The sequence below is a fragment of the Actinoplanes sp. NBRC 101535 genome (genome assembly GCF_030269225.1).
GTDB lineage: Bacteria > Actinomycetota > Actinomycetes > Mycobacteriales > Micromonosporaceae > Actinoplanes > Actinoplanes rectilineatus.
This window is the reverse complement of the sequence record NZ_BSSY01000013.1, coordinates 226,205-269,076: the sequence shown is the minus strand read 5'-3', so window position 1 is coordinate 269,076 and position 42,872 is coordinate 226,205. Positions and strand designations below refer to the sequence as shown.

The following is a 42,872-nucleotide window of genomic DNA, read 5'->3' as shown; positions in this document are numbered from 1 at the left end:
TTTCCGCTCGACTTGCATGTGTTAAGCACGCCGCCAGCGTTCGTCCTGAGCCAGGATCAAACTCTCCAACAAAATCTTTGGAAAAGCGTCCCGGCAACAAACAAATGTTGCCAAAGGAATCTCCAACCCACCACCGAAATGATGAGCCGGGGTATTGCCATAATTGGCACTGGCTTATCAAGCACCCTGTTGAGTTCTCAAAGAACAACCGCACACCATCTCACGACCCGCTTCCGCGGCCCGTTGCCCGGGGCACTCGCTCAACTTTACTCTCTCGTTTTCCGCCCCGTCAAATCCGCGTTTCCGGCGAATTCGATCGGCTGAGAAATCCGTTCGAGTCCCTCGGAAGATTACACGGTGAACCGTGCGCTCTTTCCTCGGGGTCCTGCAGGACGACCGATTCGGTTCGCTCCACTCAGTGGAGGTCTCCGGTTTGTCTCGCCCGTTTCCCTGCTGGCTCGGAGAACTTTACCCGCCCGCCCCCGCAACGCCAAATCGGCCCCCTCCCCCGAGCGAAACGGCTGTGACCAGCGCGTTTCGAGATCATTAGTGAGAGGGAATTACATTCACGAGATCGCGCAATCACCGAACGTCACGAACAGTCAGAACTTTTTCGCGCGGGCGGTGAATCGGACCGGCGGGACGGCCGGGAAGCTGGCCCACACGTGCTTGGTCCGGTCGGTCTTGTACCAACCCACGTCGACCGCGAACGTCCGCGTTAGAAGAAGGCCGAGACCGCCGCGGCCGGGCGGGCGGTCCGGGTCGAGCCGGGGCGCCGCCTGGACGTCGTGGTCCGCGCAGTCCAGCACGAAGCGGTCGTCGACGCGGAGAAGGCGGATCACTGTCGGCGGGAGCCCGTGGCGCAACGCGTTGGTCGCGAGCTCGGTGGCGACGACCGCCATCCGGTCGGCCAGGTCACCCAGATCCGCGGACGAGACCTCCACGACGGCCTCCCGCAACTCGGCCCGGAGGTCGCGCAGACCCTGGTAACCGTCGAGCGTCCAGCCGCGAAGCTCGAGGGCCCCGGGAAGCGGCGCTGAGGTGGGCAGCGCGGTCATGACGTCCATCTTGCCCGCCACACCGGGGAAATCACTGGGCCGGACGGTTGACCCCTGAAGCGGTGTCCCGGCTGGGCCAAACACCAGGTGGCACCGCAGGTGGGCTAAATACGATATCCCTTTTCGAGTGGTTTGGCATGTTAAAGGCATCGTACTTTCGGCTAGTCTTCTCTCGACCTGTCGGATAGAGTCCCTGTAACCGAACGGCCCACTGCGTCTTGTGGTGGGAAACAACCGCCGCGTCACGGATACGGATTTGGACGCCCGACCGACCGGGTCCCGCACTCAGGGACCGGCTCTCCGGTCAGGTGCCAGGGAGGACCAGAACCATGACTGTTACCGAGACCGCCACGGAAGCGCCGTCGAAGACCACTACGGCGGTGCCGTCGAAGACCGCCCGCAGCGCCGAGGCTCCGGTCGACAGCGCTGCTGAGCTGCTCGGCGCGATGGCCGCCATGCCGGTGGGTCACCCGTCCCGCGCTTCGCTGCGTGACCAGGCGATCGAGGCCTGGCTGCCGCTGGCCCGGCATCTCGCCCACCGCTACTCCGGTCGCGGCGAGCCCACCGACGACCTCGTCCAGACCGCCACCGTCGGCCTCATCAAGGCGGTCGACAAGTTCGACCCCGAGCGCGGTGTCGACTTCGCCGGCTACGCCATCCCCACCATCATCGGTGAGATCAAGCGCCACTTCCGGGACCGCACCTGGTCCGTCCGGGTGCCCCGCCGCCTGCAGGAACTGCGCCTCTCGATCACCGAGGCCAACAGCACCCTGACCCACAGCCTGGGCCGGTCGCCGACAGTCGCCGACATCGCGGTCCACCTCGGGATCACCGAGGAAGAGGTCCTGGAAGGCCTGGAAGGCGCGCGGGCGTACAACGCGACCAGCCTCTCCACCCCGATCAGCACGGACGGCAACACCGAACTCGGCGACACCCTCGGTGGCGACGACCACGAGTTCGAGATCGCCGAGACCCGGGTCGCCCTGGGCCCCGCGCTGGCCACCCTGGACGAGCGGGAACAGAAGATCCTGACGCTGCGGTTCTACGGCAACCTGACCCAGTCGCAGATCGCCGACCAGATCGGCATCTCCCAGATGCACGTCTCCCGGCTGCTCACCAAGGCCCTGACCAAGCTGCGCGGTCAGCTGTCGGCCGACACCATCTGACAAGCCCTCCCCACGGCGGCGTCGATCCGGTTCGGATCGGCGCCGCTGTTCTTCCCCGGCCGCGTCGTAAGGGCCGCGTCGTAAGGGCCGCGTCGTAAGGGCCGCGTCGTAAGGGCCGCGTCGTAAGGGCCGCCTCGAAGCAGCGTCGTAAGCCGAACCGAAAGACGAGCCGGAGGCCGGCCAGTCAGGGCAGAGCAGCAAGGCCGAAGCGAAAGCCGAGCAGAAGACCGAGTCCGAAGCCGGACCTCCTGTCCGCGCGAAGACGAACGAAGCAGCAGATCAGACATAGGAAAGGCACAGCGTGCGCACAGAAGCAAGGCTGACCCCGAAAGGTCTGACTCCCCTTCCGGAACAGGTCAGTGTGGTGCCGCTCCCGGCGGCAGCTACCGTGTAGCGGATGCCACCTTCAGCCGAGCTTCCCGGGTTTCTGCACGGCGTAGCCCCGATCCTGGACCGCTGGGGATACCTCGCCATCGGCGGCGTGATCGTCGTGGAGAGCTTCGGCGTGCCGGCGCCCGGCCAGACGATCATGGTGGCGGCGGCGATCTACGCGGGCTACGGCCGGATGGACATCTGGCTGGTCGCCCTGATCTCGTTCCTGACCGCGGTGATCGGCGACAACATCGGTTACTGGATCGGTCTGCGCGGCGGCCGCAAGGCGGTGCACCGCTGGGGCAAGTACATCTTCATCACCCCGAAGCGTCTGGAGCAGGCCGAACAGTTCTTCGCCCGGCGCGGCAACCGGATCATCGTGGTGGCCCGGTTCATCGACGGCCTGCGACAGCTCAACGGCGTGATCGCCGGCATCACCAAGATGCCGTGGAAGACCTTCACGCTCTACAACGCGATCGGCGCGGCGCTCTGGGTCGGTTTCTGGACCACGGTCGCCTACCAGCTCGGCGCGAACATCGTGACGCTGATGGAGCACGCCCACCGGTATCGGTGGATCGCGATCGGTGTGGTGGTGGCCGCCGTCGCCATCTACGTGACGTTCCACGTACGGCATGTCCGCCGCCGCCGGGCCCGCAACGAGGCCGCGGCCGCCGCCTTGCTGGAGGAACCGCACGCGTAAGGCGAGAGCCTGAGGTACCACGCGTGTGAAGCTCACGGAGGCGGTCCCCGCCGCCCACGACGGGAACCGCCTCCGCTCCTATCCCCCGAACAAGGTCTCAGGTGCCCTGCGATGCCTGCGCGGTCGGCGCGGCCCCCTCGGGTGCGGTGCCCTGCTGCCCACCGGGTGCGCCTTGCTGACCGCCGTCCTGGCCGGGAACCCCGGCCTGACCGTTCGGTGCGGCCGGCACACTGCTGCTGCTGTCCCCGCCGGTGAAGGCCATGGTGATGCCCGCCCCCACCCCGGCACCGGCCAGCGCGGCCGCTACCAGCGCGGCGACCAGCGCCATCTTCGGTTTCCGGACGATCGCCGCGACCGGGCCGCCGCTGTCACCGGACTTCGGCGGCGACCAGGGCTCCGGGCTGCCGGCCGTCTCGGGCTGACGCTGCGGTGCCGGCGAGACCGGGTTCGGCGTCCAGGGTGCCGGCATCCCTCCGGTCGGCGGCGCGGCGGTCTCCGCCTGGGCGGGGAAGCCACCGGCCGGGGCCGGAAAGCGGCCGGACTCGGCCGGGGCGGGGAAGCCACCGGCCTGGGCGGGGAAGCGGCCGGACTCGGCCGGGGCCGGGAAGCCACCGGCCTGGGCGGGGAAGCCGACGGAGGTGCCGTCGGAGGTGAAGGTGGAGGTGGCCTCACCCGCGGTGGTCCAGGAGGCCGGGATGCTGTCCGGCACCGCGTCGGCGTGTCCCGACCAGGACGGCGGGACCGCGTCCGGCACCGGGCCGGCTGCGCCGCCCCAGGATGCCGGGCGTGCGTCGTGGGGTGCGCTCGCGGTGTTGCTCCAGGATGCGGTCGTCGTCTCGGGTACGCCGCCCGCCCCTCCACTCCACGACGGCGGGACCGAGTCCGGCACCGGCTCGTGCCAGGTCGCCGGGTTCGGGTCGGTCCGCGGCGGCCCGGCCTGCGGCGAGCCCCAGTGGGCGGTCGGCTCGTCGGCCTGTTGCTGCCACGATCGGGTGCTTTCCGCGTACCCGGCAGGGGTGTTGCCGTTGTGGTTCGGCTCGGTGTTGCGGGGCGGCCAGGCGTTGGGCGCGCCGCCCGGCTCCATGGGGGAGGCGGGCCAGGCGGCGTGCGCACCGCCGGGTTCGCCGGACGTCGCGGGGGTGGAGGGGGACCAGTCAGTGGAGGAAGTGGCGGCGGAGGACCAGTCAGGGGAGGAGGCGAAGGAAGCGGAGGAGGTGGAGAAGGCGGAGCCCGAACTCTGGGTCGGCTGCGACCAGTCCCCGGGGACGGAGCTGGGAGCGGACGGCGACCAGTCGGTGGGCACCGAGTCGGGGTCCGGCACTTCAGGCGGCCAGGTGGACGGCTCGGCGTGCGGCGTGCGCGGGTGTGCGGCTGCGGGCCATCCGGCCGGGCCATTCTGCGCGTACAGCGGGACCTGACCGGTGCGGGCGGACGGATCGTGCTGAGTCATCGGGGCTCCTGAAGGTGGTTGCTGCGCTACCGGGAGAAGATTGACGAGCCGGGCTATGCGGGTCCTGTGCGGTTCTTAGGCGCCGCATATCAGAGCGGCCGGGATAATCGTTGGTGACGGTGCGCGTGGAGTTGCTTACGGAAAGGCGTGGTGCCGGTGCGACGGTTCAGCTTCGCGGGACGGACATGCGTGATCACCGGGGCGGCGAGCGGGATCGGGGCGGCGCTGTCGCTCGATCTGGCGAAACGACGGTCGGTGCTGGCCCTGGTCGACCGGGACACCGAGGGCATGGAGCGGGTCGCCGGCCTGTGCCGGGAGCTCGGGGCGGCGGACGTCTCCACGTACGCGATGGATCTGAGTGACGGGGGCGACCGCCTCGACCTGGCCGCGATGGTCGCCACGCGCCACGGCCCGGCCGATCTTCTGATCAACAACGCCGGGGTGACGCTGAGCGGGACCTTCGAGCAGAACTCGGTGGCCGATGTGGACTGGCTGCTCGAGATCAACCTGCACGCGGTGATCCGGATGACCAAGGCTTTCCTGCCGCAACTGCTGGAGCGGCCGGGTTCGCACCTGGTGAACGTCTCGAGCCTGTTCGGCCTGGTCGCGCCGCCCGGTCAGGTGGCCTACGCGACCAGCAAGTTCGCGGTCCGCGGCTTCACCGAGGCGCTGCGCCACGAGTTGGAACCGCGCGGCCTCGGCGTGACCGTCGTGCATCCCGGTGGGGTGCGCACCAACATCGCGGTGAACGCCCGGATCAGCGGCCCGGATCCGGACGGTGAGCAGGTCGCCCAGTCGCGCCGGTTCTCCGAGGCCGCGCTGACCCTGCCGCCGGAGGAGGCGGCCCGGCAGATCGTCGCGGCGATCCAGTGCCGCCGGCCACGCCTGGTGATCACGCCGGCGGCACGGGCCGGGGATCTGCTGGCCCGGATCACGCCGACCTGGTACTGGGCGATCAGCGAACGTGTGGCCCGCAGCCGCGGACTAGCCTGAGAAGCGGGCGAACCGCCGGCGGTCGGATCCGTCGATGGTGGTGAAGTCCCCACCGGCGTCGAGGGCGTCGGCGGCGCGGTCGGCGTTCAGGACCCGGACCCCGATCACGCCGTTGGCCTGCGGTGCCCAACCGGTGAGCGTGCCCTCGCCGGTGATCGCGGCGAGTTTCACCCGGGGCAGCGAACCGTCCAGGCAGGAGCCCTGGGGACCGTTGCGCGGGGTGAGGCAGGCCCGGTCGAAATGTCCGCCGACGTAGGTGACGCCGTGCCGGCGGGTGATCGCCACCGCGTCGCCGTCGAAGACCCGCTGCCAGCGGACCGTGCCGTCGAAGCCGTACGCGACGGCCCGCCCGCCCTGCCCGCCGCCCGCCGTGTAGATCCCGGACGGGTCCACCGTCAGCGCGTTGACCTCGGCGGTCACCCGGGGCCGGAAGTACCTGTCGAGGTCACCGGTGACCGCGTCCACGGCTGCCAGGCGCAGGGTGTGCTTCTCCCCGTTGACCCGGTGGAACGCGCCGCCCAGGTAGACCTCGGCGCCGTTGGCCGCCAGGGTGTGCACCCGGTCGTCGGTGCGCGCCGCCCAGCCGTCGTCGAGCAGCCCGGTCGCCAGGTCGAAGGCGGCCAGGTTGCGGTGTTCGCGACCGTCCACGGCGGAGAAGCTGCCGCCCAGGTAGAGCCGGCCGTTGCCGGCGGCCAGGGCGTACGCGGTGCCGTCCAGGTCGTGGCTGAATCCGGCGACCTCGGCGGTGACCGCGCTGATCCGGGCCAGCGAGTCCCGCCGGTGCCCGTCGACGGTGTGGAAGCCGCCGGCCGCGAAGACGTCGTCGCCGGTGGCGGCCAGCGCCCGGACCGGGCCGTCGGCGGCCGGCGCCCAGTTGAGCAGCGCGCCGGTGCGGGCGTCGAACGCGGCGAGGCGCAGCCGCCGGTAGGTCCGCCCGTCCCAGCTGGCCCTGGTGAACGACCCTCCGACGTAGACGGTGCCGGCCAGGTAGGCGATCGCGGTCACCGTGCCGTCGAAGGTCGGCGCGGACCGGACCTCGGGTTCCGCGGCCCGGGCCGGCGCACCGGTCAGCACCGTGACCAGGGTCAGGAGGACTCCGATGATCCGCACACTGGCGTTAACCATCGTGACTCAGCGAAAGTCGCGGCGCGGAGACCTGCTCCGGGTCGGGTTTGCGCAGGCCCAGCATCTCCAGCCAGGCGACCAGCTGGCGGTGTACGGCGTCCGGGCCGGTCAGGTCCGCGGCGACCGGCCAGCCGGCCGGGTGCACCAGCATCGCGTCGGTCTGCCAGCCGCCGAGGCCGCCGTGCGAGCCGACCAGCTCCTCGAACGCGCCGACCTCCTCGGTCACCGGGTCCACCGCGCTGATCACCACGAGGTCGCCGACGTGCACGGCCTCCTGGTGGCGCAGCAGGTCGTCGCGGGTGCCGGGGCCGTACGCCAGCAGCGGGTCGTCTCCGGTCACCACCCCGTCGCGCAGCCGGTGTGTGCCGTCCGTGCCGTACACGACCGGCCCGTCCACGTCCCGGACCACGACCATGCCGACTCCCGGGTGCGCGGCCAGCCCGCTGATCAGCCGCGGATGGGCGTGCTCGATCGCGGCCCGGTCGGTGCGCCGGTCGATGTCGGTCAGGTACAGCATCGACAGGTTGCCCGAGGAGACCACCTGGACGGGCCGGCCGGTCTCGGTGAGCCGGCCGACCACCTCGTCGAGGGTCTCGCCGTGCCGCTGGCGGAAGGTGGCGCCCTGGCTCTGCCCGTGGTCGGAGAGCACCACCAGGTGGTAGTCGCGCGCCGCCTCCGGCGCGAGGCGCTGCAGGACGCCGAGCATCCGGTCCAGGCTCTCCAGCTGCCGCATCGACTCCGGGCGGGCCGGTCCGGCGTGATGCGCCACCTCGTCGTAGTCGACCAGGTCGCAGTAGACCGCCGGGACACCGCGGGCCATCTGCTCGGCGACCAGCGACACGTTGACGTCGCGGAGCAGCATCGACGCCGGGCGCAGCGCCAGGAACGCGCCGGACCGGCTGACCCGGGGCAGCAGGTTGCGACGGCGCTGCAGGCGGGCCTGGTGCAGTTCGGTGAAGACCTCAGCGACGCCGAGCACCAGGGCGCGGGTGAAGCCGTACGGGGACGCCATGAATGCCGCCCAGCCCCGGGCGGACCGGCCGGGCAGCGCGGCGTGGCTGATGGTCAGCAGGCTCGTGGCGGCGTCCCCGCTGAACGCGTTGCTGATGCTCACCCCGCCGTCGCGCAGCAGGCCGTTGCCGTCGCTGAGGCGGGACTCGATGATCGCGGCGTCGCGGGGGCGGTTGGAGACCATCAGGCGGCCGGTGTCCTTCTCGTACCAGCGGAAACCGGGAATCTGGCGGCTCGCGCCGTGCAGGATGCCGGCCTGGGAGGCGGGCGTGGTGGACGGCAGACCGGTGTGCCATCGGCGGACCGTGTGGGTGCCGTCGCGCAGCCAGGCCCCGATGGTGGGCAGGTTGCCGGCCCGGATCGCCCAGCGCAGCACCGGCTCGGCGACCCCGTCCAGCTGCACCATGAGCAGGCCGGGTTCGCTGCCCGGCCGGGGACGGCGCAGGGCGAACAGCGGGCCACCGGCGCGGCGGGCGGCGCGGCGGCGTACGCCCCGCATCAGCCGCCGTGCCTCGCGGACGAACGTGTCGTCGCTGCCGCTGTCGGCCATCCAGTCCAGCAGGGCGGCCACCACCACCGCCACGATCGCCGCACCGATCAGGGTGGGCAGGCCGCTGATCTGCCCGGCCGGGTCCAGTTCCAGCGCGACCACCATCACCACCACCTGCGCGACCACGCCGAGCAGCATCGCGCCCCAGCCGCCCAGGGCGGTGACGCCGAGCAGCAGCAGTGGGCGCAGTACCGCGCCGACCACCGCGACCAGCACGACCAGTCCGAGGACGTCGAGGATGTCGGTGCCTTCCACCCCCGGCATCAGCCAGAGGGTGAGGGTCAGCACCACGAAGGTGGTCAGGGCGCTGCGCAGCACCGCGCGCGTCCGGTTGAGAACCCAGCGCCAGGGTACGGGCGGTGTGACAGGCACCGACCGACCATCGCACAGCCGGGTCCGGGTGGCCCACGGACGTCACCAAGGACACGTTCCGCTCCGGTGGGCGCGGGCACCCTAACGGGGGAACGATCCGGCGATGTCCCGGAACTGCGGATACCTTCGAGCCGGTGCGCTTCCCACCGGCGTTGCTGTTGCTGTCCGTCCTGCTGACCGTCGCGTCGTGCGGTTCCCCACCGCGTCCGGCACCGGATCCGGCCCCGAGTCCGCCGTCGCGTGTGGTGGCCGGCTACTTCACCGAGTGGAGCGTCTACGGCCGCGGTTACCGGGTGAAGGACCTGCAGACCTCCGGCGCCGCGCAGCGGCTCACCCATCTCAAGTACGCGTTCGGCAAGGTCACCGGCGGGCGGTGTGCGGCCGGTGACGAGTGGGCCGCGGTCGGCAGGCCGGTCACGGCGGCGGAGAGCGTGGACGGTGTCGCCGACGCCGCCACCGCCGCCCTGCGCGGCAGCTTCGGTCAGCTGCGCAAGTTGAAGGCGGCGAATCCGCAGCTCAAGCTGCTGTGGTCGTTCGGTGGGTGGACCGGTTCGCCGGCGTTCACCGCGGCGGCCCGGGATCCGCAGCGGTTCGCCGAGTCGTGCCGTGACCTGCTCGCCGATCCGCGCTGGGCGGGACTCTTCGACGGTGTCGACGTGGACTGGGAGTACCCGAACGCGTGTGGCCTGGCCTGCGACACCAGTGGGCCGGACGCGCTCACCAGGGTGCTGGCGGCGTTGCGGGCCGCGCTCGGGGAGCAGTCGCTGATCTCGGTGGCGGTGCCGGGGGACGTCGGCAAGCTGCGGGCCGCCGACTACGCCGGGGCGTCGCGGTACGCGAACTGGGTCGGGGCGATGACCTACGACTACTTCGGTGCCTCCGTCCCCTCTGCCGAGGAGGGCGCGGTTCGGACGGCGCCGCACTCGGCGCTGACCGCGTATCCGGGGATCCCGCGGGACACCGCGACCACCGAGGCGACCGTGGCCGAACTGCTGGCGCTGGGCGTACCGGCGGAGAAGCTGTTGATCGGTGTCGGTTTCTACGGCCGTGGGTGGACCGGGGCGACCGGGGACGGACCGGGCGCGGCCGCCACCGGGCCGGCGCCGGGCCGGTACGCCGAGGGCATCGAGGACTATCGGGTCCTGGTGGACCGGTGCCCGCCGACCGGCGCGGTGGGCGGGACGGCGTACGCCCGATGCGGGTCGCAGTGGTGGTCGTACGACACCCCGGAGACGATCGCCGCGAAGGTCGCCTATGCCCGGGAGCGGTCGCTGGCCGGCGTGTTCGCGTGGGAGTTGTCCGGCGACACCGAGGACGCCGTCCTGCTCCAGGCGCTCAGCGGCTGACCGATGCGTACCCAGATGTTGTCGAGGACGCCGTTGAACTGGTCGTTGTTCGGGCCGGCGCCTTTGGCGCCGATGCTCAGCGGCCGGTTGTTGTTCACGGAGAGGCCGGGTGGCACCAGCGCCCAGCCGCGGGGTGCCCGGTCGACGACGACCATCAGCAGCACGCCGGTGCGCCGGCAGAAGATCCGGTGCCAGCGTCCGTCGGCGACGCCGATCCGGCTGCGGGCGATCCAGATGACGGACGGCCCGCTGACGTCGGCGAGCACGCAGCTGGGCCGGCCGCCGAGGCCGTCGATCTGCAGTTTGTACTGGCTGCCGAGCGCCGAGTAGCCCTTCTGCAGGATGTTCTGGCCGGGGCTGGTCCGGTCCGGGGCGAGCAGCACGTCGGCGCCGTAGGCGAGGTCGTTGGCGCCCGGGTTGAGGTCGGCCGAGGAGGGGCTCTGCAGCACCACGTGCGGGCAGTGCGGTCCCCGGCACGGGCCGGGGAAGCCGAGGGCCCAGCCGGTGCCGTGCGGCACGGCCTGGACCCGGCCGCCGGAGGAGGAGCGGATCCGCAGCATGCGGGCTCCGCCGGTCGCTTCCAGCATGGTGCCGGCCGGGGTGTCGAATCCGTAGTGCGTGATCACCGCGGGGGCGTCGGCGCGGGCCTCCGCCGGGACAGCGAGCATCGCGAGTGCCAGCGGCACCACCGCCCACCAAGATCTCATGAACCGGATTATCACGACAAAACGCGCTTATCACGGCAGGACGGTGTCAGTCTCCTCCTTGCGGCCGAACAACTTCCAGCCCCGCTTCTTCTTCTCCGGCACCACGATCGCCACGCCGTTCAGCACGTCCAGCCGGTGCTTGGCCACCGGGTTCTCCGGCTCCAGGCGCAACGAGGTGAGCAGCGCCTGCCGGGCCTGGTCGACGTGCCCCAGTGCGGCCAGCGCGACACCGTGCGTGAAGTAGTAGTGCGCCTCGTTCGGCTCCAGGCCGACCGCGGCCCGCGCCGCCTGCTCCGCGTCGGCCAGATGCCGGTCCGCGGCGAGCAGCGCCCAGGCCACCCGGTCCTGCCAGAGCGGGTTGCGCGGCTCCACGATCACCGCCCGGTACGCCATCGCGATCGCGTCGTCGTGCCGCCCCAGCAGGGTCAGCGCGCGGCTCGCGATGGCCGGCGGGCGCGGGTCCTCGGGCGCCAGCTCGAGCGCCCGGGTCGCCGCGGTCAGAGCCGGCTCCACCTGGTCCAGGGTCAGCCGAACCCGGGCCAGCAGCGTCCAGCCGGACGCCGACTCCGGGTTCGAGGCCAGCATCGGTTCCAGCACGGCGACCGCCTCGGCGGGCTGCATGCTCTCGAACAACGCGGCGGCCCGGGAGACCAGTCCCTCGGACGGGTCGGCCAGCGCACCCGTGAGTCCGGTGAACGAGCGGTCGGCCAGTTCCGTCATCGGGCGGCTCCACAGGGCAGGTGGACGATGATCACAGGGATGTCTTCGGCCGAAAACGGACGGTCCTGAGATCGAATGGCCTGGCTCACACCCGCCGGCGGCGGATCACCAGCAGACATCCGATCGCTCCGGCCAGCGCGACCGCCGCGACGGCCAGACGCCAGGGCGGATCACCCTCGCCGGTGGTGATGGCCAGCCCGGTCGCGGCCGCCGCACAAACCCCGGCGATCAACCGCAGCGCGTACGTGGACAGCCCGCGCCCCGGCTCGTCCTGGTCAACCGCCGGGGCCGTCAGCAGGCGTACCGCGAACGCCGCCGCCGTCGCGATGCCGAGCAGCATCGGCAGCCACCCGGCCGGGGCCACGATCGCGACCAGCAGCAGCGCCATCGCGACGACGGCCGCCGCCGCGGCGATCCGCTGCCGGCCCTCGGTGAGCAGGTTCCGCAGGTAGGAGCGGAGTCCCGGATCGAGCCGGGCGAGGAAGTACCCGGCGTACGCGCCCGGGGCCAGCACCGCCGCGGCGGCCAGCGCGCGGGCCGCGTCCGGCACCGAACCGGCCAGCCGCCAGCCCACGTACGCCAGCAGCACCTGGATGATCGCGGTGTAGACCAGGAACTGGCGCAGCGCCACGTCCAGCAGGAACCGGCTGGCCTCCTGTCCCGGGTCCGCCCGCAGCGCGCCGACCAGCCCGGACGCGCCCCGGGCCAGCCGGCCCAGGGCGAACGGGTTGTGGTGCACCACGTCCAGCGCGGCCAGTTCGTGCCGGGCCACCGCGTTGTCCGGCTCCAGCGCGAGCGCGTCGCGCAGTGCCTGCCGGGCCCGGTCCAGCAGGTTGAGCTGCTTCATCACCATCGCGTACGTGAGACGGAAGTCCGCCTCGCTCGGATCGAGACGGACCGCCTCCCGGGCCGCGTGCTCGGCCTCGACCGCGCTGCGGCCGTGTTCGAGCAGCGCCCACGCCAGCCGGTTGTGCCGGTACGGGTTGTCCGGCTGGCGCAGGACCGCCTCCCGGGCCGTGGCGATGGCCTCGTCGTGCCGATCCAGGGCGGTCTGCACCCGGCTCAGCGCGCCGAGAGCGTCCGGCCATTCCGGCGCGTGCTCGACCGCGCGCCGGGCCGTCTCCTCCGCCAGTTCGGGACGTTTCAGCGCCAACTGGGCATGCGTCATCAGGACCAGCGCGGTGACGTCGTCCGGCTCGGCGACCAGCACCGGACCGAGCAGTTCCGCGGCGGCTTGGGGCTCCCCGCGCTGGAGCTGAATCCGGGCCATGTCGAGTTGCCGGGTCACACGCCGACTCCCTATCGAACTTCGATCACACCCTCGGTGATCAGCCAGATGCCGAAGATAGCGAAGAGCGCTGCAGCACCGTACTTGATGACCTTCTCCGGCAGGTGCCGGCCGAGGTAACGGCCGACCACGATGGCCAGGGCATCGGCGGCCACCATGCCGACCGTGGAACCCACCCAGACGCCGAACCAGCCGTGCTGGGTGGCCAGGGTGATGGTCGCGAGCATGGTCTTGTCACCCAGCTCGGCCAGGAAGAACGCGCCGCCCACGGCCCAGATCGCCGATCCGGTGGAGCGCTCGGCCTTGGTCTTCTCGTCGTCGGTGAGCGAGTCGCCGCGCAGCGTCCAGGCACCGAATCCGAGGAACGCGATGCCGGCGACCAGCGAGATCCAGCCGGTCGGGATGGCGGCGCCGAGTCCGTAGCCGATGCCGACCGACACCAGGTGGACCAGGGCGGTGGCCACGGTGATGCCGATCAGGACCGGCACGGTTTTGAAGCGGGTCGCGAATGTCATGGCCATGAGCTGCGACTTGTCGCCGAGTTCGGCGACGAAGATGACCGCGAAGCTCACGCCCAGCGCGACCAGAAAGGCTTCCACAGATGTCTCCCGGTGATTCGAGGACCGGGTTTCAGACGCAGGGCGACCTCGACCCGGCCGTCGTTGACAACAGCCTGGTCGAAGGTCTCGCTCGCCTTGATGAGAGGCCGCGCGGCCGGACACCGGAACGGTGTCAGTATGTCGACCGCGACATTGGGAGCTACTCCCCTTCGCGGGGACGAGCATAGCCCACCGGGCAGGGCCCCGGCAGCGGGCGAGCCGCCGAGGCCCTGGTCACACCTGGGTCAGGGGCGGACCACCAGGTGCTGCAGGCGCAGGCGGTCGTTCACCGTGCCGCTCTCGGTGGCCTTGGCGTCCGGGGTGACGCCGATCGGCACGGGCTGCGCGATCGGGGTGCACCGCTTGTCGGAGCCCTGCGGCTTCTCCCGCTTCGGCAGCGTGCCGGACATCAGGTAGTCGGCGATCGTGTCGTCGACACACTCGTTGCCGAACAGCGAACCGGCGTGGGTGGTTCCGCCCACCCCCTCCAGCAGCGCGGACTTCGGGAACAGGTCGCGGACCCGCAGGGCGCCGGAGAACGGCGTGGCCGCGTCGAGCGTCTCGCTGATCAGCAACACCGGCGGGACCTCGGTGCCGTCCACCTTCACCGGCGTACCGGGGGAGGCGGGCCAGTGCCGGCAGGGCGCGTTGTACCAGGCGTTGCCCCAGGTCTCGAAGGGCGCCGTGTGGTGCACCCGCCAGTTGTCCTTGCGCCAGCGCTTCCAGGACGACGGCCACTTCGCGTCGGTGCACTGCACGGCCAGGTAGATCGCGTAGCCGTTGTCCGAGCCCTCGGTCTGCGGGTGGTTCTCGTCGTAGAGCTTCTTCAGCAGAGACGGGTCCTTCTTGGTGATCCAGGCGGAGAAGGCGTTCGCGGTCGCCTCCCAGCCGAAGATGTAGTAGCCGGGCTGCAGGAAGACGTCGGTCAGGTCGGCCGGGCCGATCTCCCCACCGGCCGGCTTCTCGGCGAGTACGGCGAGCTGCCGGTAGTAGAGCTTCTCCACCTCGTCGGCGGTCTTGCCGAGGTGGTAGACGGCGTCGTACTTGGCGAGCCAGGTGAAGTAGACCCGGATCGCCTTGTCGAAGGCCAGGTCCTGGTCGAGGTTCGAGTCGTACCAGACCCGGGTCGGGTCGACGACACCGTCCAGGACCATCCGGTGCACCCGCTTCGGGTACTTGGTGGCGTAGACCTGACCCAGGTAGGTGCCGTACGAGAATCCGTAGAAGCTGATCTTCTCCGCGGACAGCGCCTGCCGGATGTTCTCGATGTCCTTGACCGTGTCCGTGGTGCGCAGGTGGTCCAGGAACACGCCGCCCGACTTGGCGCAGGCGGCCGCGTACGCGGTGGTCCGCGCGTGCCACTCCTTCTCGAGCTCCGGGGTGCCCGGCACGTACGCCGGACGGCCGTACCCGGGGTACTTCGCGTCGCATGTCAGTTTCGGCTTGCTGGCGCCGACACCGCGCGGGTCGAACCCGATCCAGTCGTACTGCGCGCCGGCCTGCTTCGGCACGTGCGAGCCGAGCGAGGCCATCGCCCGGCCGGCGCCACCCGGTCCGCCCGGGTTCACCAGGATCACGCCCTGGTACTGGCTCTCCGGCGAGGTGTGCTTGATCCGCGACACGGCCAGCTGGATCTGTGTTCCCTTGGGCCTCGTGTAGTCCATCGGCACCGACACGTAACCGCATTCGGCGTCCTGTGCCCGCAGCGACGGTTCGGTGCAGGGTCCCCAGGTGACCGCTGCCGGAACATCGTCCGACGCGGCGCGCAGCGTCTCGGCCTGCGCCCCGGTGGCCACCGTGGCACCGGCCGCGCAGAGCGCGACCGTGGAGGCGGCCGCCCAGAATCTCTTCATTATCAGCCCCTTGTGTCCGTTTCACCCCATATGCTCTGGGGCTCGCGGGCACTTTTCACCCTTCCACGCCGCTCGCCACCTCATAAGGTGGTTTTTCGGGAATTTCGCAATAGGACACCCGAACGTGGGTGTGGGATTTGAGGCAATGTCTGCTTCGTTCCTGCCACCATGCGAACCATGAACGAGTTCCGGTTTCCCGCGCGATGGCTCCATCCGCGGCTGGGGGCGGCGACTCGGGACGGTCGGGCGCCACGTCACTACCTCGTCGCACTGCAACAGGCGGTGCAGACCCTCGACGCCGACCCGCACTGGCAGCGGTGGTGGGACGTGTCCGGCTTCTCCGGCTGCTGCGAGCTGGGCATCGTCACCGAGGGCCAGGACCACCTGCGGCCCAGCGCCGACATCCACGGCGTCGACGACCAGCTGCGCGCCAACTTCACCTGCGCGCTGCCCCGGGCCTGCTCGGATCCGGACGAGCTGGCCCAACAGGCCGCCAGCGAGGTGCGGACCATGTTCGAGGTGATCCGGGAGGCGATGGCCCTGCCGGACCTGCCGCCCGCGCCGCAGACCTCGGTGCCGCCGAGCGACGTGCTGCCGGTGACCGCGAAGGATCTGCCGGCCGTGCCGCACGAGCTGAAACCCCAGGGCTACCTGACGCTGACCCAGGTCCAGGAGTTCTTCAGCTAGCCTCCCGCTCCACCCGCTCGGGGCGGTGCGCGCCGGGCACCCGCTGCCGGGGAATCCGCGGCGGCGCCCCGATGGCCGCCACCGGTGCGGCCGGTGCGGCCGGCGACTGCGGCGTCACCACCACGGCCGACCCGCCCAGCCCGATCCCGGCGTAGACGACGGGACGGGTCAGACGCAGCAGCAGCGCGTGCGCCGTCCCCAGCACCACCCCGGCCACGATCGCCCCGGCCACCGCCCGGACCAGCGGATATCCCGGCGGCATGGCGAGCAGCGCCGGCAGGTCCCGGACCGCCAGCCAGGTCAGCACCCCGAGGGACACAGTGGACAGAAAGGGCGCGGCGAACCGGACGAAGGCCCCCTCGTCCGCCGGCACCCGGTTGAGGTGCACCAGGGCGGCCAGCGACGCCATCAGGAGCACCAGCAGGACACTGAGCGCGCCGCCCACGATCAACCAGCGCGCGGTGCGGAGTCCCGGGTCCGCACCGGCCAGGTAGGCACCGGTCATCGCCGCGCCCGCGACCAGGGACTGGGTGACCGACGCCGCCCGGGGAGCACCGGTACGCCGGCCGGTGTGCCCCAGCACCGCGGGGAGCACGTGCTCACGGCCCAGGGCGTACACCAGACGGTTGATCGTGTGATGCAGCGCGAGCGCACCGACCAGGACGCCGGTCAGGAAGGCCACCCGGCTGAGGGTGACCGCCCAGGGAAGAAGGCGCTCCTCCCCCATCGCGAAGAGCAGCTCGGTGCCACGATCGCGGGCCACGCCGGCGATCCGTCCCGGCCCGGCGGCGACGATCAGGCTCCAGCTCACCCCGCCGAGCAGCAGCCCGAGCAGCGCGACCGATCCGAATCCGCCCAGGCCCGCGGTGCGACGCGGCAGACGGGACTCCTCGGCGTAAGCGGCGGCGCTCTCGAAACCGGCGAAGGCCAGCACCCCGGCGGCGAGCAGCAGGCCGAGCAGCGGCCGGTCGATCCGGCCCGGCTCGCCGAGGACGATCGACGCCTCGGTGACGCGCCCGCCGAAGGGCCGGAGCACGTTCGAGGCGGCCAGCCCGGCGAGCACCACGACCTGGCCGACCGCGAGCAGGGCGACCACACCGGCCGCGATCTCGACCCGCATCGGCCCGCAGAGCGCCACCAGTGCCCAGCAGGCGGCGGCCACCATCCACCAGGGCACGCTCAGCAGCGGCTGGGCGGCCACCCCGGCAAGGGCGTAGAGGCCGAACTGGATCGCCTGATACCCGGAGATCGCCAGCCAGGCGGCGGTCACTCCGGCGGGGCGTCCCAGGCCACGGGCGATCTGGGGGTACGCCGCACCGGCGCGCGGCGAACGGCGGCCCATCGCCGCGTACCCGCAGGAGAAGAGCAGAAGGGTCAGGGCGAGCCCGGCGAAACCGAGAGGAAGGAGGGGTCCCGCACCGGCGGCCAGCGCGGGTGGGACCAGGGTGACCAGCGTGACGATCGGGGCGGCGGCGGCCAGTCCGAGGAAGGCGACGGAGGCCGCGCCGAGGCGGCCGGGGGCGAGCTCTTCGGGCATACCCACGAGTCCATTCACGCGCATGACGCCGAATTTGACAACCATGGGTAATGGTCAACTGACCGTTCGTGACCAGATTGGCACGATGCCAGGTTTTCCTCAACTGACGGGCACCGCCGCCGACTGCAACCACGTGCTCGCCACCCAGCAACTGACGGACTTTCTCGCCGTCGTAGCCGACCGCCCCGACGAGGCCGCCGCTCAGCACGCGGCCGTCGAGTGCGCCATCCGTGCCATCGGCGCCGACTTCGCGGTGCTCCTGGTCGACGGTAGCGTCGCCGCGTCCGTCGGGCTGCCGGCCGAACGTGTCCCGGTGCACGCTCTGACCGAGATCGCCGAGGGACGGCACACCTCGCTGGAGATCGGTGGCGCGGAGTACGCGGTGACGGTGGCCTCGCTCGAGGGCGAACCGTCCGGGGTGCTGGCCCTGTGCCGGCTCGGGGGCACCTTCAGCATCGAGGAGATCTGCCTGCTCCGCGGGCTGGCCCGGGTGCTCGAGCTCAGCCTGCAGGCCCTTCAGCTGATCGAGTCGGAACGCGTGCAGTCCGAGGAGAACACCCGGCTGATCGACTCCCTGCAGCGGCGGCAGCGCCTCTTCGACGAGCTGACGACGGTCCAGCGGTCGATCGCCCGGCGCGAGCCGCTGCGCAAGATCCTCGAAGCTCTCACCAACGGTCTCGTCGTCCTGCTCGACGTCGACCTGGCCGGCCTGACCCTGCTCGACGAGCCGAACCGGATCAGTCTGGTCGCCGGCGCCGGCATCCCGGACGTGTCCGCGGCCAAGATGAAGCAGGTGCCGATCGCCACCCTCGGCGCCGTCGGCCTGGCGATCATGGGGAACGAGCTGATCGCCGTCGACGACTACGCCAACTCGCCGATCGCCGTGCCCGAGGTGACCACCGCCCAGATCAAGAGCGTCATGGCGGTCCCGGTGCACGAGAACGGGGCGGTGATCGGGTCGATGTTCGTCGCCTCGCACACCGAGGCCCGGGAGTGGGACAAGCCGCTGCGCGACGCACTGACCGCCTTCGCCGAGCACGCGAGCCTGGCGATCACCGACGCCCGCACGCTGCGCGACATGAGCCAGTCGTTCCACGACTCGCTGACCGGGCTGGCCAGCCGGTCGCTGTTCATGACCCGGATGGAGAACGCCTTCGCCACGTCCCGCTCCGGCGGGGTGACGACGCTGCTCGTCGACCTCGACCGGTTCAAGGTCGTCAACGATGCGCTCGGCCACAAACACGGCGACCAGCTGCTGGTGGCGGCGGCCGACCGGCTCCGCGACTGCCTGCGGACCGACGACACCGCGGCCCGGCTGGGCAGCGACGAGTTCGCCGTGCTGCTGCCGGACACCGCGGACGAGGAGGCCGCACTGCCGGTGGTGCGGCGCATCCTCGCGGCCATGCGCGAGCCGTTCGACCTCGACGGCCGGGAGACCTTCGTGACCTGCAGCGTCGGGATCGCGTACGGCGCGACCGGCGAGGCCGACGCCCAGGAGCTGCTGGTCCGCGCCGACCTGGCGATGTTCGAGGCGAAGAAGAAGGGCAAGGACCAGTACGCCATCTTCCAGCCGGCGATGCGCGAGTCCTTCCAACGGCACCTGGAGATGGAGGCCGACCTGCGCCGCGCGGTCCTGCGGCACGAGTTCCAGCTGCGGTTCCAGCCGATCGTCCGGCTCCGCACCGGGGAGATCTCCGGGCTGGAGGCGCTGGTCCGGTGGAAGCACCCGGAACGCGGCATGGTCCCGCCGCTCGACTTCATCCCGCTCGCCGAGGAGACCGGCATGATCGTGCCGATCGGCGAGTGGGTGCTGCGTGAGGCGTGCCGGCAGGCGGCCGGCTGGAACCAGCAGCGCCCGCCGGACCAGATGCTGACGGTCAGCGTGAACCTCTCGGCGGTGCAGCTGGAACGCCCGGACCTGCCGGACGTGGTCCGCTCGGCGTTGACCGACAGCGGTCTGCCGGCCCGGTGCCTGGTCATCGAGCTGACCGAGTCGCTGATAGTGGACCACCGGGCGGAGACGCTGGAACGGCTGGAGGCGATCAAGGAGCTGGGGGTCCGGCTGGCGATCGACGACTTCGGCACCGGTTATTCGTCGCTGGCGTACCTGCGGCGTTTCCCGGTGGACATCATCAAGATCGACAAGTCGTTCGTCGACGACGTCGGGGACGTGCCGGCCGCCGCGGCGCTGACCCACGGCATCATCCAGCTCGGCCAGGCACTGCAGTTGTCCACCATCGCCGAGGGCATCGAACACATCGGTCAGCTCAGTGAGCTGACCGACGGCAACTGCGAACTGGGCCAGGGGTACTACTTCGCCGAGCCGCTGACCACCGACGCGATGCAGCAGCTGCTGTTCCCGGTGGCGGAGCAGAAGCAGGGGTCCGAGGACTGAGCCGCGTCCCTCCCGGAACGGCGACGGGACCACGAGAACGAAAGGTCGACGGCGGCCCGGGGACGAACGTTCCCGGGCCGGTTCGCGACGAGGATGTTCGTCGATTGGTCGGTCAGATTTGTCTGTGACGTAGATCCCCGACACATCCGGTTACCCTGCGCTTCACCATCGGGGCCGACGGTTGCGGCATGGATGTTCTACTCACCGTCGTAGTGCCCGTCTACGCGGTCGAGGGCTATCTCTACCAGTGCCTCGAATCGCTTCGTGCCGGGTTGACCGCTGAGGAGAACGCTCAGGTCGAGGTGATCGCGGTCGACGACGCCTCCCCGGACGGCTGCGGCCTGATGCTCGACGGCTACGCGGCCCGCCACGGCGACCTGCGGGTTCTGCACATGGACGAGAACGTCGGCCTGGGGCCGGCCCGCAACGCGGGTCTCGCCGAGGCCCGCGGCCGGTACGTCTGGTTCGTCGACAGCGACGACTGGCTGCCCGTCGGCTCGATGCGGGCCGTGCTGGACCGCCTCCGCGCGAACGAGCCGGACGTCCTGCTCGTCGACCACCTGCGGGTGCACGAGAACGGCCGCCTGCAGCCGGACGCCAGCTCACCGCTGCTGGCCGGGCCGCCCACCCTGGAGAACGTGCTCGGGGTGCAGCACACCGCCTGGAACCGGATCATGAGCCGCGAGTTCCTGGCCAAGAACGATCTGCGCTTCCCCGCCGGGTGGTACGAGGACGTCCCGTTCAGCAACCCGGTCCTGATCGCCGCGGAACGCATCGATGTGCTGAACCGGGTCTGCTACCACTACCGGGTCGGCCGGGACGGCGCGATCACCGCCACCCGCAGCGACCGGCACTTCGAGGCCTTCGAACAGTACGACCGCCTGCACGCCTGGCTGACCGCGATGAACGTCGAGCCCTGGCTGCGGACCCGGATGTTCACCTTGATGATCAACCACCTGCTGGTGGTGGCCGGCAACGAGAACCGGGTGCACCCGAGCCGTCGCCGTCCGTACTTCCGCAAGGTCGCCTCGCTCTACCGGCGGCACCGCCCGGCCGGCTATCTGCCGCCGGACGGCTCGCGCGGCATCAAGCACCGGCTGGTCGCCACGAACAGCTATTCGCTCTACGCGACCCTCCGCGCGGGGTACCGGGTGGCGGGCATCCGGCGCCGGTCCACCGAAAGGACACCTCCGGTTTCCCCTGACCACCCCTGTGCGCCACAGGCGGTCCAAACCACATCCCTACGTTGACGGCGTGCTTCGACCCGCTGACGACAACGACCGTGACGTGGTCCTGACCTGGCGCAACCATCCTGAGGTGCGCGCGGTCAGTCTGACCACGCACGAGATCCGCCCGGACGAGCACGCCGCCTGGTGGGCGGCGCGCACCGCCGAGGTCCTCATCTACGAGGAGGACGGCATCCCCGCCGGGGTGGTCATCTTCAACGGCACCACCTGGTCCTTCTACCTCGACGTGGACGGTCTCGGGAAGCGGCTGTTGCCGGCCTGGATGCGGCTGGAGAAGGAGGCCGTCGAGTACGCCTTCGGCACCCTGGGCCTTCCGAGCCTGGGCGGCGAGACCCTCGCCGACAACAAGCAGGTCCTCGCGTTGCACCGGCGATTCGGGTTCCGGGAGACACGCAGATACGAACGACTGGTCGACGGTGTGCCGAAGACGGTCGTCTGGACAGAGAGAACACCATGAGCGAGAAGAAGCCGTACATCGTTGCGGAGATGTCGGGCAACCACAACGGTTCGCTCGACCGGGCGTTGCAGCTGGTGGATGCCGCTGCGGACGCCGGCGCGGACGCCATCAAGATCCAGACGTACACCGCGGACACCATGACCGTGAACGTCGATCACCCGCGTTTCCGGATCTCCAGCGGTCACGAACTGTGGGGCGGTGACCACCTCTACGACCTCTACGAGCGTGCACACACGCCGTGGGACTGGCACGCGCCGATCTTCGACCGCGCCCGGGAACGGGGCATCACCGCGTTCTCCAGCCCGTTCGACCGGACCGCGGTCGAGCTGCTGGAGAAGCTGGACGCGCCGATGTACAAGATCGCATCGTCGGAGATCACCGACCTGCCGCTGATCCGGCTCTGCGCCGCCACCGGCAAGCCGATCATCATCTCCACCGGCATGGCGTCGCTGCACGAGATCACCGCGGCCGTCGAGGCGGCCCAGGGCGCCGGTGCCACCGACATCACGGTGCTGAGCTGCACCGCGTCGTACCCGACGCCGCCGGAGTTCACCAACCTGCGCCGCATCCCGGTGCTCGCCGAGGCGCTGCGCCTGCCGATCGGCCTCAGCGACCACTCGCTCGGCATCGGCGTACCGATCGCCGCGGTCGCCTTCGGCGCCGTGCTGATCGAGAAGCACGTCACCCTCAGCCGCACCGACGGTGGCGTCGATTCGGCCTTCTCGCTCGAGCCGGGCGAACTCGCCGCCCTCGTGGTGGAATCGGAACGGGCCTGGCAGTCGCTGGGGACCACCCGTATCGGTCCCACCGAGGCGGAGAGGGAAGGCCTGCGATTCCGGCGCTCGCTCTACGTCGTCGAGGACGTGGCGGCCGGCGATCCGGTGACCGCGACGAACGTCCGTTCCATCCGACCGACCGGCGGCCTGGAGCCGGACACGATCGGCGCCGTCATGGGCCGCGTGTTCCGCACCGATGCGGCCAAGGGGACACCACTCACCTGGGACCTGATCTGACGTGTTTCTGAATGCGAACAAGCAGGAGTGGAAGCACTTCCTCACCGCCGCCGAGGTCTTCTGGCAGAAGAACCTGCCGCCGGTCACCGACGACGGGGTGATCCTGGTCGAGGCCTTCCACCAGGACATCCGCGTCACCCTGCGGAACCTGGCCGTGGCCAACGCGATCCGGAAGATCCAGCCGGCGCGGCTGGTGGTCCTCACCGGCGTCGAGGAGGCGTGGGCGACCACCCTCTGGAAGGACTTCGACGTCTCCCTGGTCCGCGAGCTGGCCACGGCGTACGGCGCGTCGGAGACCATCGACGTCTGGGACATCGTCCGTAAGTCGGACAGGACCCCGACCTTCGACGTCTCGGCGAACGTGGCCGCGACCCAGGCCCGGCTCGACAAGGTGCCCCGCCTCCCGGCCCGGCCGTCGGAGACCCGGCTGCGCTACGGCAACGCCCTCGCCGCGTTCTACGAGGAGCAGTTCCGGCAGAACGTGGTCGCGCTGGTCACCAGCCACGTCGACTACGACCAGTGGGGTCTTGCGGTGGACGTGGCCCGGCGCAGCTCCGTGCCGGTGATCCACACCCAGCAGACCGGCTGCCTCAAGGCGTACGGGCTCTTCCCCGAACACGACAGCGGCGCCGGCACCTTCCGTGAGGAGCTGACCCGGCAGATCGGGCAGGTCTTCGAGGAGCAGGTCTGGCCGCGACGGGAGAAGCTGCGCCCGGTGACCGAACTGATCGCCTGGCGGGCCAAGGTCAACCTGGGCCGGCCCAGCTGGTGGCGCGGCGGCACCTCGGCCTCGGTCGACCTGAGCAACGCGGCCGAGCGGGCCGTGCTGCGCGGGCACGCCGCGGCCCGGTTCGGCTTCGATGCGGACCGGCCGATCGTGGCGGTGTTCAACCACGCCGTCTCGGACGCCCTCGGCACCAACCGGGAACTCTTCCCCACCCTGGCCGACTGGTTCACCGAGACCGCCGCCTTCGCCGCCGGGCACGACGAGGCGCAGTGGCTGTTCCTGGACCACCCGAGCCAGTCGCTGTACGACTCGACCGGCTTCTTCGACGGCCTGGCCAAGCAGCACCGCGGCCTCAAGCACGTGCAGTTCAAGCCGAGCGCCGCGATCAGCAAGAACGCGCTGTGGAGCCTGACCGACCTGGGCGTCACCGTCCGCGGCAGCGTCAGCAACGAGCTCCCGGCGTACGGCATCCCGGTGATCCAGGCCGGCTGGTCGGAGTGGAGCTCGTGCGGGCTGTCGACCGTGGTGGACTCGACCGAGGGCTACTTCAAGACCCTCGACGAGAGCATCAAGGCGATCCGTGAGGGTGCCACGCTGGTCACCGAGGAGCAGGTGCAGCGCGCCCGGCTCTGGCTGTGGCTGTACCGCAGTGGCTCGGACGTGGTCACCCCGCAGATCCCGCAGTGGGAGGTGTGGCCGGTGAACACCCTGCTCAAGACGATGCGGGCGACGTTCCGGCACATCGAGAGCGACGCCGACCCGCTGTTCGACACGGTCGAGCGGATGTGGACCCGCCGTGAGCCGCTGCTGACCCGGTCCGACCTCTCATGAGCGTCGGCTCCTGGTTCCGGACCGACTTCGACGAGCCGTCCGTACCGGCCGCCCTCCCGCTGAACCTGACCAGCGGGTCCAACCCGGCGATCACGATCCTCGACCAGGTGGTCCGGGGCAACGGGATCGTCGGGCGGGTCACCGGCGACTACGGCGCGGTCGCGGTCAAGGTGCACGGCACCGGCGCCCCGGCCCGGGTCTCCGTCGCGATCGGACTGGACGAGCTGGCCACCCGCTGGTGGGCGGACCGGCTGCGGCCGTCCCGGTTCGCGCCCGAGCTGCCCCGGGCGGTCGCCGTCCGGGCCCAGGGCAGGATCCGCGGTGGTGCGGTGCTCGCCCGCCGGCAGGGCTGGCGAGGTGCGGCGAGCGCGAACGCCACGGTCTCGTTCGACCTGGAGGCCGGCGAACTGGACGCCGACGGCATGCTGATCGTGGAGATCGCCGAGACCCCGGTCCCGGACTGGGCGAGCGGCCGGCTCTCCGCCCGCGCGCCGATCGGCCTGCGGTTCAACGGCATCACCGTACGGGACCGGACCGAACCCGCCGCCGCGGCCGGACCGGACGGCTACTCCGGCTGCGACTTCACCGTCGTCCAGCCGGGCAGCTCCGGCACGCACCGGCTGGTCACGGTCGGCGTGCCGGCCGCTCCCCCGCTGCCGATCACCCCGCGCAACCGGCTGACCCGGCAGAAACCGGCCCGGGCGGTCTTCAAGATGACCCGGGCGGCCCGCCGGGTGGCGGTTCGCGCCATGCCACAGCGAGCCGGTGAGGTCGTCGGCGTGCTCGCCGCCGACCTGGTCACCGGTGAACCGGTGGCCGTGACGGTCGACCGGGAGGCGGACGGTCTCGCCGTCCGGCTCGCCGAACCGGCGGCCGGCCCGGTGCTCCTCGGCTCGGCGGAGCCGCAGCCCACCCTGTCCTGGCGCCTGACGTAAGGGAATCCATGAATCACCGCCCGGCACTCGGGACCGACCCGGTGGCGAACCACCGGATCCTGCAGGACCTGTTCGACACCGTGCCACCCGGCAAGCTGGAGTTGGCGCCGGGCCGGCACGAGCTCGCGGACGGTCTGCGAGTGCCGGGCGGCTGGACCGTCCGGGGCGCCTCGGCCGGGGAGACCTGGCTGGTGGCCCGGGAGCGGACCGGTCATCCGGTGCTGCACGTTCTCGGCTCCGGCGTCTCGGTCAGCGATCTCGGACTGCGGCCGGCACCGTCCGACCCGGGCGAGCACGGCGGCGACCGCGGCACCGGCCTGACCGTCGGCGAGTACCTCTACGCCGGCCCGGTCACCTGGATCAGTGACGTGGACATCCGCCGGGTGCACGTCGACCACGGCGAGCTGCGGACCGCCAACGCGATCGGCGTGATGGGCGCGGTCCGCGGGACGGCCCTGCACGACGTATCGGTGACCGGCGGCTACACCGGTGTCGCGGTGCACTGGGGCGCGGCCGGGGCGGACGTCTCGTCGATCACCGGCCAGACGTACCACCCGCACGACCTGACCATCTCCGGCCTGCGGGTCCGCGACGCGGTCGAGGGGTTCTACCTCAGCTCGGTGCACGACGTCCGGGTCTCCGGCGGTTGCCTGCGCGACGTCGAGATGGGCTTCCGCCTGCTGCCCGGCGACAACACCGACCGGTTCGTCTCGTCGTCGGCCGGCCTGGTCGGCGCGAACATCGAGATCAGCGACGTCTGCGTCCGCTGGTCCGGCCCCCGCTACGCGGTCCGTGTCGCCGGGTGGGGTCGCAGCGAGGTGGACGGCCTGGTCAGCGTGCTCACCTACCGGAACGCGGTGATCCGGGACTGCCGTCTGATCGGCGCCGGGACCCAGGAGTCGTGGTCCCCGGTCCTGGTCGAACGCGCTCCCGGCGTGGCGTTGCGGGGCATCGAAGCCGCCACCGAAGGGCCCGGGAAGTGCTGTGAACTCGGCCCCGGGGGCCCCTGAGGGCCGATCAAGATCTTCGCCTACAGTGGACGGTGAGCATCTCCGCGAGGAGTGTGCCCCCGAGCCGATCGGGGGGACGCCGCCACGTCCCCCCGATCGCCGGTTACCGTCTTCGGTGATGAGACTCGACGTGGACCGGCCCGTTCTGGTGGCCGTCGCCGCCGGTGGCGCGCTCGGCGCCCTGGCCCGCTACGCGATCGCGTCCGCCGGGCCCGGTTCGGTCTGGACGACGTGGCTGATCAACGTCTCCGGCTGTTTCCTGATCGGCGTGCTCTACACCCTGCTGCCGCGTCTGCGCCCGCAGGACCGCCTGTTGCGCCCGCTGCTCGGCACCGGTGTCCTGGGCGGTTACACCACGTTCTCCACCGCGACCGTCGAGGTCTACCTGGCTTCACCGCGGACCGCCCTGCTCTATCTGGCGGCGACGCTGGTGGGCGCGATCCTCGCGGTCGCCGCCGGCAGCGCCGTCGCCCGGATCGGCACCCCATGACCCCTCTCATGGTGATCGTCGGGGCGGCGATCGGCGCACCGGTCCGCTACCTCACCGACCAGGCCATGCGGAAACGCTTCGGCCCGGATTTCCCGTGGGCCACCCTCACCGTCAACGTGGCCGGCTCGTTCATCCTCGGCCTGGTCCTCGGCCTGCATCTGCCGCCTACGCTGGTCGCACTGCTCGGCACCGGTTTCTGCGGCGCCCTCACCACGTATTCCACGTTCGGTTGGGACACCCTCACCCTGGCCCGTCGGGGTGCGCCGGCGGCCGCGACCGCCTACGTCCTCCTGAGCGTGCTGGCCGGCCTGGGCGCCGCCGCCCTGGGTCACTCCCTGTCGCAAGCTCTCGCCGCTTAGCGGGTACGCCGCCGCGGCGATCTCAGGACTGGAGGTAGGCCAGGACGGCCAGCACCCGGCGGTGCTGCTCCTCGTCCTGGTGCAGTCCGAGCTTGGTGAAGATGTTGCGGACGTGCTTCTCCACGGCACCGTCGGTGACCACCATCTTGCGGGCGATCGCGCCGTTCGACATGCCCTCGGCCATCAGTTCCAGCACCTCACGCTCGCGCGGGGTCAGGCCGCGCAGCGGGTCGTCGCGGCGCCGCCGGACCAGCAACTGGCCGACCACCTCGGGGTCGAGAACCGTGCCGCCCTCGGCGACCCGGTGCAGGCCGTCCAGGAAGTCGGCGACCATCGCGACCCGGTCCTTCAGCAGGTAGCCGATCGCGCCCCGGCGGTCGGCCAGCAGGTCGGCGGCGTAGGAGACCTCGACGTACTGGGAGAGGACCAGGATCGGGGTGCCCGGCACCGCCGCCCGGGCCTCGACCGAGGCGCGCAGGCCCTCGTCGGTGTGGGACGGCGGCATCCGGACGTCCACGATCGAGACGTCCGGACGGTGTTCCTTGATCGCCGCGACGAGGGACGGCCCGTCGCCGACGGCCGCCACCACGGTGTGGCCGTTCTCCTCGACGAGCCGGACAAGGCCCTCTCGCAACAACACCGCATCGTCGGCAATCACCACACGCATGCGGTCATGCTGTCAGACCTGCTGCACCGTCACAGGGGCAGTGCCGCGGTGAGACGGGTTCCGTCACCTTCCGGACTGTCGACCGCGAGCACACCGCCGGTGGCGCGGACCCGGTCGTCCAGGCCGGCCAGCCCGTGCCCCTTGGCCAGGCTCGCCCCGCCGACACCGTCGTCGGCGACGGTCACCACCAGGCCGGTCTCGATCCGCTGCACGCTGACCTGGACCTCACTGGCCTGGCTGTGCTTCGCCACGTTGGTCAGCGCCTCGGCCACCACGAAGTACGCGGCCGACTCGACGGCCGGGTCGAGCCGCTCGCCCAGCGGCGCGTCCAGATCGACCGGGACCGTGCAGCGCCCGGCCAGTGCGGTCAGTGCCGCCTGCAGGCCGCGGTCGACCAGGATCGGCGGGGCGATGCCGCGGGACAGGGCACGCAGTTCGTCGAGGGTCTCCCGGGTCTGGGCGATCGCCTCGGCCACGGTCGCCCGGGCCGCGTCCGGGTCGGTGCTGAACTGCTGCTCGGCACGGCCCAGGTCCATGGCGAGCCGGACCAGGCGCTGCTGCGGACCGTCGTGGATGTCGCGTTCCAGTTTGCGCAGGGCGACCGCCTCGGCGCTGACCGCGGCGGTCCGCTGCTCCTGGGCGACGGTGCGGGCCGCGTTCGCGTCGGCGACCTGCTGCCGGAGTTCGCCGACGCCGCTGAGCAGTGCCCGGGCGAACAACGCCTCGACCAGGGCGGCGCCCCGGACCACCGGGCAGAGCGTCGCCGCGAAGATCAGACCGACCAGCACGTTGAGCGTGATCCGGGCGAACGTGGTGTCCCCGAAACCGAGCAACTCGGCCAACTCCACGTTCTCCGGCGGGTGCGGCAGCGCCCAGTCGTAGAACGGGGTCGCCAGTCCGGCGAGGGCGACCGCCCACCAGACCACCGTGACCACGAAGGCGAACAGGCTGGGCACCAGCCGGATCAGGCCGTGCAGCAGGTCCAGCCAGGCCTGACCGTCGGCGAGCGGCGACACGAGCTTGCCCATGAAGCTCTTGCCGGCCGTGGACCGGTAGGCGGGGTGCGGGATCGGCCGCCGCAGCACCGCGCCGATCCGGTAACGCTCCAGGAGCGCGAAGCCCCGGGCCATGAAGAGGGTTCCGACGAGGATCGGCAGGCCGATCCAGATGATCGTGGTGCTGACGCCGACGGCGAAGCCGGCGATGCACAACGGCAGCGTGAGAACGGCAAGGGGCAGGCCCAGCAGCGAGTACTGGGTGTCGATACCCAGTTGGCGCAGGTAGCGGCCGATCGGGCGGGTGCTCACCGTGCCACCGGCGAAGGTCGTCGTCATGTCGTCGACGCTAGGCAATCGGGGCCCCTTCCGTGATCCCGCGAGCCGCCCGAACGGCAGTAGGGTTAACCCGACCATCATCGGATCCGGTGGATGGTCACCGGGCCGCCCCGGACGCCCCGCCCGGCGCGAAGACCCACTCGTTGAGCCGGTACGTCGCCGGGCCGGCGGCCGTCATCACATCTGCAGTGTGGTGAGCCGGGTGAACTCGGCGGGCAGGTCGTACCCGTCCCAGAGCGCGCCGAAGGTCAGTGCGGAACCGAACGGCACGATCCGGTCGACGCCACGTCCGCCCAGCTCGGTGGCGAAGTCCCGCAGTTCGGCCGGGGTGAAGCCGAAGTGGCTCACCGTCTGGTCCTGCCGGTTCATCGCCGGGACCAGGTCGCGCAGCGACGGGACCTCGGCGAACGGGAACGCGCCCGCGCCGATCCAGCGCCGCGGTGCGGTGCCCGGGCCGGCCAGGGTGACCGCGGTGATCCGGTTGTCCGGGAAGTCCAGCGTGCGGGCCGCCCCCGTGGCGGCCAGCCCGTACGCGTTGACCCGCTTCTCCACCGCCATCGCCGCGTCCACCGTCCAGCCCCGCTGGTCGACCACGTCGAGCAGCAGGTCCAGGAACTCGGTGCGGACCCCGTCGGCGTCGCCCGCCCGACCGCCGACCAGGAACACGGTCCGCGGCGAGGAGCAGGCGGCCTGGTCGAACCAGTACGCGTCGTTCGCGAACCCGACCACCGCGGTGCGCCGTGCGGCCGGGTCGGCAGCCCGCCAGCCGGGCACCGAGAGCACCGCCCAGGAGGTCCGGTCCGGGAAGGTCAGGTCACGGGCCGAGGGCCGCAGCGGGTGCTTGCGGATCGCGTCCACGGCGGCGTCGCCACCCCAGACGACCCGCAGGTCGCACCACTTGCTGAGACTCGCGGTGACGGCGTCGTCCCGCCCGTACGTGACCATGCGCTGGGTCCGCCCGATCACCGGGTCGGCCTTCACCGCGTTCATCGCGTCCAGGATGACCTCGGCGGCACCGGCCGACCGGGACGAGATGCGGACCACGTTGTGGTTGCCGGCCAGCGCGGAGATCGCCCAGGAGTAGACGAAGATGGTGTCCACGTTGGCCGGTGGCAGGTGGAACACGTTGCCCCGGGGGAAGACCAGCGCGTCGTCGCGCCGCATCTTCTCCACGGCCCGGTTCAGTTCGGCGGGACGCAGGAAGTACCCGAGCGAGCCCAGCTCCGGGTGCCGCCGGGCGACCGCCGGGGCGAGCAGCTTGCGGGCCAGTGCGGCCAGGAAGTCGACCACCCGCGGGTCGCCGACGCTCAGCCGGTCATCGGAGGGTGCCGTCAGATCTCCGTCGGCACCGAATCGGAAGATCACGCCGCCTCCCGGTACGTGTCGGAGCAGCCCCGGGCCTCGGCGCGGGGCAGCCGGCCGAGCACCGAGAACCGCTTGCCGGGCCAGTCGCCGTCGTCGATCCCGTGCACCACGCCCAGGTCCTCGGTGAGCAGCACATGCCCCGGGTACGACGTGGGCAGCGTGCTGATCACCTCCAGGAGACCCGGCTTGCCGGGCGGAAGCTCCGCCCAGGTCTGCGGATCGCGAACCACCACGTCCGCGAAGTCCGGGCAGTACAGCGAGCCACCGGACGGTCCCTCCAGGAAGATCGTGCCGATCTGCTCGACCATGCCGTAGTAGTTGTGCACCTTCGTCAGGCCGACACCGGCCAGCCGGGCGCGGAACTCGTCCGGCGACACCGCCTGGTCGATCAGCTTCTTCCAGCCGCCGGAGTGGATCAGGATGCCGTTGCTCAGGTCCAGCCCGTGCCGGAGTGCCACCTCGTAGAGGTGCAGCCAGACCAGGAAGGTGAAGCCGAAGATCAGGAACGGCCGGTCGCCGTGCTTCTCCAGGAAGCCGCGCAGGGCGGTCAGGTCGACCTCGCCCTCCATGTCGAGCGCCCACACGTGGTCGCGGCCGAAGGTGGACATGCCGAGCACGCCGGCACCGCGGGCGCTGAACGACGTGCGGTCCTTCAGCATCGCCCTGGTGTCGACCAGGATCATCGGCAGGCGCTTCGGGCCGAGCACGGTCTGCACCGTGGCGGCGAGCCGCCGCTGCTGCTCGGCCGCGGCCGCCTTGTCCAGGTAGATCCTGCTGACGTCCCCGGTGGTGCCGCTGGACGTCAGGGTCTTGAAGACCTCGTCGTCCGGGATGCTCTTGAGTTCCAGGGTCTTGAACAGCCGGACCGGCAGCCACGGCAGATCCGCGATCGAGGCGGCCTCGGTGAAACCGGACGCGGACAGGATCCGGTCGTACGGCTCGCAGTTCGCCCGGTGGTGCGCGGTCAGGCCGGCGAGTTCCTTGAGCAGGACCTCTTCCTTCGCGGCCTGGGACAGGGTGAAGACACTCACAACGACGCCTCCAGCGCCCGATAGTCCGTCTTGCCGTTGGGCAGCAGCGGCAGGGCCTCGATGCTGCGCACGTCCACGCCGGTGTAGTGGCTGCCCAGCCACTCGGCGATCTTGGTGCGGAGCGCGCGGGCCTCGTCCGGGTCGATGCCCTCGGCGAAGACGTGCAGCTTGTCGTCGCCGGCCACAGCCGCGACCGGGAAGTGCTTCTCCACGTCGTCCAGGTTGATCCGGACGCCGAACACCTTGCCCATCCGCTTGAGCCGGCCGGTGATGAACAGGTAACCCTCGTCGTCGAGCCGTCCCAGGTCACCGGTGTGCAGGACGCCGCCCTGCTCGTCGCCGCGGGCCAGATCGGCGCCGGTCTCCGCGTACCCCATCATGACGTTGGGCCCGCGATAGACGACCTCGTCGTCCTCGATGGTGAAGGTCGCACCGGGCATCGGCAGGCCGACCGAGCCGGACTTCTCGGCGAGGCGCTCCGGCGGCACGGTGGCCATCCGGGGCGCGGCCTCGGTCTGGCCGTACATCACGAAGAACCGGCCACCGGCGGCCGCCATCTTCTCGGCGAACTCGGTGACCCGCTCGGCGCGCAGCCGGCCGCCGGCCTGGGTGAGGCTGCGGAGCGTCGGGTACTTCGCCGGGTCGAAGCGCAGGCGGCGCAGCATCTCGTACTGGTACGGGACGAACGCCATCGAGGTGACGCCGTGCTCGTTCACCGCGGTCCAGAAGTCCCGCTGCATGATCCCGGTGCGTTCCAGCACCACCGTCGCGCCGCGCAGCAGGTGCGAGTGCAGCACCGACAGCCCGTACGAGTAGAAGAGCGGCAGCGTGGTGATCGCCACGTCGTCGGCGGTGACGCCGAGGCTCTCCGCGACCTGTTCGGCGTTGGCCAGCACCGCCGAACGGGACAGCCGGACCAGTTTGGGGTTGCCGGTGGAGCCGCTCGTGGTGAGCAGCAGCGCCAGGTCGGGGTGCACCTCGTCGGTGGTGTACCGGTGGATCAGGTCGGTGTGGCCGGTGTCCGGGTCGAGCAGCACGACCGGCTTGCCGGCCCGCAGCGCCGCCAGGTAGGTGGCGACCGACCGCACCGTGGTGTGCATCGGCAGGAAGACCACCGGTCGATCGCCCAGAACCACCGAGTCGATCAACGCGGGCGTCAGTTCCTCGCCGGTCTCCGCGTCCACGACGCGGGCATCCGGGTGGAGCAGATTCACAGTACGAGTCCCCCGTCGACCCCGATCACCTGTCCGGTGACGAAACGGGCCTGGTCGGAAAGCAGGAAGGCGATCACGTCGGCGACGTCCCCGGCGGTGCCGAGCCGGCCGAGCGCGGTGTCCGCGATCCGCTCCTGCCGGCCGGCCTCGTCCAGGGTGTCCAGCATGTCGGTGGCGATGAAGCCGGGCGCCACGGCGTTCACCCGGATCCCGCGCGGGCCGAGTTCCTTGGCCGCGGCCTTGGTCAGCCCGATCACCGCGGCCTTGGACGCGGCGTAGACGGCCTGGCCGGCGACGCCGTGCGTACCGGTGATCGAGGCGGTCAGCACGACCGCCGGGTTCTCGGCGCGGGCCAGCAGCCGGACCGCGTTCTGCAGGGTGTGCGCGGCGCCGGCCGCGTTGACCGCGAACAACCGGTCGACGGTCGCGTCGGCGGTCATCCCGAGCATCCCGGCGGCGTGCGTCCCGGCGTTGACCACCAGGGCGTCCAGCCGTTTGAAGTTCTCGAACGCCAGCCGGACCAGTGCCTTGCTGGTCGCCGGGTCGGCGATGTCCCCGGCCGCGTGGTGGACGCTGACACCGAACTTGCCGGCCAGGGTCGACGCGGCCTCGGCCACGCCGGTCTCGCCGTGACCGTGCAGGACCAGGTCGTGGCCCTGCTCGGCGAGGCGGTGCGCGGTGGCCAGGCCGATGCCGCGCGACGCCCCGGTCACCAGCGCGACACTCACTTGACGTCCACCCCGTATTTACCGAGGATTCGCACGGCCTCGGTGAAACTGGACATATTGATGACATCGTCGGTATCGATCATTACCGAGAATTCATCTTCGATAGCCGCGACCAACGACATGTGAGCGAGGGAATCCCACTTCTCGTTGTCCTGGTAGCGCAGGTCGTCCACGGGAGCGTCCGCCGGAAGATCGAGTGCGGAACGGAACGCGTCACGCAGTTTCTGCAGCTCAGACACAGGGTAACTCCAGTCGGGGGGTAGCAAGAGGAGTCTACTTTCCCGCAGCTCCCCGGTCGTCACGACCAAGAGCGGCTGAACTGAAAATGAACTGACATTGGCGTTTCTCCGCTCTTCCGGAAATTGCTGTTCCGGTGGTTATGCTTCCGGCTCGTACCGGCCTATCGCTGATCCCCCGGAGAAAACACGTGTCTGAAATCGCCGGCTCCTCGATCCTTGTCACCGGCTCCACCGGTTCCTTCGGCAAGGCCTTCCTGAGGTACGCCCTCGACAACCTGGACCCGCAGCGCATCGTCGTGTTCTCGCGTGACGAGCTGAAGCAGTACGAGGTTCGGCAGATGTTCGGCGACGACCCGCGCCTGCGGTTCTTCATCGGCGACATCCGCGACCGCGACCGCCTGGCCCGCGCCATGCACGGCATCGACCACGTCGTCCACGCCGCCGCCCTCAAGCAGGTCGACACCGCCGAGTACAACCCCTCGGAGTTCGTCGCCACCAACATCAACGGCACCCAGAACGTCATCGACGCCGCCATCACGGCCGAGGTGAAGAAGGTCGTCGCCCTCTCCACCGACAAGGCGTCCAGCCCGATCAACCTGTACGGCGCCACCAAGCTCGCCGCCGACAAGATCGTGATCGCCGGCAACCACTACGCCGCCACGCACCCCACCCGCCTCGCGGTGGTCCGCTACGGCAACGTGATGGGCAGCCGCGGCTCGGTCGTCCCGTTCTTCCGCAAGCTGGCCGCCGAGGGCAAGAGCCTTCCGATCACCGACAAGCGGATGACCCGCTTCTGGATCACGCTGGACCAGGCGGTCGAGTTCGTCGTCGACTCGTTCGACGCGATGCGCGGCGGCGAGCTCTACGTGCCGCGGATCCCCAGCATGCGGGTCACCGACCTGGTCGAGGCCGTCGCACCGGACGCCGCCACGCACGAGATCGGCATGCGCCCGGGCGAGAAGCTGCACGAAGAGATGATCGCCGCTGACGACAGCCGCCGCACGCTGCGCTTCCCGGACCGCTACGTGGTCCAGCCGGTCGCCGCGAGCTGGGGTTACGAGTCGCCCGCGGGTGGCGAACCGGTCGCCGACGGCTTCAACTACCGCTCGGACAACAACGACCTGTGGCTCTCGGTCGACGACATGCGCGCCCTCCTCGCGGAGAAGTGATGCTGCCCTACGGACGTCAGTCCATCGACGGCTCGGACGTGGAGGCGGTCGTCGCCGCCCTGGGCAGCGACTGGCTGACCACCGGTCCGCGGGTCGCCGACTTCGAGGCGGACCTGGAGCAGGTGGCCGGCGCGCCGTGCGTGACGGTCACCAACGGCACCACGGCGCTGCACGCGGCGTACGCCGCAGCCGGCGTCACCATCGGCGACGAGGTCGTCACCACCCCGATGACGTTCGTGGCCACCGCCTCCAGCGCCGCCATGCTGGGCGCGAAGGTGGTGTTCGCCGACGTCGAGCAGGACACCGCCAACCTGGACCCGGCCGCCGCCGAGGCGGCCGTGACCAGCCGGACCAGGGTCGTGGCCGCGGTCGACTACGCCGGTGTCCCGGCCGACTACGACCGGCTGCGCAAGGTCTCCGAGAGCGCCGGCGCGCTGCTGCTCGGCGACGCCGCGCACTCGATCGGCTCGACCTGGCGCGGTCGCCCGGTCGGCACCCTCGCCGACCTGACCACGTTCTCGTTCTTCCCGACCAAGAACCTCACCACCGGCGAGGGCGGCGCGGTCGCGTCGACCCGGCCGGAACTCGTCGAGCGCCTGCGCACGTTCCGGACCGTGGGCGTGACCCGCGACCCGGCGAAGCTGCGCCGCACCGACGAGGGCGGCTGGTTCTACGAGGTGCACGAGTTCGGTCTCAACTACCGGCTGCCGGACGTGCTCGCCGCCCTGGGCAGCGCGCAGCTGCGCCGGCTGGGCCGGTTCAAGGCGCGCCGCGCGTACCTGTCGGCGCGTTACGACGAGCTGCTGGCCGGCGTGCCCGGCCTGCGCCTGCCGGCGCAGCGGGCGGAGGCCGACCCGATGCGGCACCTCTATCCGGTACGCATCCTCGACGGTCGCCGCCGCGAGGTGTACGACCGGCTGCGGGCCGCCGGGATCGGGGTGCAGATCAACTACATCCCGGTGTACTGGCACCCGGTCTTCGAGGATCTGGGTTACCGGCGGGGCATGTGTCCGGTGGCCGAGTCCTTCTACGCCGAGCAGCTGTCCCTCCCGCTCTTCGCCGACCTCAGCGACACCGACCAGGACCGTGTGGTGGAGACACTGCGCGGCGTTCTCGGGAGCTGAACCGGAGTGCACCACGGGAACCACTTCTACGGCCACGCCCACGTCCTCGCCGAGTACTGCGGGCTCGACCCGTCGCGCCCACCGCGGATCGACGGATACCTGCAGCACGGCTGGAACGTGGTGGACGGGCTGGGCGCGGGGACCCCGTACGCGCCCGGCCTGCCGATCTTCGTCTGGTCCGAGCGGACCCGCCGCCGGGCCTGGTCGATGGGACGCCCGGAAGCCACCGTGATCGGGGCACCGTTCCTGTACCTGGTGGAGTCCATCCCGGACACCGCCGGTCTCACCGAGGTCCGCGACGGCACCCTCTGGTACCCCTTCCACGGCTGGGAGGGGCAGCACGTCACCGGCGATCACCAGCGGCTGATCGACGAGATCACCGCGACCGAGCCGGGGCCGATCACCTTCTGCCTGTACTGGCAGGAGTTCCAGAACGCCAGGATCAGGGCCGCGTACGAGCGGGCCGGCCGGGTGATCTGCCACGGCTACCGCGGGTACATGCGGGAGCGGACCGACGAGCGGTTCCTGCACAAGCAGCTGGCCGAGCTGCGCCGCCACAAGCGGGTGGCGTCCAACCGGCTGAGCAGCGCGGTCTTCTACGGGGTGGCGGCCGGGTGCAAACCGGCCGTGTACGGCGACCCGATGTACCTGCACGGCGAGAACGAGCCGACCGCGGCCCGGATCCGCCGGGAGTGGCCGGAGCTGCACGGCGTCGCGCCCGACCCGGAACATGCCCGGGCCACCGCCATGGACGAACTGGGCGCCGGGCGTCTCGCCTCGCCCGCCGAACTGCGCGCGGTCCTGGGCTGGAAGAACGTCACGACCGAGGAGCGGGCCGCCGCATGATCCAGATGATCGGCGGGGAGATGCCGGAGTTCACCGAGCAGCGCCCGCCCGCCGGCGGACCCGTCCACCGGCACCTCGCCGGGCGGCTCCCGGCACACACCCGGATCCTGGTCGCCGGGCCGCACGACGACGCACTGGTCGACGCCCTCGCCGAGAACCGTGAGGTCACCTGCCTGCTGCGCTCGCAGCCGGACGCCGAGGCGCTCGCCGCACGCGGTGTTCGCGTGCTCTGCGGCAGCCTCGCCAAGCTGACCGAGACCGAGCGGTTCGACACCGTGATCGCGTTCGACGGCACCGGACGGCTCTGCACCCCGGAGGGCCCGCAACTCGACTGGCCCGAGTCGGTACGCGCCCTCAAACGCACCCTGCGCCCCGGCGGCACCCTGCTGCTGACCGTGGAAAACGAACTGGGCGTGCACCGTCTCGTCGACCCCGGCAGCCCGACCGTGGCCCGGGACGGCGAGTGGCGCCCGCTCGGCGAGTTCGCCACCGCGCCCGGACGGCCGGACCGTCTCGCTGCCGCCCTCGGTGCGGAGGGCCTGCCGGTCGCCGGCCTGGCCGCCGTCTGGCCACTGCCCGGACAGCCGACGCTGCTGGTCACCCCGGAGACGCTGCGCTACGGACCGCTGGACGCGCTGGCCGCCTCGGCAGCGTCGGCGGTCGCCACGGCGTACACCGCGAGAGAGGTCCTGAGCGACCCCCGCCGGTTGACCGCCGCGGCCGTGCGCCGGGGTGTCGGCGCCGAGTTCGCCCCCGCCTGGCTGGCCGTGGCCCACCTCGCGCCGCGCCCGGCGCAGGCGCTCGTCCTGCCGCCGGTGCTCGCCGCGCCCGGTCCGGAAACGATCACCGAGGTCGCGGGCAGTCCGGACGGTGTCTGGCTGCGCCGGGTGATCCGCGGCGACGCGTCCCTGAACGGCCCGCTGCCCACCGGCCGCCTGCTCGAGGAGTTGCTGCTCGGCGCCGCGGTCGACCACGACCTGCCCGGCCTGCGCCGGCTGCTGGCCCGGTGGATGACCGTCCTGCCGCAGGCCATCGCGGAGAACGTGGTGGTCGACGGCGACACGTTCGCCCCGCTGGACCCGTCCGCGCCGGACCGGCCGGACGCCCTGACCCGATTCGCCCACACCCTGCTGACCGGCGGATACACGCATCCCTGGCCCGGTGTCACCGACGTGTCCCGGATGATCGCCGTCCTGGCCGGTGCCGCCGGCCTGGCGGAGACCCCGCCGGAGACGCCGGCCGCACCCGGCCCGGACGTCCGGCGCGACCATGCGGAACAACTGGCCGCCCTGCGCCGGCGTCTCGCCGACGCGGAGGCCCGCAACCTCTTCTTCGAGACCGAACTGGAGAAGCGCGATGCCGAACTCGGCCGCGCCAAGACCCAGATCGCCGCGTTCAGCGGATCCCTCGGCTATCGCGCGGCCAAAGCCGGGCTGGTCATCGCCCGCAAGGCCCGCAACCGCCTCCGGAACTCCACCTCCGGTTCCACCGACAAAGGACAGTCGCCATGACCACCCTCGGCATCGTTCAGGCCCGGATGGGCTCCTCCCGGCTGCCCGGCAAGGTGCTGCGCCACCTCGCCGGACGGACCGTTCTCGACCGGGTGGTCCGAGCCGCCCGGGACAGTGGCGTCCTCGACGACCTGGTCGTCGCGACCACCACCGAACCCGATGACGACGCCGTGGTCGCCGAGTGCGCGCGGATCGGCGTGACCTGCCACCGCGGACCGGTCGACGACGTGCTGACCCGGTTCCTCGGGGTGCTCGAGACGCACCAGGCGGACACCGTGCTGCGGTTCACCGCGGACTGCCCGCTGCTCGACCCGCGACTGGTCGAACGGGCCACCCGGGTCTTCGAGGCGGCCGGGGTGGACTACCTGACCACCTCGATCACCCGGACCCTGCCGCGCGGGCTGGACGTCGAGGTGGTCCGGGCGTCGGTGCTCAAGGAGATCGACAAGCTGGCGTACGACCACCACCGCACGCATGTGACGTCGTACGTCTACTCGCACCCGGCGGACTTCGACGTGATCGGCCTGACCGCGCAGCCGGACCTGTCCCACCTGCGGCTCACGCTGGACACCGAGGACGACTGGAAGCTGATCGAGGCGGTCGTCGGCCACTTCGGGGACGCGCCGGTCGCGATCACCACGATGGCCGGATGGCTCGACGGCCGGCCCGAGCTGGTCTCGGTCAACTCGCACGTCCGGCAGAAGGAACTCGAGCAGGCATGACGGTCATCGGGATCCGGTGTGACGCCGGGACGAGGACCGGAGTCGGGCACCTGATCCGCTGTGTGGCGCTGGCCGAGGAGCTGACCGCCCGCGGTGCGGACGTGCACTTCCTCGCCGACCTGGGCGGGCTCGCCTGGGCCGAGGCACAGTTGCGGCAGCGGGGACTGGCCTGGCATCCGGCGCCCTTCGACGCGGTCGGCCTGGTCGCGGCGACCCGGCGTCTCGGACTGGACGCCCTGGTGATCGACTCGTACACGCTGTCGCCGGAGCAGAGCGTGGCGGTCCGGGCGGCCGGGCTGCCGACGCTGGCCATCGTGGACGGTGACCCGCGGGGGCAGAGCGCGGACATCTACGTCGATCAGAACCTCGACGCGGTGCTCGACCACGGTGACGTCCGACTCGCCGGTCTCGACTACGCACTGTTACGTTCATCGGTGCGCCACCTCCGGCCTTGGAGGCAGCCGGTGCATGCCGCGACGCGTACCCCCAGGATTGTCGCTTTCTTCGGCGGAACCGACGCCTTCCGGGCCGCGCCGCAGGTGGCGCGGCTGCTCACCGAGGTCGCGGCACCGTTCGACGCGACCGTGATCGCCGCTGACGAGAGCCTGCGCGCCGAACTGCTCGCGGTCCGGGCCGGTCCGGGTCAGCACTTCGAGATCATCGACCCCACCGACCACCTGCCCGAACTGCTCGTCGACGCCGATCTGGTGATCAGTGCGAGCGGCACGTCGACCTGGGAACTGCTGTGCCTGGGCCGGGCGGCGGCGTTGCTCTGGGTGGTCGACAACCAGATTCCGGGGTACGAACGGACGGTCGCGCGCGGCTTCGCCGCGGGGATCGGCCGTCTCGGTGACTTCGATCCCCGAGCGGCTGACGTGCTGCGGGAACTCCTCACCGACCCGGCGGCTCGGACCGATCTCGCCGGGCGTGGATGGGCAGCGGTCGACGGCCGTGGGGTCGAACGGGTCGCTGACGCTCTGCTCTCGGCCAGTGACCGAAAATAATCACTGATCGGCGGCAGCAGACGCAGCGGCTCACCGCGTTCATCGGGTGGAGTTGTCCCGCACCCCCGAGGAGCTGCAGTCATGGCGTCGAAGCGCAAGAAGATGTTGATAGGTGCGGCGGTGGCGGCCGCCACCGCCGTCGCTCTCGCCGCCGGGATCGGCACCGCTTCGGCCTACACCAGGCCGGCGGCCTCCCCGAAGCCGTCCAAGTCGGCGACGGTCAAGCCCAGCACCGCCAAGCCCACCACGGTCAAGCCCACGACGGCCAAGCCGACCGCGACCAAGAGCGCGTCGGCCACACCGTCGGCGTCGAAGTCCGCCACGCCCACGAAGACCACCGCTTCACCGGCGGCGACCACACCCACCAGCGCCACCGGCACCTGGACGGCCCCGACCGGCAACGCCGGCTTCGACTACCAGATCGGCGGCGCCTACACCCCGCCCAGCGGCGTGACCGTGGTCAGCCGCGACCGCGAGGCCTCGCCGGCCGCCGGCCTCTACAACGTCTGCTACGTCAACGCCTTCCAGGCCCAGCCCGGCGACGAGTCGTGGTGGAAGACCAACCACGCCGACCTGCTGCTGCGCGACAAGAACGGCGCCCTCGTGATCGACGAGGACTGGAACGAGCTGATGTTCGACATCTCGACCGCCGCGAAGCGCACCGCACTGATGACGGTCGTCGGACCGTGGATCGACGGCTGCAAGACCAGCGGTTTCCAGGCCGTCGAGTTCGACAACCTGGACTCGTACACCCGGTCGCAGAACCTGCTGACCCAGGCGCAGGCCATCGAATTCGCCACGTTGCTGTCCGATCGTGCCCACACCAAGGGTCTCGCCTCGGGGCAGAAGAACCTGGCCGAACTGACCACCGCGAACGCCAAGAAGATCGGCTTCGACTTCGCGGTCGCCGAGGAGTGCGGCGCCTGGGACGAATGCGACGCCTATACCGCTACGTACGGTAACAAGGTGCTGGTGATCGAGTACTCTCAGGAGGGCTTCACCAAGGCGTGCAAGGCACACGGCAGCACGCTCTCGATCGTCCTGCGCGACGTCGACGTCAGCACCAAGGGCTCCGGTTCGTACGTCTTCCAGACCTGCTGAGGTTTCGCTCCCCCCTTCATGACCGATTTTGACGACTTCGTGCACGGCCGCGGGCGGGCGTTGCTGCGGTTCGCGTACGTGCTGTCCGGCGACGCGTACCTCGCCGAGGACCTCGTTCAGGAGGTCCTCGCCCGGATGCACCGGCGCTGGGACAAGATCACCAAGATGGACAGTCCGGAGGCGTACGTCCGCACCGCGATCGTCCGTCAGTTCCTGTCCTGGCGCCGGCGGCGGGCCTCCCGCGAGGCGATCCTCGCCGAGGTGCCCGAGCCGCCCGGATACGACGAGCCGCAGCAGCGCGTACTGGCCCGCGACCAGATGTGGCAGCTCCTGACCGGCCTGCCCCGGTCCCAGCGGGCCGTACTCGTCCTGCGGTTCTACTGCGACCTGCCGGACGACCAGATCGCGACACTGCTGGGCTGCGGCGAATCCACGGTCCGCTCCCAGGCGGCGCGGGCGCTCGCCAAGATGCGGACCATGATGAGTGAGGGAGGGGTGCGCCGCGATGGATGACCTGGACCGGTTGCTCGCAGAGTCGATGCACACCGCCGCCGACCGGGCGCCCTCCGAATCCGGCCTGCTCGGATCGGTACACGACCGGTCGCACCGCTACCACCGGCGCCGGGTGGTCACCGGGTGGGCGGCCGCCGCCGTGGCGGCGCTGGCCATCGGCGTTCCGTTCGCGGTGACGAACACCGACACCCCGGCCCCGGTCCCGGCCGCCGACACCCTCGTCGCGGGCTGGACGGCGCCGGTCTTCCCCTTCACGCTGCCGCAGACCGCCGATCGCAAGACCCCGGTCGCCACCATGGTCGACGGCGACCTGATCGGGTTCTTCGAGACCACCGACTACGACGAGGCGGACGTGACGATCACCGTCGCGGACTCGGCGCCGGTGTTCACCGGGGAGGCGACCACACGGGACATGACCGTTCGCGGGCACAAAGGGACGTTGCGGACTGTCAACACCAAACCAGCGAAACGGCTCACGCTCACCTGGCAGGAGTCGGCGGGCACCTGGATCCTGCTGGAGACCGACGACACGTACAAACCGAAGGACGTGGTGGCGCTCGCCGACGCGATGACCGCGGCGTCGATCGCGGTGCAACCGCCGTTCCGGCTCGACCTCACCCCCGCCGGACTCCAGACCGACACCGTCACCGCCTCCCGGATGACGTTCCGGACAGCGTCCGGGACCACGGTCCTGCGCACGATCCTGCGGAAACGGCAGACCCTCACCGGCGTCGACCAGAAGGTCAACGGGTACGACGCCGCCCTCACCCGCGACGCCGCCGGCGTGACCCTCGCGATCGACGTCACCGACTGGCAGGCCACGCTCGAGGTGACCGTCGACGCGGCGTTCCCGATCACCGACGCCGACCTGCTCCGGTACGCCACCGGTGTCCACCTGCTGAACCGCTCCGACCCGGAATGACCCCGCCGGCACGCTGACCCGCTCCGGCCCGGAGCAGGACTCAGGCCGCGGTCACCTCGACGACGACCTTGCCGACCGCGTGGTTCTCCACCGCCTCGTGCGCCTCGGCGATCCGGTCCAGCGGAAACCGGATGATCGGCAGGCCGGCCTCCTCCCCCACCCGGAAAGCACCCGCGTTGACCGCCTCGGCGACCGCCGCCACCGCGTTGGCCTTCTCCTGCGGTGTGGTGGTGTAGGTCAGCACGAAATTCAGGGTGGCGTTCTTCATCATCGCCTTGAAACTGGGCACGCTGAACCGGCCGGCCACGTAGATCGCGATGTGCCCGCCCGGCGCGATCACGTCCAGGTCGAGATCCAGATTGGCGGTGTCCACCTCGACGACCA

Annotated in this window: 41 protein-coding genes and 1 rRNA gene (1 of these 42 cut by a window edge); 23 read left to right on the top strand and 19 right to left on the bottom strand. The window is 71.0% G+C overall.

What is annotated here, in order from left to right; genetic code table 11:
* Positions 1-72, bottom strand: a 16S ribosomal RNA gene (locus tag QSK32_RS31565); the annotation flags it as partial.
* A gap of 530 nt (positions 73-602) precedes the next feature.
* Entirely contained in the window at positions 603-1,058 is a 456-nt protein-coding gene (locus tag QSK32_RS31560) for an ATP-binding protein (RefSeq protein ID WP_045748570.1), read from the bottom strand.
* A 329-nt stretch (positions 1,059-1,387) separates the two neighbouring features.
* Here QSK32_RS31560 and QSK32_RS31555 point away from each other — a divergent pair, with 329 nt between their 5' ends.
* Together QSK32_RS31555 and QSK32_RS31550 are read left to right on the top strand one after the other, a co-directional pair.
* A complete protein-coding gene (locus QSK32_RS31555) occupies positions 1,388-2,224 on the top strand; it encodes an RNA polymerase sigma factor SigF (protein ID WP_502872572.1) in 837 nt (278 codons plus the stop codon).
* Between the two features lie 397 nt (positions 2,225-2,621).
* Complete coding sequence (locus QSK32_RS31550; RefSeq protein ID WP_045740629.1) at positions 2,622-3,296, top strand: DedA family protein; 675 nt, start codon at positions 2,622-2,624, stop codon at positions 3,294-3,296.
* 97 nt (positions 3,297-3,393) lie between these two features.
* On the opposite strand, the gene QSK32_RS31545 is transcribed toward QSK32_RS31550, so the two are convergent.
* Positions 3,394-4,746, bottom strand: a complete 1,353-nt coding sequence (locus QSK32_RS31545) for a hypothetical protein (protein WP_285473923.1) — start codon at positions 4,744-4,746, stop codon at positions 3,394-3,396.
* Between the two features lie 156 nt (positions 4,747-4,902).
* Here QSK32_RS31545 and QSK32_RS31540 point away from each other — a divergent pair, with 156 nt between their 5' ends.
* On the top strand, positions 4,903-5,739 hold the full coding sequence (locus QSK32_RS31540) for an SDR family NAD(P)-dependent oxidoreductase (protein ID WP_045740674.1): 837 nt from the start codon (positions 4,903-4,905) through the stop codon (positions 5,737-5,739).
* Here QSK32_RS31540 and QSK32_RS31535 read toward each other — a convergent pair.
* Both QSK32_RS31535 and QSK32_RS31530 read right to left on the bottom strand, forming a co-directional pair.
* A complete protein-coding gene (locus tag QSK32_RS31535) occupies positions 5,731-6,864 on the bottom strand; it encodes a hypothetical protein (protein WP_285473922.1) in 1,134 nt (377 codons plus the stop codon). The two genes, QSK32_RS31540 and QSK32_RS31535, sit on opposite strands and share 9 nt — an antisense overlap.
* The gene (locus QSK32_RS31530) at positions 6,857-8,797 is read right to left on the bottom strand and encodes an alkaline phosphatase family protein (RefSeq protein ID WP_285473921.1); all 1,941 of its coding nucleotides are present in this window, start codon (positions 8,795-8,797) and stop codon (positions 6,857-6,859) included. The genes QSK32_RS31535 and QSK32_RS31530 overlap by 8 nt, the downstream gene beginning before the upstream one ends.
* Before the next feature lie 134 nt (positions 8,798-8,931).
* Here QSK32_RS31530 and QSK32_RS31525 point away from each other — a divergent pair, with 134 nt between their 5' ends.
* Complete coding sequence (locus QSK32_RS31525) at positions 8,932-10,143, top strand: glycoside hydrolase family 18 protein (RefSeq protein WP_245673835.1); 1,212 nt, start codon at positions 8,932-8,934, stop codon at positions 10,141-10,143.
* Here QSK32_RS31525 and QSK32_RS31520 read toward each other — a convergent pair.
* The 5 genes from QSK32_RS31520 to QSK32_RS31500 form a co-directional block, all read right to left on the bottom strand.
* Entirely contained in the window at positions 10,050-10,850 is an 801-nt protein-coding gene (locus QSK32_RS31520; RefSeq protein WP_285473920.1) for a LamG domain-containing protein, read from the bottom strand. The genes QSK32_RS31525 and QSK32_RS31520 overlap by 94 nt on opposite strands.
* A gap of 30 nt (positions 10,851-10,880) precedes the next feature.
* Positions 10,881-11,570, bottom strand: a complete 690-nt coding sequence (locus tag QSK32_RS31515) for a tetratricopeptide repeat protein (RefSeq protein WP_045740623.1) — start codon at positions 11,568-11,570, stop codon at positions 10,881-10,883.
* A gap of 85 nt (positions 11,571-11,655) precedes the next feature.
* Positions 11,656-12,858, bottom strand: coding sequence for a tetratricopeptide repeat protein (locus tag QSK32_RS31510; protein ID WP_285473919.1), 1,203 nt, complete (start codon positions 12,856-12,858; stop codon positions 11,656-11,658).
* 11 nt (positions 12,859-12,869) lie between these two features.
* Positions 12,870-13,457, bottom strand: coding sequence for a TMEM165/GDT1 family protein (locus QSK32_RS31505; protein ID WP_045740622.1), 588 nt, complete (start codon positions 13,455-13,457; stop codon positions 12,870-12,872).
* Positions 13,458-13,702: 245 nt separating this feature from the next.
* Positions 13,703-15,310: an alpha/beta hydrolase gene (locus QSK32_RS31500; protein ID WP_285473918.1), complete on the bottom strand. Its 1,608-nt coding sequence runs from the start codon at positions 15,308-15,310 to the stop codon at positions 13,703-13,705.
* Between the two features lie 177 nt (positions 15,311-15,487).
* Between QSK32_RS31500 and QSK32_RS31495 the strand changes: the two genes are divergently transcribed.
* The gene (locus QSK32_RS31495) at positions 15,488-15,997 is read left to right on the top strand and encodes a hypothetical protein (RefSeq protein ID WP_245673834.1); all 510 of its coding nucleotides are present in this window, start codon (positions 15,488-15,490) and stop codon (positions 15,995-15,997) included.
* On the opposite strand, the gene QSK32_RS31490 is transcribed toward QSK32_RS31495, so the two are convergent.
* Positions 15,990-17,534: an APC family permease gene (locus QSK32_RS31490; RefSeq protein WP_285473917.1), complete on the bottom strand. Its 1,545-nt coding sequence runs from the start codon at positions 17,532-17,534 to the stop codon at positions 15,990-15,992. The genes QSK32_RS31495 and QSK32_RS31490 overlap by 8 nt on opposite strands.
* 85 nt (positions 17,535-17,619) lie before the next feature.
* Here QSK32_RS31490 and QSK32_RS31485 point away from each other — a divergent pair, with 85 nt between their 5' ends.
* From QSK32_RS31485 to crcB, 9 genes are all read left to right on the top strand, one after another.
* On the top strand, positions 17,620-19,929 hold the full coding sequence (locus QSK32_RS31485; RefSeq protein ID WP_285473916.1) for a putative bifunctional diguanylate cyclase/phosphodiesterase: 2,310 nt from the start codon (positions 17,620-17,622) through the stop codon (positions 19,927-19,929).
* 188 nt (positions 19,930-20,117) lie between these two features.
* Positions 20,118-21,179 carry a glycosyltransferase family 2 protein gene (locus tag QSK32_RS31480; RefSeq protein WP_285473915.1) on the top strand — a complete coding sequence of 354 codons (1,062 nt, stop codon included), beginning with the start codon at positions 20,118-20,120 and terminating at the stop codon, positions 21,177-21,179.
* A 4-nt stretch (positions 21,180-21,183) separates the two neighbouring features.
* Positions 21,184-21,633, top strand: coding sequence for a GNAT family N-acetyltransferase (locus tag QSK32_RS31475; RefSeq protein WP_045740617.1), 450 nt, complete (start codon positions 21,184-21,186; stop codon positions 21,631-21,633).
* The gene (gene pseI / locus QSK32_RS31470) at positions 21,630-22,646 is read left to right on the top strand and encodes a pseudaminic acid synthase (protein WP_285473914.1); all 1,017 of its coding nucleotides are present in this window, start codon (positions 21,630-21,632) and stop codon (positions 22,644-22,646) included. The genes QSK32_RS31475 and pseI overlap by 4 nt, the downstream gene beginning before the upstream one ends.
* Before the next feature lies 1 nt (position 22,647).
* A complete protein-coding gene (locus QSK32_RS31465; RefSeq protein ID WP_045740615.1) occupies positions 22,648-24,204 on the top strand; it encodes a hypothetical protein in 1,557 nt (518 codons plus the stop codon).
* Complete coding sequence (locus QSK32_RS31460) at positions 24,201-25,139, top strand: hypothetical protein (protein WP_045740614.1); 939 nt, start codon at positions 24,201-24,203, stop codon at positions 25,137-25,139. Before QSK32_RS31465 ends, QSK32_RS31460 begins: the two co-directional genes overlap by 4 nt.
* Positions 25,140-25,147: 8 nt before the next feature.
* Positions 25,148-26,149, top strand: coding sequence for a hypothetical protein (locus QSK32_RS31455; RefSeq protein ID WP_285473913.1), 1,002 nt, complete (start codon positions 25,148-25,150; stop codon positions 26,147-26,149).
* Positions 26,150-26,267: 118 nt separating this feature from the next.
* A complete protein-coding gene (locus QSK32_RS31450; RefSeq protein ID WP_285473912.1) occupies positions 26,268-26,639 on the top strand; it encodes a fluoride efflux transporter FluC in 372 nt (123 codons plus the stop codon).
* Positions 26,636-26,998, top strand: coding sequence for a fluoride efflux transporter CrcB (crcB, locus tag QSK32_RS31445; RefSeq protein ID WP_045740611.1), 363 nt, complete (start codon positions 26,636-26,638; stop codon positions 26,996-26,998). The genes QSK32_RS31450 and crcB overlap by 4 nt, the downstream gene beginning before the upstream one ends.
* Before the next feature lie 22 nt (positions 26,999-27,020).
* Here crcB and QSK32_RS31440 read toward each other — a convergent pair whose 3' ends face one another.
* The 7 genes from QSK32_RS31440 to QSK32_RS31410 form a co-directional block, all read right to left on the bottom strand.
* Positions 27,021-27,665, bottom strand: coding sequence for a response regulator (locus QSK32_RS31440; protein WP_045740610.1), 645 nt, complete (start codon positions 27,663-27,665; stop codon positions 27,021-27,023).
* A 29-nt stretch (positions 27,666-27,694) separates the two neighbouring features.
* On the bottom strand, positions 27,695-28,999 hold the full coding sequence (locus QSK32_RS31435; protein WP_285473911.1) for a sensor histidine kinase: 1,305 nt from the start codon (positions 28,997-28,999) through the stop codon (positions 27,695-27,697).
* 177 nt (positions 29,000-29,176) lie between these two features.
* Complete coding sequence (locus tag QSK32_RS31430; protein WP_045740608.1) at positions 29,177-30,364, bottom strand: acyl-CoA reductase; 1,188 nt, start codon at positions 30,362-30,364, stop codon at positions 29,177-29,179.
* Positions 30,361-31,395, bottom strand: a complete 1,035-nt coding sequence (locus QSK32_RS31425) for a LuxE/PaaK family acyltransferase (RefSeq protein ID WP_285473910.1) — start codon at positions 31,393-31,395, stop codon at positions 30,361-30,363. Before QSK32_RS31425 ends, QSK32_RS31430 begins: the two co-directional genes overlap by 4 nt.
* Positions 31,392-32,609 carry an AMP-binding protein gene (locus QSK32_RS31420; RefSeq protein ID WP_285473909.1) on the bottom strand — a complete coding sequence of 406 codons (1,218 nt, stop codon included), beginning with the start codon at positions 32,607-32,609 and terminating at the stop codon, positions 31,392-31,394. The genes QSK32_RS31425 and QSK32_RS31420 overlap by 4 nt, the downstream gene beginning before the upstream one ends.
* Positions 32,606-33,337 (bottom strand): SDR family NAD(P)-dependent oxidoreductase, encoded by a 732-nt coding sequence (locus QSK32_RS31415; RefSeq protein WP_045740605.1) that lies wholly within the window; start codon positions 33,335-33,337, stop codon positions 32,606-32,608. The genes QSK32_RS31420 and QSK32_RS31415 overlap by 4 nt, the downstream gene beginning before the upstream one ends.
* Positions 33,334-33,576, bottom strand: a complete 243-nt coding sequence (locus QSK32_RS31410) for an acyl carrier protein (RefSeq protein ID WP_045740670.1) — start codon at positions 33,574-33,576, stop codon at positions 33,334-33,336. The genes QSK32_RS31415 and QSK32_RS31410 overlap by 4 nt, the downstream gene beginning before the upstream one ends.
* A gap of 188 nt (positions 33,577-33,764) precedes the next feature.
* On the opposite strand from QSK32_RS31410, the gene pseB reads away from it, so the two are divergent.
* The 9 genes from pseB to QSK32_RS31365 all read left to right on the top strand — a co-directional run bounded on the left by pseB (position 33,765) and on the right by QSK32_RS31365 (position 42,488).
* Positions 33,765-34,745, top strand: coding sequence for a UDP-N-acetylglucosamine 4,6-dehydratase (inverting) (gene pseB, locus QSK32_RS31405; protein WP_045740604.1), 981 nt, complete (start codon positions 33,765-33,767; stop codon positions 34,743-34,745).
* Positions 34,745-35,869: a DegT/DnrJ/EryC1/StrS family aminotransferase gene (locus QSK32_RS31400; RefSeq protein WP_285473908.1), complete on the top strand. Its 1,125-nt coding sequence runs from the start codon at positions 34,745-34,747 to the stop codon at positions 35,867-35,869. The genes pseB and QSK32_RS31400 overlap by 1 nt, the downstream gene beginning before the upstream one ends.
* 6 nt (positions 35,870-35,875) lie before the next feature.
* The gene (locus tag QSK32_RS31395) at positions 35,876-36,715 is read left to right on the top strand and encodes a hypothetical protein (protein WP_285473907.1); all 840 of its coding nucleotides are present in this window, start codon (positions 35,876-35,878) and stop codon (positions 36,713-36,715) included.
* Complete coding sequence (locus QSK32_RS31390; protein WP_045740601.1) at positions 36,712-38,226, top strand: class I SAM-dependent methyltransferase; 1,515 nt, start codon at positions 36,712-36,714, stop codon at positions 38,224-38,226. The genes QSK32_RS31395 and QSK32_RS31390 overlap by 4 nt, the downstream gene beginning before the upstream one ends.
* Positions 38,223-38,948, top strand: a complete 726-nt coding sequence (locus QSK32_RS31385; RefSeq protein ID WP_045740600.1) for a cytidylyltransferase domain-containing protein — start codon at positions 38,223-38,225, stop codon at positions 38,946-38,948. Before QSK32_RS31390 ends, QSK32_RS31385 begins: the two co-directional genes overlap by 4 nt.
* Positions 38,945-39,952 (top strand): PseG/SpsG family protein, encoded by a 1,008-nt coding sequence (locus tag QSK32_RS31380; protein WP_285473906.1) that lies wholly within the window; start codon positions 38,945-38,947, stop codon positions 39,950-39,952. Before QSK32_RS31385 ends, QSK32_RS31380 begins: the two co-directional genes overlap by 4 nt.
* An 81-nt stretch (positions 39,953-40,033) precedes the next feature.
* Complete coding sequence (locus QSK32_RS31375; protein ID WP_045740598.1) at positions 40,034-41,053, top strand: endo alpha-1,4 polygalactosaminidase; 1,020 nt, start codon at positions 40,034-40,036, stop codon at positions 41,051-41,053.
* Between the two features lie 18 nt (positions 41,054-41,071).
* Positions 41,072-41,566: a SigE family RNA polymerase sigma factor gene (locus tag QSK32_RS31370; protein ID WP_045740597.1), complete on the top strand. Its 495-nt coding sequence runs from the start codon at positions 41,072-41,074 to the stop codon at positions 41,564-41,566.
* Entirely contained in the window at positions 41,559-42,488 is a 930-nt protein-coding gene (locus QSK32_RS31365; RefSeq protein ID WP_285473905.1) for a hypothetical protein, read from the top strand. Before QSK32_RS31370 ends, QSK32_RS31365 begins: the two co-directional genes overlap by 8 nt.
* Before the next feature lie 40 nt (positions 42,489-42,528).
* Here QSK32_RS31365 and QSK32_RS31360 read toward each other — a convergent pair whose 3' ends face one another.
* On the bottom strand, positions 42,529-42,872 hold the end of the coding sequence (locus QSK32_RS31360) for an NADPH:quinone reductase (protein WP_285473904.1). The gene runs 673 nt beyond the window's last position; only the last 344 of its 1,017 coding nucleotides appear in the window; its start codon lies beyond the right edge, outside the window; it ends in the stop codon at positions 42,529-42,531.

What these genes read in the sequence shown, in the direction of transcription:
- QSK32_RS31560 (WP_045748570.1), bottom strand. Translation starts at nt 1,058, where the DNA reads ATGACCGCGCTGCCCACCTCAGCGCCGCTTCCCGGGGCCCTCGAGCTT.
- QSK32_RS31555 (WP_502872572.1), top strand. Translation starts at nt 1,388, where the DNA reads ATGACTGTTACCGAGACCGCCACGGAAGCGCCGTCGAAGACCACTACG.
- QSK32_RS31550 (WP_045740629.1), top strand. Translation starts at nt 2,622, where the DNA reads ATGCCACCTTCAGCCGAGCTTCCCGGGTTTCTGCACGGCGTAGCCCCG.
- QSK32_RS31545 (WP_285473923.1), bottom strand. Translation starts at nt 4,746, where the DNA reads ATGACTCAGCACGATCCGTCCGCCCGCACCGGTCAGGTCCCGCTGTAC.
- QSK32_RS31535 (WP_285473922.1), bottom strand. Translation starts at nt 6,864, where the DNA reads ATGGTTAACGCCAGTGTGCGGATCATCGGAGTCCTCCTGACCCTGGTC.
- QSK32_RS31520 (WP_285473920.1), bottom strand. Translation starts at nt 10,850, where the DNA reads ATGAGATCTTGGTGGGCGGTGGTGCCGCTGGCACTCGCGATGCTCGCT.
- QSK32_RS31515 (WP_045740623.1), bottom strand. Translation starts at nt 11,570, where the DNA reads ATGACGGAACTGGCCGACCGCTCGTTCACCGGACTCACGGGTGCGCTG.
- QSK32_RS31500 (WP_285473918.1), bottom strand. Translation starts at nt 15,310, where the DNA reads ATGAAGAGATTCTGGGCGGCCGCCTCCACGGTCGCGCTCTGCGCGGCC.
- QSK32_RS31495 (WP_245673834.1), top strand. Translation starts at nt 15,488, where the DNA reads ATGAACGAGTTCCGGTTTCCCGCGCGATGGCTCCATCCGCGGCTGGGG.
- QSK32_RS31490 (WP_285473917.1), bottom strand. Translation starts at nt 17,534, where the DNA reads ATGCCCGAAGAGCTCGCCCCCGGCCGCCTCGGCGCGGCCTCCGTCGCC.
- QSK32_RS31485 (WP_285473916.1), top strand. Translation starts at nt 17,620, where the DNA reads ATGCCAGGTTTTCCTCAACTGACGGGCACCGCCGCCGACTGCAACCAC.
- QSK32_RS31480 (WP_285473915.1), top strand. Translation starts at nt 20,118, where the DNA reads ATGGATGTTCTACTCACCGTCGTAGTGCCCGTCTACGCGGTCGAGGGC.
- pseI (WP_285473914.1), top strand. Translation starts at nt 21,630, where the DNA reads ATGAGCGAGAAGAAGCCGTACATCGTTGCGGAGATGTCGGGCAACCAC.
- QSK32_RS31460 (WP_045740614.1), top strand. Translation starts at nt 24,201, where the DNA reads ATGAGCGTCGGCTCCTGGTTCCGGACCGACTTCGACGAGCCGTCCGTA.
- QSK32_RS31455 (WP_285473913.1), top strand. Translation starts at nt 25,148, where the DNA reads ATGAATCACCGCCCGGCACTCGGGACCGACCCGGTGGCGAACCACCGG.
- QSK32_RS31450 (WP_285473912.1), top strand. Translation starts at nt 26,268, where the DNA reads ATGAGACTCGACGTGGACCGGCCCGTTCTGGTGGCCGTCGCCGCCGGT.
- crcB (WP_045740611.1), top strand. Translation starts at nt 26,636, where the DNA reads ATGACCCCTCTCATGGTGATCGTCGGGGCGGCGATCGGCGCACCGGTC.
- QSK32_RS31440 (WP_045740610.1), bottom strand. Translation starts at nt 27,665, where the DNA reads ATGCGTGTGGTGATTGCCGACGATGCGGTGTTGTTGCGAGAGGGCCTT.
- QSK32_RS31435 (WP_285473911.1), bottom strand. Translation starts at nt 28,999, where the DNA reads ATGACGACGACCTTCGCCGGTGGCACGGTGAGCACCCGCCCGATCGGC.
- QSK32_RS31400 (WP_285473908.1), top strand. Translation starts at nt 34,745, where the DNA reads ATGCTGCCCTACGGACGTCAGTCCATCGACGGCTCGGACGTGGAGGCG.
- QSK32_RS31390 (WP_045740601.1), top strand. Translation starts at nt 36,712, where the DNA reads ATGATCCAGATGATCGGCGGGGAGATGCCGGAGTTCACCGAGCAGCGC.
- QSK32_RS31385 (WP_045740600.1), top strand. Translation starts at nt 38,223, where the DNA reads ATGACCACCCTCGGCATCGTTCAGGCCCGGATGGGCTCCTCCCGGCTG.
- QSK32_RS31380 (WP_285473906.1), top strand. Translation starts at nt 38,945, where the DNA reads ATGACGGTCATCGGGATCCGGTGTGACGCCGGGACGAGGACCGGAGTC.
- QSK32_RS31375 (WP_045740598.1), top strand. Translation starts at nt 40,034, where the DNA reads ATGGCGTCGAAGCGCAAGAAGATGTTGATAGGTGCGGCGGTGGCGGCC.
- QSK32_RS31370 (WP_045740597.1), top strand. Translation starts at nt 41,072, where the DNA reads ATGACCGATTTTGACGACTTCGTGCACGGCCGCGGGCGGGCGTTGCTG.
- QSK32_RS31365 (WP_285473905.1), top strand. Translation starts at nt 41,559, where the DNA reads ATGGATGACCTGGACCGGTTGCTCGCAGAGTCGATGCACACCGCCGCC.